At 60.1% G+C, this 57671-nt stretch carries 53 protein-coding genes (1 of these 53 running past the window's edge); 36 read left to right on the top strand and 17 right to left on the bottom strand.

What is annotated here, in order from left to right; all coding sequences use genetic code 11:
- Positions 1-21: 21 nt before the first annotated feature.
- The 10 genes from DK261_RS21860 to dnaA all read right to left on the bottom strand — a co-directional run bounded on the left by DK261_RS21860 (position 22) and on the right by dnaA (position 14083).
- Complete coding sequence (locus tag DK261_RS21860; RefSeq protein WP_009041653.1) at positions 22-540, bottom strand: Hcp family type VI secretion system effector; 519 nt, start codon at positions 538-540, stop codon at positions 22-24.
- Positions 541-1043: 503 nt separating this feature from the next.
- Positions 1044-1409, bottom strand: a complete 366-nt coding sequence (locus DK261_RS21865; RefSeq protein WP_110176347.1) for a histone-like nucleoid-structuring protein, MvaT/MvaU family — start codon at positions 1407-1409, stop codon at positions 1044-1046.
- A gap of 72 nt (positions 1410-1481) precedes the next feature.
- A complete protein-coding gene (locus DK261_RS21870) occupies positions 1482-3317 on the bottom strand; it encodes a TniQ family protein (protein WP_158286945.1) in 1836 nt (611 codons plus the stop codon).
- 83 nt (positions 3318-3400) lie between these two features.
- Entirely contained in the window at positions 3401-4342 is a 942-nt protein-coding gene (locus DK261_RS21875; protein WP_110176351.1) for a TniB family NTP-binding protein, read from the bottom strand.
- Between the two features lie 3 nt (positions 4343-4345).
- The gene (locus DK261_RS21880) at positions 4346-6298 is read right to left on the bottom strand and encodes a DDE-type integrase/transposase/recombinase (protein ID WP_110176353.1); all 1953 of its coding nucleotides are present in this window, start codon (positions 6296-6298) and stop codon (positions 4346-4348) included.
- A complete protein-coding gene (locus DK261_RS21885; protein ID WP_110176355.1) occupies positions 6279-6917 on the bottom strand; it encodes a TnsA endonuclease N-terminal domain-containing protein in 639 nt (212 codons plus the stop codon). Before DK261_RS21885 ends, DK261_RS21880 begins: the two co-directional genes overlap by 20 nt.
- Positions 6918-7874: 957 nt before the next feature.
- On the bottom strand, positions 7875-10292 hold the full coding sequence (gene gyrB / locus DK261_RS21890) for a DNA topoisomerase (ATP-hydrolyzing) subunit B (RefSeq protein WP_007924471.1): 2418 nt from the start codon (positions 10290-10292) through the stop codon (positions 7875-7877).
- Positions 10293-10296: 4 nt separating this feature from the next.
- A complete protein-coding gene (gene recF / locus DK261_RS21895) occupies positions 10297-11400 on the bottom strand; it encodes a DNA replication/repair protein RecF (RefSeq protein ID WP_007924472.1) in 1104 nt (367 codons plus the stop codon).
- Between the two features lie 20 nt (positions 11401-11420).
- Positions 11421-12524, bottom strand: coding sequence for a DNA polymerase III subunit beta (gene dnaN / locus DK261_RS21900; RefSeq protein WP_009046209.1), 1104 nt, complete (start codon positions 12522-12524; stop codon positions 11421-11423).
- A gap of 38 nt (positions 12525-12562) precedes the next feature.
- Positions 12563-14083 carry a chromosomal replication initiator protein DnaA gene (gene dnaA, locus DK261_RS21905; RefSeq protein ID WP_009046208.1) on the bottom strand — a complete coding sequence of 507 codons (1521 nt, stop codon included), beginning with the start codon at positions 14081-14083 and terminating at the stop codon, positions 12563-12565.
- A 567-nt stretch (positions 14084-14650) separates the two neighbouring features.
- Here dnaA and rpmH point away from each other — a divergent pair.
- From rpmH to DK261_RS22085, 36 genes are all read left to right on the top strand, one after another.
- On the top strand, positions 14651-14785 hold the full coding sequence (gene rpmH, locus DK261_RS21910) for a 50S ribosomal protein L34 (RefSeq protein ID WP_003213577.1): 135 nt from the start codon (positions 14651-14653) through the stop codon (positions 14783-14785).
- Between the two features lie 16 nt (positions 14786-14801).
- A complete protein-coding gene (gene rnpA / locus DK261_RS21915; protein WP_016703950.1) occupies positions 14802-15203 on the top strand; it encodes a ribonuclease P protein component in 402 nt (133 codons plus the stop codon).
- On the top strand, positions 15196-15441 hold the full coding sequence (yidD, locus tag DK261_RS21920; protein WP_080921994.1) for a membrane protein insertion efficiency factor YidD: 246 nt from the start codon (positions 15196-15198) through the stop codon (positions 15439-15441). Before rnpA ends, yidD begins: the two co-directional genes overlap by 8 nt.
- A 2-nt stretch (positions 15442-15443) precedes the next feature.
- Positions 15444-17126, top strand: a complete 1683-nt coding sequence (gene yidC / locus DK261_RS21925) for a membrane protein insertase YidC (protein WP_103330787.1) — start codon at positions 15444-15446, stop codon at positions 17124-17126.
- 91 nt (positions 17127-17217) lie between these two features.
- Entirely contained in the window at positions 17218-18588 is a 1371-nt protein-coding gene (mnmE, locus tag DK261_RS21930) for a tRNA uridine-5-carboxymethylaminomethyl(34) synthesis GTPase MnmE (RefSeq protein ID WP_009051703.1), read from the top strand.
- A 598-nt stretch (positions 18589-19186) separates the two neighbouring features.
- On the top strand, positions 19187-21079 hold the full coding sequence (mnmG, locus tag DK261_RS21935; RefSeq protein WP_009051702.1) for a tRNA uridine-5-carboxymethylaminomethyl(34) synthesis enzyme MnmG: 1893 nt from the start codon (positions 19187-19189) through the stop codon (positions 21077-21079).
- Positions 21076-21720, top strand: a complete 645-nt coding sequence (gene rsmG / locus DK261_RS21940; protein WP_009051701.1) for a 16S rRNA (guanine(527)-N(7))-methyltransferase RsmG — start codon at positions 21076-21078, stop codon at positions 21718-21720. The genes mnmG and rsmG overlap by 4 nt, the downstream gene beginning before the upstream one ends.
- Before the next feature lie 18 nt (positions 21721-21738).
- Positions 21739-22536: a ParA family protein gene (locus DK261_RS21945; RefSeq protein WP_009051700.1), complete on the top strand. Its 798-nt coding sequence runs from the start codon at positions 21739-21741 to the stop codon at positions 22534-22536.
- Positions 22537-22545: 9 nt separating this feature from the next.
- Positions 22546-23418 (top strand): ParB/RepB/Spo0J family partition protein, encoded by an 873-nt coding sequence (locus tag DK261_RS21950; protein WP_009051699.1) that lies wholly within the window; start codon positions 22546-22548, stop codon positions 23416-23418.
- A gap of 148 nt (positions 23419-23566) precedes the next feature.
- A complete protein-coding gene (locus DK261_RS21955) occupies positions 23567-23974 on the top strand; it encodes a F0F1 ATP synthase subunit I (RefSeq protein WP_016703952.1) in 408 nt (135 codons plus the stop codon).
- 16 nt (positions 23975-23990) lie between these two features.
- Positions 23991-24860, top strand: coding sequence for a F0F1 ATP synthase subunit A (gene atpB / locus DK261_RS21960; RefSeq protein WP_007924498.1), 870 nt, complete (start codon positions 23991-23993; stop codon positions 24858-24860).
- Positions 24861-24993: 133 nt separating this feature from the next.
- A complete protein-coding gene (atpE, locus tag DK261_RS21965; protein ID WP_002555987.1) occupies positions 24994-25251 on the top strand; it encodes a F0F1 ATP synthase subunit C in 258 nt (85 codons plus the stop codon).
- Positions 25252-25308: 57 nt separating this feature from the next.
- Entirely contained in the window at positions 25309-25779 is a 471-nt protein-coding gene (locus DK261_RS21970; protein WP_007924504.1) for a F0F1 ATP synthase subunit B, read from the top strand.
- Positions 25780-25791: 12 nt separating this feature from the next.
- Positions 25792-26328: a F0F1 ATP synthase subunit delta gene (locus DK261_RS21975; protein WP_007924505.1), complete on the top strand. Its 537-nt coding sequence runs from the start codon at positions 25792-25794 to the stop codon at positions 26326-26328.
- Positions 26329-26349: 21 nt separating this feature from the next.
- A complete protein-coding gene (gene atpA / locus DK261_RS21980; RefSeq protein WP_009051698.1) occupies positions 26350-27894 on the top strand; it encodes a F0F1 ATP synthase subunit alpha in 1545 nt (514 codons plus the stop codon).
- 50 nt (positions 27895-27944) lie between these two features.
- Positions 27945-28805 carry a F0F1 ATP synthase subunit gamma gene (gene atpG / locus DK261_RS21985; protein WP_007924507.1) on the top strand — a complete coding sequence of 287 codons (861 nt, stop codon included), beginning with the start codon at positions 27945-27947 and terminating at the stop codon, positions 28803-28805.
- 27 nt (positions 28806-28832) lie between these two features.
- Entirely contained in the window at positions 28833-30209 is a 1377-nt protein-coding gene (gene atpD / locus DK261_RS21990; protein ID WP_009051697.1) for a F0F1 ATP synthase subunit beta, read from the top strand.
- Positions 30210-30254: 45 nt separating this feature from the next.
- Positions 30255-30680, top strand: coding sequence for a F0F1 ATP synthase subunit epsilon (locus tag DK261_RS21995; protein ID WP_009051696.1), 426 nt, complete (start codon positions 30255-30257; stop codon positions 30678-30680).
- A 114-nt stretch (positions 30681-30794) separates the two neighbouring features.
- Positions 30795-32162 carry a bifunctional UDP-N-acetylglucosamine diphosphorylase/glucosamine-1-phosphate N-acetyltransferase GlmU gene (gene glmU / locus DK261_RS22000; protein ID WP_110176357.1) on the top strand — a complete coding sequence of 456 codons (1368 nt, stop codon included), beginning with the start codon at positions 30795-30797 and terminating at the stop codon, positions 32160-32162.
- A 201-nt stretch (positions 32163-32363) separates the two neighbouring features.
- Positions 32364-33131, top strand: coding sequence for a DeoR/GlpR family DNA-binding transcription regulator (locus DK261_RS22005; protein ID WP_007924514.1), 768 nt, complete (start codon positions 32364-32366; stop codon positions 33129-33131).
- Between the two features lie 10 nt (positions 33132-33141).
- Positions 33142-34974 (top strand): glutamine--fructose-6-phosphate transaminase (isomerizing), encoded by a 1833-nt coding sequence (glmS, locus tag DK261_RS22010; protein ID WP_110176359.1) that lies wholly within the window; start codon positions 33142-33144, stop codon positions 34972-34974.
- Between the two features lie 670 nt (positions 34975-35644).
- Complete coding sequence (locus tag DK261_RS22015) at positions 35645-36724, top strand: Gfo/Idh/MocA family protein (RefSeq protein ID WP_009051693.1); 1080 nt, start codon at positions 35645-35647, stop codon at positions 36722-36724.
- Positions 36714-37823 (top strand): DegT/DnrJ/EryC1/StrS aminotransferase family protein, encoded by a 1110-nt coding sequence (locus DK261_RS22020; protein ID WP_009051692.1) that lies wholly within the window; start codon positions 36714-36716, stop codon positions 37821-37823. Before DK261_RS22015 ends, DK261_RS22020 begins: the two co-directional genes overlap by 11 nt.
- A complete protein-coding gene (locus DK261_RS22025; RefSeq protein WP_016703956.1) occupies positions 37823-38335 on the top strand; it encodes an NUDIX hydrolase in 513 nt (170 codons plus the stop codon). The genes DK261_RS22020 and DK261_RS22025 overlap by 1 nt, the downstream gene beginning before the upstream one ends.
- Positions 38332-39438, top strand: a complete 1107-nt coding sequence (locus tag DK261_RS22030) for a DegT/DnrJ/EryC1/StrS aminotransferase family protein (protein WP_103330789.1) — start codon at positions 38332-38334, stop codon at positions 39436-39438. The genes DK261_RS22025 and DK261_RS22030 overlap by 4 nt, the downstream gene beginning before the upstream one ends.
- Positions 39419-40792, top strand: a complete 1374-nt coding sequence (locus DK261_RS22035) for an NAD(P)/FAD-dependent oxidoreductase (protein ID WP_009051689.1) — start codon at positions 39419-39421, stop codon at positions 40790-40792. Before DK261_RS22030 ends, DK261_RS22035 begins: the two co-directional genes overlap by 20 nt.
- On the top strand, positions 40789-41487 hold the full coding sequence (locus DK261_RS22040; RefSeq protein WP_110176361.1) for an HAD family hydrolase: 699 nt from the start codon (positions 40789-40791) through the stop codon (positions 41485-41487). The genes DK261_RS22035 and DK261_RS22040 overlap by 4 nt, the downstream gene beginning before the upstream one ends.
- Before the next feature lie 2 nt (positions 41488-41489).
- Positions 41490-42602: a fatty acid desaturase gene (locus DK261_RS22045; RefSeq protein WP_110176363.1), complete on the top strand. Its 1113-nt coding sequence runs from the start codon at positions 41490-41492 to the stop codon at positions 42600-42602.
- On the top strand, positions 42599-43510 hold the full coding sequence (mtnP, locus tag DK261_RS22050) for an S-methyl-5'-thioadenosine phosphorylase (protein WP_028683596.1): 912 nt from the start codon (positions 42599-42601) through the stop codon (positions 43508-43510). The genes DK261_RS22045 and mtnP overlap by 4 nt, the downstream gene beginning before the upstream one ends.
- A gap of 4 nt (positions 43511-43514) precedes the next feature.
- Positions 43515-44123: a GDP-mannose pyrophosphatase NudK gene (nudK, locus tag DK261_RS22055; RefSeq protein WP_009051685.1), complete on the top strand. Its 609-nt coding sequence runs from the start codon at positions 43515-43517 to the stop codon at positions 44121-44123.
- Positions 44116-45021, top strand: a complete 906-nt coding sequence (locus DK261_RS22060; protein WP_110176365.1) for an ABC transporter substrate-binding protein — start codon at positions 44116-44118, stop codon at positions 45019-45021. The genes nudK and DK261_RS22060 overlap by 8 nt, the downstream gene beginning before the upstream one ends.
- The gene (locus DK261_RS22065; RefSeq protein ID WP_110176367.1) at positions 45014-46216 is read left to right on the top strand and encodes a sugar MFS transporter; all 1203 of its coding nucleotides are present in this window, start codon (positions 45014-45016) and stop codon (positions 46214-46216) included. Before DK261_RS22060 ends, DK261_RS22065 begins: the two co-directional genes overlap by 8 nt.
- On the top strand, positions 46213-46869 hold the full coding sequence (locus tag DK261_RS22070; RefSeq protein WP_009051682.1) for an HAD family phosphatase: 657 nt from the start codon (positions 46213-46215) through the stop codon (positions 46867-46869). The genes DK261_RS22065 and DK261_RS22070 overlap by 4 nt, the downstream gene beginning before the upstream one ends.
- Before the next feature lie 58 nt (positions 46870-46927).
- Positions 46928-47830, top strand: a complete 903-nt coding sequence (locus DK261_RS22075; protein WP_009051681.1) for a LysR family transcriptional regulator — start codon at positions 46928-46930, stop codon at positions 47828-47830.
- Positions 47831-47960: 130 nt separating this feature from the next.
- Positions 47961-48584: a glutathione S-transferase family protein gene (locus DK261_RS22080; RefSeq protein ID WP_110176369.1), complete on the top strand. Its 624-nt coding sequence runs from the start codon at positions 47961-47963 to the stop codon at positions 48582-48584.
- A gap of 65 nt (positions 48585-48649) precedes the next feature.
- Complete coding sequence (locus tag DK261_RS22085) at positions 48650-49543, top strand: pyridoxamine 5'-phosphate oxidase family protein (RefSeq protein WP_028683600.1); 894 nt, start codon at positions 48650-48652, stop codon at positions 49541-49543.
- Between the two features lie 119 nt (positions 49544-49662).
- On the opposite strand, the gene DK261_RS22090 is transcribed toward DK261_RS22085, so the two are convergent.
- The 7 genes in view from DK261_RS22090 to gmd are tightly spaced (at most 3 nt apart) and all read right to left on the bottom strand, a layout consistent with a single transcriptional unit that may run on beyond the window.
- Complete coding sequence (locus DK261_RS22090) at positions 49663-50793, bottom strand: glycosyltransferase family 4 protein (RefSeq protein ID WP_016703964.1); 1131 nt, start codon at positions 50791-50793, stop codon at positions 49663-49665.
- Complete coding sequence (locus DK261_RS22095; protein WP_110176371.1) at positions 50794-51924, bottom strand: glycosyltransferase family 1 protein; 1131 nt, start codon at positions 51922-51924, stop codon at positions 50794-50796.
- Positions 51908-53281, bottom strand: a complete 1374-nt coding sequence (locus tag DK261_RS22100) for a glycosyltransferase family 1 protein (RefSeq protein WP_041987931.1) — start codon at positions 53279-53281, stop codon at positions 51908-51910. Before DK261_RS22100 ends, DK261_RS22095 begins: the two co-directional genes overlap by 17 nt.
- A complete protein-coding gene (locus DK261_RS22105) occupies positions 53278-54543 on the bottom strand; it encodes an ABC transporter ATP-binding protein (RefSeq protein ID WP_041987934.1) in 1266 nt (421 codons plus the stop codon). Before DK261_RS22105 ends, DK261_RS22100 begins: the two co-directional genes overlap by 4 nt.
- A complete protein-coding gene (locus DK261_RS22110) occupies positions 54543-55340 on the bottom strand; it encodes an ABC transporter permease (RefSeq protein WP_009051674.1) in 798 nt (265 codons plus the stop codon). The genes DK261_RS22105 and DK261_RS22110 overlap by 1 nt, the downstream gene beginning before the upstream one ends.
- On the bottom strand, positions 55340-56782 hold the full coding sequence (locus tag DK261_RS22115) for a mannose-1-phosphate guanylyltransferase/mannose-6-phosphate isomerase (RefSeq protein ID WP_110176373.1): 1443 nt from the start codon (positions 56780-56782) through the stop codon (positions 55340-55342). The genes DK261_RS22110 and DK261_RS22115 overlap by 1 nt, the downstream gene beginning before the upstream one ends.
- A gap of 3 nt (positions 56783-56785) precedes the next feature.
- Positions 56786-57671 carry the 3' portion of a GDP-mannose 4,6-dehydratase gene (gene gmd / locus DK261_RS22120; RefSeq protein WP_007924592.1) on the bottom strand. Its footprint extends 86 nt past the window's final position, so only the last 886 of its 972 coding nucleotides appear in the window; the start codon falls outside the window, past its right edge; it ends in the stop codon at positions 56786-56788.

The raw sequence follows: 57671 nt of genomic DNA on the forward strand, positions 1-57671 counted from the left end.
GGGTGTAACGGTCGGCCGGACTTAGCCCGCGACCGGGGAACGCCAGTCGTCGGAACCGGAAGTACCGGAGACTTCGTGGGTCCAGGTGATTTTGCGGTAGGTGAAGTGCACGTCTTCCAGGTGGGTGAAGTGCGAGTTCGCCGGGTCCTGGCAGTTGTGCATGTAGTCCTTGATGTCGACGATGATCGCGTCTTCCAGGGTGGTGGTGTAGTAGTGCTCCTGGGTGCCGGCAGCGGAGGTGCGGTACCACTGGATTTCGATCTTGGTCAGACGCTCACCGGAGGTCAGGGCCGCCAGCAGCAGTGGCGAAGCCTTGTCGAATACTTTGGTGATGACCACGGGTTTGTGCACGCGCTGGCCGGTTGGCTGGCCGGACTGCGGGTCACGCGGGATGATCACTTCGTGCTGGAAACCCTGAACCATGACCTGGTCTTCGTGGCCTTCCTGGTAGGTGTTGCCAACGGAGTCAGCGGTGAAGGCACCGGCGGTGATCAGGCCTTGTTTGGTGCCGGTGATGGACATATACGCTGGTGTAGCCATGGATGCTCTCCTTGCTAAAAAATAGAGGTGCCCGGTGGGACGGATCGCCCGGTTGGGTGCCCAGATAGATATCAAGGAGCGTGCCACAATCTCATTTGGCTATATAAGCCGTGGCTTGTAGCGTTGCTCTTGAGCTCTCGTACCCTGCGGGAGGGGAAGGAATAGAGTGAAAGTGCGCAAGAAGTTGCGCAGTACTGCGCAACTTCTTGCGCACTTGGCTGGAGGCCTTTGGTTACAAGGCCTGTAGCGCTTTTAGAGAGCTTTTTTGAAAAACAACTGCGCAACTTCTTGCGCATCATGGCGATAAGACATCAACTCTGTCGGAGCGCCCAAGCGGAGCAGTAAACATGGGACGACCTTGTGAGTCAGTTCCAGCGAACGGTCGCATAAAAAATCCGATGCCCATTCGGGCATCGGATTTTGATTTTATGCAGCATCAGTTCAATCGGGGCGGCTTAACTGGGAAGTACTAGCCACACAGCACCGTTGTAATCAAGTGGACCTCACTGAGTGCGCCACGACTCGACAACGTCTGCACCGAACTCGTTTTTCCATTCTTTCAACTGACGATGGTTGCCGCCTTTGGTTTCGATCAGTTCACCCGAATTCGGATTCTTGTAGATTTTCACATCACGAGCTTTGCGGGCTACCTTTGGCACAGCAGCAACAGGAATACGGCGACCTGCTTCAGGATCAAGGATGCTGATCACATTCTTCAGACTGAAACCGTATTCGCCAAGTAATGCACGAAGCTTGCTTTCAAACTCCATTTCCTTTTTCAGGCCAGAATCACTTTTCATTGATTCGAGCTCAGCCAGCTGACTGGCCAGTTGCTGTTCGAGCTTACGATATTCTGCCAAACGGGACATTGAGATCTCCTTGAGATGAATGGGTGGGGAAAGTTATCACATGAGTATACCTAAGCGGCGACTAACAATTACCTAGTACTCCGCCGCCAAAGCCAAGCAGGTGAGAAGTTTTTTACTTCTTTTCCATACATACTGTCGACACTGAGCATTCACAAGTGTTGGTCCTGCTACGGGTCTTAAGCCATTCCTCCTCAGGTACTCTCGTACGTATTTACAAGAAGTCGTCCGTATCGCCGTCAGCATTTCAGGGGCGAGGATATAGTTTTGATTGAAGCGGTTTATGGCACTGGAACGGACCATCCTAGCTACCCGCCTGCCACATTCAACCGTCACGCTACGTAGCAAACCTAAGCGTACCAAGGCGTAACCCACTTCCTGTTTAACCCCAAGTAGCTTTGCAGCATCGACGACCGATATTTGCGCTGCATGCCCCGCCATCTGAGGTATCTCTTCATTGAGATGCTTGACTTCGAGTGGGTTTATCAACCATTTTCCAACGCAAAATCTCTTATCATTTCCCACACAAACAGCCGGTACCTCACCAGACTGTATCGCCCTCATCAACGCGGGAAACCCTTCAGCTGTAGGCAGGTAATGCCTGGCGAAATAGGAAACGCTAACGAAACCTAAACCGGACTCGCTTCCGAAACTCCTTGGAATGAGTGAGCTAATCGAATCAAAATCGATAAACCACTTTTCGCCGCGGTGAGGAACCTGGCCAATAGTCTTGAGTATTCCCGCATTTAAGAGCTGACGAACCCTGCCCTCGCTCACACAAAGCAAATGGGCGGTCTCTTTTAAATTAAGCGGGTCGCGCATGCGAGGCGACAGTTGACGGACGTGATCTATATTTACGATCGTTGTGACTTTTCCACTGCCGTAAGTAAAAGTTCGAATATCAAGCTCCCCAGATATTTGCATCCTACGCAAAAAAGACGCCGGCAACTTTGTGATTTTAGAGGCCTCCTTTAAAGAAACCCATCGATACTGACGCAAGGCAATAGCGCTAAAATTGCGATTTCTTCTTGCTAACGGAGCATCCCACTCCTGGATAACGTAACGTTCAAATTCAGCACGAAGAAAATCAAAGCACGGCTCACTCAGGTCGTTGTAAATATCTCTATATATTGGCCCGAACGCAGTAGGCAACTTCCAGCTTGATCCCCTTTCTAGTACAGCCCTGAGATCACTCAATAAATCTTGAAACCCTTGAGGCCAGTTCATCAATACCTGGCCAGCTGCTTGAGCCAAAGCAGGGGCTATTTCAAGCGAAGCAGTTGCCGCTAGCTTCATAGGCTTACGAGATTCCCGATGAACGCTCCTCACGCCAATACGCATGGCTAAAATGTGCAGCTGTTCATAGGATAGGAGTTCAAACTCCTTCCTATATGAGCGTCCATTCATCAACAAACGATCTTCCAGTAATTTTGTAATCCATAAACGCTGCTCATCGGCAACCGGGGCTGAAGAGTTTGTTTCAATGAGTGAGTACCCACAGCAGCCGCAGCTTTGGGTGAGCAGGGCACTTGAGCTGATCCTCAGCAGGCAGTTCGGGCATTGATACTGAAGCGCAACTTTGTGTATTGAACACGTAGTAACAAGCGCAAGATCCCACAATTCACGCCAGTAAACGGCTTCTGCCAAACACACAGGACAGTATTTGGGATGTGCTACCGACCATACCTTCATATTGTCGTTTTTAGGGTGGCGAATCTCTTTGGCCATCGAGGGCCAACTGGCAGGTCTGGAAAACTCACCCAGCCATTCAGACACTCGCCCATCACTGGATTTTTTGAACAGCTTGATTAGCTCGCCATTCAAGAGACCATTACTTCGACCTAAGCGATACAAGTAACCCACCAGGCTCTCATCGCACATGGGCTTGGGGTTTATCAACAGACCAAACATCAATCTGATTCCTTCCAAATAGACACCAGCAGGATCACCGCGTACGGCTGGTACCCGGGGTTTCCCCCAGGTACCAACTAGCATCAAGCAGCAATGACGTCGAAGTTTTCGAAGGGCTCATGCCCCCCAATCAACGGCTTGAAATCGAATACAGGACTGAACGGGTTACGCTCTTCAGGAGCCCCATTCCAGACTTCATCCCGAAATGCCTCGGCAAGTACCTCGAGACTGATGCCCTCCGATTTCCGGTGCTGAACCAACCAAACGGCGCGGTCCAGGATCTTGATCAGGTAATCAATCAAGCCAAATGACGCAAGATGGAACCGCCGAATCATTTGCTTTTCCGATAACTCGATCGACCTGACTGGCAGCAAGTCACGAATGACTTGGAGTAGCATCGCGAACTGGGTCCAAGTGGCTTCAGTGAGAACAAATCGGTTGTAATCAACGGTTGCCGAGAACCTTCGCCGCAACTGCTCATTTGCCCAGAGCAAACCTTCAGTCCTCTTCAACCCGACGAGAACAAAGGTGATGCTGGTATTGTTCATCATGCCCTTGATCCAGTCTGCCGCCTCATAGGCATCGTTGCGCTTGTAATCAACCAGATGCTGCGCCTCGTCTAGAACGACGACTTCAACCTTCAGATTGGTCAAGAGCAGGATGATTCGGGCGAATTTGGTTTCTGCCGAATGGCTGCGGGCATCTGCGTAGGGATCATTCAACGCGGCCAGCATTGCAGTCGCCAGATTCTTTTTGGTGGGCGAGGAAGGGATTTCCACAACAAGTACTGGGCGCTTTTCCGTCTCATTCCCTTGGGCTAATTCCAGTTCCCTGACGTACTCCTTGATCAAGGTACTTTTCCCCACACCGCTCGGCCCTTGGATGACCAGTCCCTTGCTAGTCCCTGAGCGCCGGGTATCACCATGGACTTCAGCCAGTCGAGTCAGTGCTCGGTCTGCCTGCGGGCTGAGTATGAAGTGATGGCGCAGAGAAAATGGAGCCTGGAGCTTTTCGTTGGCCTTCATGAATTATGCTCCTGCGGATGGAAGACGGCTGGTAACCTTGAAGGTCGGTAATGCGGCCCCCACAACAGTCGGGTCCAACCACTCCAGCTCAGCGGCTACGATTGGAGCCTTAGGGGTAGCCGCGGTACGACCTTCCCTGTCCAGTTTGGCGCGGGCTGCAGCACGACGTTTACGCAGCTTTTGAGAACGACGCGCTTCTTCCACATCCTCCACGAGATCACGATAGGCTTGATGGATCTGCTCGAAGCTGGGTTTAGCGTTTCCACTTTCTCGCAGTGCTTGTCCTACGGCCTTCAAGATCTCACGACTCATCCCGACCAGCCGCTTATCCTTCACAGGTACCTGCAGAAAAACGTTCCTGAAACGGTCATGCACCCAGACATACCCAACCTCATCGCGATAGCGAACGCTGATTTTTTCCTCAGGCTTCATGCGCATTCGTAATTCAGCGAGTTCAGCCGAGTTATAACCATGGCCATCAACTTCAATGCCGTAATGATGCACCTTCGTCGATTTTCGGCGAGCGAGAATGCACTCCAAGGCATCAGGATCAACTGGCAATCGAATCAGCCGACGGGACTCTTCAGCAGCCCAGACCTGTGCGGGAGTCCTTCCGTTGAGGCCACGGTGAGGAGTCTGGTGGTAGACATCGACAATCCATTTCACGATGTTGGCCTCAAGCCGAGACAGAGTGAGACACGCGTGCTCCTCTGACTTGTAATCTCCCCGCTGCTGGATATTGGAAAACGTCGTCCCCGGTAGGTTATGAATAAGACCAAGGTTCTGGGTGCTAAAGAACCTCTCCACTGAACCTTTCATTTCCGGACCTCTGGAACGCGGGTACATGATCTCGATACCGAGCTCGTCGAACCCCTCGATCAGGTCGTCCGCATGAAACTCAGCGGCATTGTCGGGAACGATCCGTGCAGGCAACCCATGTGCTCGCCATTCTTTCCGCACTTTCGGGAAGCGCTTCAATAAATCAGCTTTCGGCCTGATGGAGCGCTCAATGACACGAAGAACCGTTTCAGTGTTAGGCGCAGCGAGATGGACCAGATACCCCATGATCATGCGCGAAAACTTATCCAGCACGACGGTCAAGAAAGGGCGCCCGATCACCAACCCGGTCTCTTCGTCCACTAATTGCACATCCAGAAGGGTATGGTCGATCTCCCAACGGTCCAAGATACTAGCGACCCAGAACACCTCTATGGCAGCGCGATGCTTTTTTTGGGCTGCGTTCTTGCCGAGACGGCATACATCCACCTCGTAAGAATCAAGCTTGGCAATGTACCTACGAATGGTCATCCCGCAGGGTAGGGGTAGCCGCTGAGAGGGGAGGCGCCCAGCGTTGATCGATTTAATCATGTCGTGGTATTGACCAATAACGGCCTTAACGCGCGGGCGTTCTAGCTTCAAATAAAAAGTGTTTATGACATCTTGTAGTAGCTCCTCTAATTCACCCGATATAACGCTTGTTCGTCCCTTCTGTGTATGTTTAGGAACCAGCCGTACAACATTTTTCCCTACATATTTTTTATACCACCTTCTCACAGTCGAAATAGAAGGAGCGCATACATCACCTAGTTGCTGTGCAACGCTCTTTAGCTTTTGCAGCAAAATATGTTTTTTAGGAAGCATTGTCTGATCCTCATCCATTACGCCTTCCAAATACTTACGGCGGCGCAGGGCTTCTCTACTATGTTCGGAAGGAAAGCAAGTTAGATCGGGGGCAACGTTCTTTATATAAGGAACCTCCCCAAGGTAAGGTTGATCGGCACAAATTTCGATTTCACGCCTCTCATAACCGGCGTAAAACTCGGCCTCAGTTAACTTAGTGGGCTCGCCTAACTCATCAAAGAAAAGTAAACGCCGGTCAACCAGTCGCCGCTGGAGTGACATTGTTACGCCATTGATGACAACCGCTAGTTTTACCTTAAGTGAAAAGGTTTGCATGGCGATGTCCCCCCGAGAGGAAAACCTCTGAGTAGTGGGTTAATGGCTGCTCAAGATCGACACCAACAATGCCCAGGCCCAATAAACGCCATGCGTCCATTTCCCCAAAAATCGAAATGGCCTCCCCAAAAAACCGGGGCTTATGTTTATTCAACTCGGAATGCGCTTCGGTCTGATGGGATGGAGAAGGCCAAGGACCGCGCCTGTGATATAGGATTTTTTGCAGGTTGCTCGCGCGGGGCTCACTCCAGATCAGAGCGTCCGTAACAATGGAGAAATTCCGATTGGTCACCGCGAAATGCAATTCAGCCGCGGCCAGCTTCTGCTTCACTTGGCGGATTAGAAGCCGCTTTTCCGGCTTTACTTCAAACCACCATTCACGGCCATCCTCAAGGAAAACACGGATATCAGGAATGTATTCAACGATGGACTCACCCACAGAGATCCTCTCTCGGCTGGGCTGAACCTCGTAGCTTCGGACGGATGGAGATAGCTCAAGTAAACGGAAAAAACCGCCCTCGAGCTGGGATTCCCATTCAACGGAATGGCCATTTTTCAGGGAGGGGAAGTACCCCCTGGAGTGGCAGGAACTGCGCGTAACAACGTCACGGACTGGCATAGCAATCTCCTCAGACGAGCGCCGTCGCTGTACTTGGAAAACCAAGCACACTGCGGGACTCGAAGGCTCAATCGACAGGCAACACTGTCCCGTCGAGAGGCCTCGCTTAAGTCAAAATGATGGGAGAGGATTGACAAGCGCTGAAAAAAAGCAGAAATTGCGGTTACCACACCAGCAACATCGCTTTTGTAAGCGCGGTCAGAATCCTCGGGTTTTGATCGCGTTTTTACATTCTGCACCTCCTTTTTTCATGATTCTGCTCGTTGACTCAATAGCTAATAGGGTTGGTACGGATTCAATCTTATGCAGAAACTCTCTAAGCCCTAATAATACGTGGCTATCTGCTTCTAGATTTGCAGTTTAAGTAAACTCGGTAACCTGATGAATCTATTGATTAGACGGTTTCTTCCTAGATATTGCAGGTCGTAAATAGTATTCCAAGAACTTAATAAAATCCACATCTTACAAACCAAATATTAGCTCAGAAACCTCGGCAACCTTCCGCACAATATTTAAGTATCAACTTAACGCTTAACAAGTACGCGTAAAATTTAAAAAATACTTAAATATATAGATATGCTTGGAGAGAGTATTAATGCTTTGAAGAAATCCTCTTTCGTACGATTCGAGTAAGCAATACTACTTTGTGCTTCAGCCAAAATAGCGGCTGCCAATACATTCCCCAGCTTTCCCGGGCCGCCTTCATAAATTCTTTGCGAAACGTCGTTGATTCTTGAGCGTTCATAGGCTCACCGATTCACTAAAGGTCCCGTCTTCCACGTTACGCCCGTTACCCAGATCCTGTCACCACGCTTAGGCGGTCGATCACCTTCCATTTTCTACCCAAAAAAAAGCCCGCTTATGCGGGCCTATTTGTGTCTGGGCCGGCCAACTCCCAGGGGCTGGCCGAACCATTTATTTGTGAAAATGCGCAACTATTCTGTGACCCTACACGGATCAAAAGTCCAGGTTGGATACCGCCAGGGCGTTGCTTTCGATGAAGTCACGACGAGGCTCGACCGCATCCCCCATCAGGGTGTTGAAGATCTGGTCGGCGCCGATGGCATCTTCAATCGTGACCTTGAGCATACGGCGTACGCTTGGGTCCATGGTGGTTTCCCACAGCTGATCCGGGTTCATCTCGCCCAGACCTTTGTATCGCTGGATGGTGTGGCGCTTGGTGCTTTCGGTCATCAGCCAGTCCAGGGCTTCCTTGAACTCGGTCACCGCCTTCTTGCGTTCGCCACGCTGAATATAAGCGCCTTCGTCCAGCAGGGAGCTCAGTTGAGCGCCGAGGGTAACGACGGTCTTGTAGTCATTGCTACCGAAGAAGTCGCGGTTGAAGGTGACGTAGTTCGACAGGCCGTGGGAGATCAGTTCGACCTCTGGCAGCCAGACATTACGTTCACGGTCTTCACGCAAGCTGGCCTTGTAGACCAGGCCGGACTTCTCGACGGTGCGCAGGCGGACTTCATATTGGGCCAGCCAATCCTGCATGGCCGCGTGATCGGAGAGTTGCTCCAGGCTCACGGCCGGCAGGTAGATGAAGTGCTCGGTCAGTTCCTGAGGGTACAGGCGCGACAGACGCTTGAGGGTTTTCATGACCATGCGGAAGTCGTTCACCAGGCGCTCCAGCGCCTCGCCGGAAATGCCCGGTGCTTCTTCGTTCAGGTGCAGGCTCGCATCTTCCAGGGCCGACTGCGTCATGTACTCTTCCATGGCGTCGTCGTCTTTGATGTATTGCTCTTGCTTGCCTTTCTTGACCTTGTACAGCGGCGGTTGAGCGATGTAGATGTAGCCACGCTCGATCAGCTCCGGCAGCTGACGGAAGAAGAAGGTCAGCAGCAGGGTGCGGATGTGCGAACCGTCGACGTCGGCGTCGGTCATGATGATGATGTTGTGATAACGCAGCTTATCGATGTTGTACTCTTCGCGGCCGATGCCGCAACCGAGTGCAGTGATCAAGGTGCCGACCTCTTGCGAGGAAATCATCTTGTCGAAGCGCGCTTTCTCGACGTTAAGGATCTTGCCCTTGAGCGGCAGAATCGCCTGGGTCTTACGGTTGCGTCCCTGCTTGGCGGAGCCGCCAGCAGAGTCACCTTCCACCAGGTAGAGTTCGGAAAGGGCAGGGTCTTTTTCCTGGCAGTCCGCCAGTTTGCCCGGCAGGCCGGCGATATCCAGCGCGCCTTTACGGCGGGTCATCTCACGAGCCTTACGCGCCGCTTCACGGGCACGGGCGGCGTCGAGCATCTTGCCGACCACCAGCTTGGCTTCGTTCGGGTTTTCCAGCAGGAAGTCGGAGAAGTACTTGCCCATTTCCTGTTCGACCGCGGTCTTCACTTCGGAAGACACCAGCTTGTCTTTGGTCTGGGAGCTGAACTTCGGATCCGGCACCTTGACCGAAATGATCGCGGTCAGGCCTTCGCGGGCATCGTCACCGGTGGTGGCGACCTTGTGCTTCTTCGCCAGACCTTCCTGTTCGATGTAGTTGTTCAGGTTACGTGTCAGTGCCGAACGGAAGCCCACCAGGTGGGTGCCGCCGTCGCGCTGCGGAATGTTGTTGGTGAAGCACTGCAGGTTTTCGTTGAAGCTGTCGTTCCACTGCAGGGCGATTTCCACGCCGATGCCGTCTTCACGCTGCACATTGAAGTGGAACACCTGGTTGACCGCAGTCTTGTTGGTGTTCAGGTATTCAACGAACGCGCGCAGGCCGCCTTCGTACTTGAACAGCTCTTCCTTGCCGCTGCGCTCGTCTTTCAGAACGATACCGACACCGGAGTTGAGGAAGGACAGTTCACGAATCCGCTTGGCCAGGATGTCCCAGCTGAAATGGATGTTCTTGAAGGTCTCGCTGGAAGCCTTGAAGTGAATCTGGGTACCGGTGGTTTCGCTGTCACCGACGATCGCCATAGGCGCCTGAGGCACACCGTGAACGTAGGTCTGTTCCCAGATCTTTCCGCTGCGGCGAACGGTCAGGACCAGTTCTTCGGACAGGGCGTTCACTACCGACACACCCACACCGTGCAGACCGCCGGATACTTTGTAGGAGTTATCGTCGAACTTACCGCCGGCGTGCAGTACGGTCATGATGACCTCGGCCGCGGAAACGCCTTCTTCTTTATGCACGTCTACCGGGATGCCGCGACCGTTGTCACGCACGGTAATGGATTCGTCCGGGTGGATGATGATGCTGATGTCGTCGCAATGGCCGGCCAGAGCTTCGTCGATCGAGTTATCGACCACCTCGAACACCATATGGTGCAGACCGCTGCCATCGTCGGTGTCACCAATGTACATACCGGGACGTTTGCGTACGGCATCCAAACCTTTCAGCACTTTAATGCTGCTCGAGTCGTACGTGTTTTCTTCGCTCATGCCTTCACTCCCGATGGTCGTGGGTCTGGGTGATACGGCCCTGTTCCACGTGGAACAGGGCAACTGGCGTTTCCGTCTGCCAGCCTTCCCTCAATAATTCGTGGTCTACACAGGTGATGAACACCTGGCAGCGTAAGTCTTCCAACAAGCGACAAAGTGCGCGGCGATGCTGCTCGTCCAGCTCGGACGGCAAGTCATCCACCAGATAAATACACTGACCGCGCCGGGCCTGGCTGACCAGGTGCCCCTGGGCGATCCGCAAGGCACAGACCACCAACTTCTGCTGACCGCGGGACAAGATGTCCGCAGCGTTGTGTGCGCCCAATCTGAGACGCAAATCAGCACGTTGGGGGCCGGCCTGGGTATGACCCATTTGCTGATCACGATGGAGGGATGTCGCGAGCACTGCACTGAGCTCTCGCTCTTTATCCCAACCACGGTAATAGCTAAGCGTTAAGCCCTCGAGCTCTACCAGCTCGCTCAAGGTCCGCTCAAAGACTGGTTTCAAGGCTTTGATATAAGCGCGGCGGTATTCATCAATTTCAGCGCTGGCCTGACACAGTTCCCTATCCCAGGCTGCTTGCGAAGCGGCGTCAAGTGTACCATGCCGCAGCCATGAGTTCCGCTGCCGCAGGGCCTTCTGCAAGCGCTGCCAGGTTGACATGAAGCGGGGTTCCACGTGGAACACGCCCCAATCGAGGAACTGGCGCCTGATTTTGGGTGCGCCTTCCAGCAAGCGGAAACTGTCCGGGTTGATCAACTGCAGGGGCAGGATCTCCGCCAGCTGCGCGGCACTGCGGGCGTTCTGCCCGTCGATGCGGATCTGGAATTCACCCTGGCGATCGCGAGATATGCCCAGGCTGCTGTGTCCTCCTTCCGCCAGCTCGACCTGGCCGAACACCGTACACGCGAGTTGTTCGTACTGGATCACCGGCAATAAACGGGCACTGCGAAACGAGCGAGCAAGCCCCAGCAAGTGGATGGCTTCCAGCACGCTGGTTTTGCCACTGCCGTTGGCGCCGTAGAGGAGGTTGATGCGGGGGGAGGGGGAGAAGGTCACCGGGTGCAGATTGCGCACCGCGGTGACCGAGACGCGACTGAGGGACATCTAGCTTCTGCTGAGCATGATTACAGGCGCATCGGCATGACAACGTAGGCCGAGTCGTCGTTGTCGGATTCCTGCACCAGCGCACTGCTGTTGGAATCGGACAGGATCAGGCGTACCTGTTCAGTGGTCATCACGCCCAGCACGTCGAGCAGATAGCTCACGTTGAAGCCGATCTCCAGCGAACCGCCGTTGTATTCCACGCCTACTTCTTCTTCCGCCTCTTCCTGCTCCGGGTTGTTGGCCTGGATTTTCAGCTGACCGTTGGCCAGTTGCAGACGGATACCACGGTACTTCTCGTTGGACAGGATCGCAGTACGGCTGAAAGCTTCGCGCAGCGCCTGACGGTCGCCCAGCACCAGCTTGTCACCGCCCTTCGGCAGCACACGCTCGTAGTCCGGGAACTTGCCGTCGACCAGCTTGGAAGTGAAGGTGAACTCGCCGGTGGTAGCGCGGATGTGGTGCTGGCCCAGCACGATGCTGACGTTGCCATCCGGCTCTGTGAGCAGACGGGCCAGTTCCAGGATGCCTTTGCGCGGCACGATCACCTGGTGACGATCCGGCTGACCGATATCGGCCTGCATCGAGCACATGGCCAGGCGGTGACCGTCGGTGGCCACGGCACGGATGATGCCGGCGGAGACTTCCAGCAGCATGCCGTTGAGGTAGTAGCGCACGTCCTGCTGGGCCATGGCGAAGCTGGTGCGTTCGATCAGGCGACGCAGCTTGCTCTGCTCCAGCTGGCAGGTCAGCGAGCCCGGGCCTTCTTCCACAGTCGGGAAGTCGTTGGCCGGCAAGGTGGACAGGGTAAAGCGGCTACGGCCAGCCTTGACCACCAGCTTCTGCTCGTCGACCTTGATGTCGATCAGGGCGTCGTTCGGCAGGCTCTTGCAGATGTCCATCAGCTTACGCGCCGGGACAGTGATTTCGCCTGGCTCCGCCGGCTCTTCCAACTGCACGCGACCGACCAGCTCGACTTCCAGGTCGGTACCGGTCAGCGACAGTTGCTGGCCTTCGACAACCAACAGCACGTTGGAAAGTACCGGCAAGGTCTGACGACGTTCGACGACGCCGGCGACCAGTTGCAGGGGTTTCAACAGGGCTTCGCGTTGAATGGTGAAATGCATGGTCTAGTCCCTTGCCTTAATAAGCTGCGCTGGAGTCATCAAGTGGTCAGAGTACGCAGCAGGTTCTTGTAGTCCTCGCGGATGTCCGCGTCGGATTCCTTAAGTTCATTGATCTTGCGGCATGCGTGCAAGACCGTGGTGTGGTCGCGGCCGCCGAACACATCGCCGATTTCCGGCAGGCTGTGGTTGGTCAGTTCCTTGGACAAGGCCATGGCCACCTGGCGTGGACGCGCGACAGAACGCGAGCGCCGCTTGGACAGCAGATCGGAGATCTTGATCTTGTAGTACTCGGCGACAGTGCGCTGAATGTTATCCACAGAGACCAGCTTGTCCTGCAGGGCCAGCAGGTCCTTCAGCGATTCGCGAATCAGCTCGATGGTAATGTCGCGCCCCATGAAGTGCGAGTGAGCGATGACACGCTTGAGCGCCCCTTCCAGCTCACGCACGTTGGAACGAATTCGCTGGGCAATGAAGAACGCCGCATCGTGAGGCAGTTCGACTTTGGCCTGGTCGGCTTTCTTCATCAGGATCGCGACGCGGGTTTCCAGTTCCGGTGGCTCCACCGCCACCGTCAGGCCCCAGCCGAAGCGCGATTTCAGGCGTTCTTCCAGGCCTTCGATCTCCTTCGGATAGCGGTCACTGGTGAGAATCACCTGTTGGCCGCCTTCGAGCAGGGCGTTGAAGGTATGGAAAAACTCTTCCTGGGAACGCTCCTTGCGAGCGAAGAACTGAATATCGTCGATCAGCAACGCATCCACCGAACGGTAGAAGCGCTTGAATTCGTTGATCGCGTTGAGTTGCAGCGCCTTGACCATGTCAGCCACGAAGCGCTCGGAATGCAGGTACACAACCTTGGCATTCGGGTTCTTCTTTAATAGATGGTTACCCACAGCGTGCATCAAGTGGGTCTTACCCAAACCTACGCCCCCATAAAGGAAGAGCGGGTTGTAACCATGCTTGGGGTTGTCGGCTACCTGCCAGGCCGCGGCGCGGGCCAGCTGGTTGGACTTACCTTCCACAAAGTTTTCGAAGGTGAAGGTGCGGTTCAGGTAACTGGTGTGCTTGAGCGCACCTTCCACCTGAACGGTGCGCTGTTCGGCGCGCACTGGAGCCTGCTGCGAGCTGGCCCCCGCCATCGGGTCGAAGCTGTCACGAGAGGGTTCTTCGCTGACTTCGGCGACTTTCTGGGTCGCCGGTTTGCTCGGTGCGGCTGGAGCCGGGGCAGCGACCGGGGCGGCAGCTGCTGCCTGCTGAACCTGAGAGGCAACCGCGGCGGCCAGCGGAGCATTGGGTGCCGCACGAGGAGCGGAACTGCGTTTGCTGCCTATTAATAAGGAAAGCGCCGGCGCCATGCCATTGCCATGCTCATCCAGCAGCTCGAGCACGCGGCCCAGGTACTTTTCGTTGACCCAATCGAGAACAAAACGATTCGGTGCGTATACACGCAACTCGTCGCCTTCGGCTTCGACCTGTAGCGGACGGATCCAAGTGTTGAATTGCTGGGCAGGCAGCTCATCACGCAGAAGCTCCACGCACTGCTGCCAAAGTTCCACTGACACGGATATCCCCTAAGTTGAAAGCCGGTGAGGCAAAAACAAGCCGCCATTGTAACGACCAGACGCACACTTATCCACATGTAGGTTGATCGCAGGCCACTATGAATCAACGCTTTATCCCGAAAAAACACGACCAATGGTATGTGCATAAGCTCTGTGGATAACCACACCTAAGGGCATTGCACAACTGGGGGCGAAAATCGGTGGATAACCCGCTTGTGGATAACTCGCCTTTCCACACACAGCTTTTCCGATAGCGCAGCACAGGCAAAGCACCGTTTCTCGACAGTGTTGTCATTCTCTGTACAGCACGTCCTATAAGGGCTCAATGTAGTTATCCACAGACAGGGACGTCCCTAGCCTTTATAAGCTTTACAGAAAAGCTTTAAATAATTCCCTTCTTTATTTTTATATCTGGCTGACCCGGTTCTTCAGCCTCAGAGGCGGACATACCCAGATAAAGGAAAAGCTGGTTGGAAATTGACCTAGAGGCTTGCTTTCTCTAGAATCGCCGATCTCTTAAAACGGGGGCCATTCCGGCCCGTTGTGGACGAACCAGGTAACACGACAATGAAACGTACTTTCCAACCAAGCACTATCAAACGCGCTCGTACCCACGGTTTCCGTGCTCGCATGGCTACCAAGAACGGTCGTGCCGTCCTGTCGCGTCGTCGCGCCAAAGGTCGTGCGCGTCTGGCAGTTTGATACTCCGGCACTGGAGGTGAGTCAGGACTTCAGTCGGGAAAAGCGTCTGCTTACCCCCCGGCATTTCAAGGCAGTCTTTGACTCCCCTACCGGCAAGGTTCCGGGGAAAAATCTCCTGCTCCTTGCGCGCAACAACGATCTGGATCATCCCCGTCTGGGGCTGGTTATCGGAAAAAAGAGCGTCAAGCTCTCCGTTGAGCGCAATCGCCTCAAACGTCTGATGCGCGAATCGTTTCGCCTGAACCAGGATGCTCTGGTCGGCTGGGACATCGTTATCGTCGCGCGCAAAGGTTTGGGCGATGTAGAAAACCCCGAATTGATTCAGCATTTCGACAAGCTCTGGAAGCGTCTGGCCCGTAACAAGCCGGCACCAGCAGTCAAAACCGAAACTGTAGGGGTAGACAGTACCAATGCGTAAACTGGCACTCGTTCCGATCCAGTTTTACCGCTATGCCATTAGTCCTTTGATGGCCAATCACTGTCGTTTCTACCCCAGCTGTTCCTGCTACGCGTATGAAGCCATCGAAAATCATGGCCTTCTGCGCGGTGGCTGGCTGACCTTTCGTCGTTTAGGTCGCTGTCATCCGTGGAATCCCGGTGGTTATGACCCGGTTCCACCTATCCCTACCTCCCGTTCTTCTTCGATGGCCGAGTAATCATGGATATTAAACGCACGATCCTGATCGTCGCCCTGGCAATCGTGTCCTACGTCATGGTTCTTAAGTGGAACCAGGATTATGGCCAGGCTGCCCTGCCGACTCAGAATGTTGCTGCCAACACCGCCACCCCGGCTCTACCGGATACGCCTGTTGGTAACAATGTTTCCGCCAGTGCCGATGTACCCAGCGCGAATACCGATACCAGCACCCCTACCGAAACTCCGGTAGCGGCAAGCAAAGACCTCATCCAGGTAAAAACGGATGTGCTCGATCTGGCTATCGATCCTCAAGGTGGTGATATCGCCCAGCTGAAGCTGCCGCTGTATCCACGTCGCCAGGACCATCCGGAAATTCCGTTCCAACTGTTCGATAACGGTGGCGAACGTACTTATCTGGCGCAAAGCGGCCTGACCGGTGTCAACGGTCCGGATGCTCGTCCTGCAGGACGCCCGGTTTATTCGGCCGAGAAAAAGACTTATCAACTGGCTGACGGCCAGAACCAGCTGAATGTCGACCTGAAATTCAGCGACGCCGGCGTCAACTACATCAAGCGTTTCACCTTTACCCGCGGTCTGTACGATCTGAAAGTCACCTATCTGATCGACAACACCAGCGACAAGGCCTGGACTGGCAACCTGTTTGCCCAGCTCAAACGCGATGCCAGCTCCGATCCTTCTTCCAGCACCGCTACCGGCACCGCGACTTACCTGGGCGCTGCCCTGTGGACAAGTTCCGAGCCGTACAAAAAAGTGTCGATGAAAGATATCGACAAGGGCTCGCTGAAAGAAACCGTGCAAGGTGGCTGGGTTGCCTGGCTGCAACACTACTTCGTGACCGCCTGGATCCCGGCGAAGAACGAAAGCAACGTGGTGCAGACCCGCAAGGACAACCAAGGCAACTACATCATCGGTTTCACTGGCCCGGCGCTGACCGTTGCACCTGGTGCCAAGGCTGAAACCACCGCCACTCTGTACGCCGGTCCGAAGAGCCAGGCCGTTCTGAAAGAGTTGTCCCCAGGCCTGGAACTGACCGTTGACTACGGCATTCTGTGGTTCATTGCCCAGCCGATCTTCTGGCTGCTGCAACATATCCACAGCATTGTGGGTAACTGGGGCTGGTCGATCATCTTCCTGACCATGCTGATCAAGGGGATCTTCTTCCCGCTGTCGGCGGCCAGCTACAAATCCATGGCGCGCATGCGTGCGGTGGCGCCGAAACTGGCGGCTCTGAAAGAGCAACATGGCGACGACCGGCAGAAAATGTCGCAAGCCATGATGGAGCTGTACAAGAAAGAGAAGATCAATCCGCTGGGTGGTTGCTTGCCAATCCTCGTGCAGATGCCGGTGTTCCTGTCCTTGTACTGGGTACTCCTGGAAAGCGTGGAAATGCGCCAGGCGCCATTCATGCTGTGGATTACCGACCTGTCGATCAAGGATCCGTTCTTCATCCTGCCGATCATCATGGGCGCCACCATGTTCATCCAGCAGCAGCTGAACCCGACTCCTCCGGATCCGATGCAGGCCAAGGTGATGAAAATGATGCCAATCATCTTCACCTTCTTCTTCCTGTGGTTCCCGGCCGGTCTGGTGCTGTACTGGGTTGTGAACAACTGCCTGTCGATCGCACAACAGTGGTACATCACACGTAAGATCGAAGCCGCTACCAAGAAAGCAGCGGCCTGACCTACTCTGTGGATAACCACTCAAAACGCCCCCTAGTGGGGCGTTTTGCTATCTGTCACTTTTGTCTGCCTCTTTATGTCTGGAGCGGGTTATGAATGTCCCTCGTGAAACCATCGCAGCCGTCGCCACCGCCCAGGGGCGTGGTGGTGTGGGCATCGTGCGTATTTCCGGACCACTGGCCAGCGTCGCCGCCAAGGCCATCAGCGGCCGCGAGCTGAAACCGCGTTACGCTCATTACGGGCCGTTTTTCAGCGATCGGGACGAGGTCCTGGACGAGGGGATCGCCCTATATTTCCCGGGGCCGAACTCCTTTACCGGCGAAGACGTACTGGAACTTCAGGGCCACGGCGGTCCGATCGTCCTGGATATGTTGCTGCAGCGCTGCCTGCAGTTGGGATGTCGCCTGGCCCGGCCGGGGGAATTCAGCGAGCGCGCCTTCCTCAACGACAAGCTCGACCTGGCCCAGGCCGAAGCCATCGCCGACCTGATCGAGGCCAGTTCCGCACAGGCCGCGCGTAATGCCTTGCGCTCTTTGCAGGGAGCGTTCTCCAAGCGTGTGCATAACCTGACCGAGCAATTGATCGCGCTGCGCATCTACGTCGAGGCGGCCATCGATTTTCCCGAGGAAGAAATCGACTTCCTGGCCGATGGCCATGTGCTGCAGATGCTCGACACCGTGCGCGACGAGTTATCCACCGTGGTCCGCGAAGCCGGGCAGGGCGCCTTGCTGCGTGACGGTATGACCGTGGTTATCGCTGGTCGGCCGAATGCCGGCAAGTCCAGCCTGCTCAATGCCCTGGCCGGACGCGAAGCGGCCATCGTCACCGAGATCGCCGGCACTACCCGGGACGTGCTGCGCGAACATATCCACATCGACGGCATGCCGCTGCACGTTGTGGATACCGCGGGACTGCGCGATACCGAAGACCAGGTGGAAAAGATCGGTGTGGAACGTGCCCTCAAGGCCATTGGCGAGGCCGACCGCGTACTGCTGGTAGTCGATGCCACGGCGCCGGAAGCGCTGGACCCCTTTGCCCTGTGGCCGGAGTTCCTGGAACAGCGGCCGGATCCGGCGAAAGTTACGCTGATCCGTAACAAGGCCGACCTGACCAGCGAAGCGATTGCCCTGGAAGTCAGCGACGATGGCCACGTGACTATCAGCCTCAGTGCCAAGGCAGGAGGCGAGGGCCTGGAGTTGCTGCGTGAGCACCTCAAGGCTTGCATGGGTTACGAGCAGACGTCCGAAAGCAGCTTCAGTGCACGCAGGCGTCACCTGGAAGCCCTGCACCACGCCAGTAAGGCACTTGAACACGGGCGTTCGCAATTGACCCTGGCCGGCGCCGGCGAGCTGCTGGCTGAAGACTTGCGTCAAGCCCAGCAATCCCTGGGAGAAATTACCGGCGCTTTCAGCTCGGACGACCTGCTGGGCCGGATTTTCTCCAGCTTCTGTATCGGTAAATAACCCCATCTTCCTGTAGGAGCAGCCGTTCAGCGGCTTGGTTGCTCGTGATGCTCAGTAGCGATGTTCTGCCCGACATCACGGGCGAACCCGCTCCTGCAATCCTTTGTACTTCCCACCATTTCCGAGTTTGCCGGGCGCCATCGAGCGCTTCGGTGGATTTCTCGTGGGCGCCCTTTGGTCGGCTGAGCCTTTTTTCTGTGGATTAAGCCCTGTGAATAACTGCCCTTAGGCTCAGTTGATAACAGAGCGTCAAAACTGAGGAAAACCCGCTCTGTGGATAAGCATCACTTTAATCCACAGGCTTACACCGGTTATCCAAGGGCCTCGTTGCCACCTAACCACAGACTTTTGAATCACTGTACACATTGAAAACAAAGGGCTGTATGAATCTATCCACAGATAGGTCGGTGCCTAAGAATAAACATAAAAACAAAGATTTAATAAATTTCTTTCTTTTTAATTTCTATTGTCCGTGAGTCATCCACAGCTGGTTAAATTTTGTGCAAAGGGTTCTTTAGGAAGGGCGAAGACCCTATACTTGTCCGTTATCCCAAGAACCCATCCTTTTTTACCCATATAAGCAGGCACGAGGTGCGTGGTGGATTTCCCTTCCCGTTTTGAAGTGATCGTCATCGGCGGCGGTCATGCCGGTACCGAGGCAGCACTTGCATCAGCACGCATGGGGGCAAAAACCCTGTTGCTGACGCACAACGTGGAAACCCTCGGAGCGATGAGCTGCAACCCCGCGATTGGCGGGATCGGTAAAAGTCATCTGGTCAAAGAAATCGATGCCCTCGGCGGCGCGATGGCCATGGCTACCGATAAAGGTGGTATTCAGTTTCGGGTGTTGAACAGCCGCAAAGGCCCAGCCGTGCGGGCTACCCGTGCCCAGGCCGACCGCATCCTGTACAAGGCCGCTGTCCGCGAAATCCTGGAAAACCAGCCGAACCTGTGGATATTTCAACAGGCGGCGGATGACCTGATCGTCGAACAGGACCAGGTTCGCGGCGTAGTGACCCAAATGGGCCTGCGTTTCTTCGCCGAATCCGTGGTGTTGACCACCGGTACTTTCCTCGGTGGACTTATCCACATCGGGATGCAGAACTATTCCGGCGGTCGCGCCGGCGATCCACCTTCGATCGCCCTGGCCCATCGGCTGCGTGAATTGCCGCTACGTGTCGGCCGCCTGAAAACCGGCACGCCGCCGCGTATCGATGGTCGTTCCGTGGATTTCTCGGTGATGACCGAACAACCGGGCGATACGCCGATTCCGGTGATGTCGTTCCTGGGCTCGAAAGAGCAGCATCCGCGGCAGGTCAGCTGCTGGATCACCCATACCAATGCCCGTACCCACGAGATCATTGCTTCCAACCTTGATCGTTCGCCGATGTATTCCGGGGTGATCGAGGGAATCGGCCCGCGCTACTGCCCGTCGATCGAAGACAAGATCCATCGCTTTGCCGACAAGGAAAGCCATCAGGTCTTCATCGAACCGGAAGGCCTGACCACCCACGAGCTGTACCCGAACGGGATATCCACATCCTTGCCGTTCGATGTGCAGTTGCAGATCGTGCAATCGATCCGTGGCATGGAAAACGCCCACATCGTGCGCCCTGGCTACGCCATCGAGTACGACTATTTCGATCCGCGTGACCTGAAGTACAGCCTGGAAACCAAGGTGATCGGTGGTCTGTTCTTCGCCGGCCAGATCAACGGCACCACCGGCTACGAAGAGGCCGGCGCTCAGGGGTTGCTCGCCGGTGCCAACGCCGCACTGCGCGCGCAGGGCAAAGACAGCTGGTGCCCACGTCGCGACGAGGCCTACATCGGTGTGTTGGTCGACGACCTGATTACCCTGGGAACCCAGGAACCGTATCGGATGTTCACATCCCGTGCCGAATACCGCCTGATCCTGCGCGAAGACAACGCCGACTTGCGCCTGACCGAAAAAGGTCGGGAACTGGGTCTGGTCGACGATGTCCGTTGGGCCGCGTTCTGCAAGAAGCGCGAAGGCATTGCCCAGGAAGAACAGCGTTTGAAAAGCACCTGGGTTCGCCCGGGCACCGAACAGGGCGATGCGATCGCCGAAAAGTTCGGCACGCCGCTGACCCATGAGTACAACTTGCTGAATCTGCTGAGCCGTCCGGAAATCGACTACGCTGGTCTGGTCGCAGTGACCGGGCAGGGCGCAGAAGATCCACAGGTTGCCGAACAGGTCGAGATCAAGACCAAGTACGCTGGCTACATCGATCGCCAGCAGGACGAAATCGCTCGTCTGCGGGCCAGCGAGGACACCAAGCTGCCTGTGGATATCGACTACAGCACCATTTCCGGCCTCTCGAAAGAGATCCAGAGCAAGCTCGGCGCCACGCGTCCTGAAACCCTGGGCCAGGCTTCGCGGATCCCGGGCGTTACACCGGCGGCGATTTCCCTGTTGATGATTCACTTGAAAAAACGCGGCGCGGGCCGTCAGTTGGAGCAAAGCGCTTGAGTTCGCAGGTCACCTCGCAACATGCAGAAGAGTTATCCACAGGTGCTCGCCAACTCGGTGTCAACCTGACAGAAGCCCAGCACGAATTGCTGCTGGGTTATCTGGCCTTGTTGATCAAATGGAACAAGGCTTACAACCTGACCGCCGTGCGCGATCCGGATGAAATGGTCTCGCGTCATCTGCTCGATAGCCTGAGTGTGATGTCGTTCATCGAAAACGGTCGCTGGCTGGATGTGGGCAGCGGCGGCGGGATGCCGGGCATTCCATTGGCTATCCTGTTTCCGGACTCGCAAGTGACCTGTCTGGACAGCAATGGCAAGAAAACCCGCTTCCTGACCCAGGTCAAACTGGAACTGAAGCTGGATAACCTGAATGTTATCCACAGTCGTGTCGAAGCTTTCCAACCGCAGCAGCCATTCAACGGGATCATTTCCCGGGCGTTCAGCAGCATGGAGAACTTCACCAACTGGACTCGCCACCTCGGCGACCGCGATACACGTTGGCTGGCAATGAAGGGCGTTCATCCCGCCGATGAGCTGGTAGCATTGCCGGCAGACTTCCACCTCGATAGCGAACACGCCCTGGCCGTACCCGGTTGCCAAGGCCAACGCCATCTGCTGATACTGCGCCGCACGGCATGATTGGGAACACAAGCAAGAATGGCTAAGGTATTCGCGATAGCGAACCAGAAAGGTGGTGTGGGCAAGACCACCACCTGCATCAACCTCGCAGCATCGCTGGTTGCTACCAAGCGCCGGGTGCTGTTGATCGATCTTGATCCACAGGGCAACGCCACCATGGGTAGCGGTGTGGATAAACACGGCCTGGAAAATTCGGTCTACGACCTGCTGATCGGCGAGTGCGATCTGGCCCAGGCCATGCACTACTCCGAGCACGGCGGTTATCAACTGCTGCCGGCGAACCGCGACCTGACCGCCGCGGAAGTCGTTCTGCTGGAAATGCAGATGAAGGAAAGCCGTCTGCGCAGCGCCCTGGCGCCGATCCGGGAAAACTACGATTACATTCTGATCGACTGCCCACCGTCGCTGTCGATGCTCACGCTCAACGCCTTGGTCGCCGCCGATGGGGTGATTATCCCCATGCAGTGCGAGTACTTTGCCCTCGAAGGGCTGAGCGACCTTGTGGATAACATCAAGCGCATCTCCGAATTGCTCAATCCGAATCTCAAGGTCGAAGGCTTGCTGCGGACCATGTACGACCCGCGGCTAAGCCTGATGAACGATGTTTCCGCGCAGCTCAAGGAACACTTCGGCGATCAGCTGTACGACACGGTGATCCCGCGCAACATCCGTCTGGCGGAAGCCCCCAGTTATGGCATGCCGGCGTTGGCCTACGACAAACAGTCCCGCGGTGCCATCGCCTATCTGGCCCTCGCTGGCGAGATGGTTCGTCGGCAACGGAAAAATTCACGCGCAGCCGCTGCCCAGCCAACTTAAGGAATCCCCATGGCCGTCAAGAAACGAGGTCTCGGACGTGGACTGGATGCACTGTTGAGTGGTCCTACTGTCAGCGCACTGGAAGAACAAGCGGTTCAAGCCGACGTACGCGAGTTGCAACACTTGCCACTGGACCTGATCCAGCGCGGCAAGTATCAGCCGCGCCGGGACATGGACCCACAGGCACTGGAAGAACTGGCGAGCTCGATCAAGAGCCAGGGCGTGATGCAGCCGATCGTGGTGCGTCCGATCGGTTCCGGCCGTTTTGAAATCATCGCCGGCGAACGCCGCTGGCGCGCCAGCCAGCAGGCGGGCCAGGAAACCATCCCGGCGATGGTTCGCGATGTGCCGGACGAAACCGCCATCGCCATGGCGCTGATCGAGAATATCCAGCGCGAAGATCTCAATCCCATCGAGGAAGCGGTTGCCCTGCAGCGCCTGCAGCAGGAATTCCAGCTGACTCAGCAGCAGGTTGCCGAGGCTGTGGGTAAGTCCCGCGTCACCGTAGCCAACTTGTTGCGGCTGATCGCTTTGCCTGAAGTGATCAAGACCATGCTGTCCCACGGCGACCTGGAAATGGGTCATGCCCGCGCCTTGCTGGGTTTGCCGGAAAATCAACAGGTTGAAGGGGCGCGACACGTTGTCGCACGTGGCCTCACCGTACGCCAGACCGAAGCCCTGGTTCGCCAGTGGCTCAGTGGCAAACAGCAGCCTGCCGAACCCGTCAAACCCGACCCGGATATCGCGCGCCTGGAGCAGCGCCTGGCCGAGCGCCTAGGCTCTGCGGTGCAGATTCGTCACGGAAAGAAAGGGAAAGGTCAGTTGGTCATCGGGTATAACTCCCTCGATGAGCTTCAAGGCGTCCTTGCACACATCCGCTGAAACATTTCCTCATGTAGCGTGCAGTCGGAAATCACTACCCGGCAGTTGAATAGGGGCTGAACCGCCCCTATACTCTGCGCGCATTTTGTCGGCACAAATTATGCCAAGTTATTGAATTCTGGCAGCCGACCCATGAGGAGCAAGAGTGATGGAAACCCGCACGCCAAACCGCTTGCCGTTCCATCGCTTGGCGGTTTTCCCGGTTTTATTGGCTCAATTGGTCGTTTTACTGCTGGCCGCCTTGGCGCTCTGGCAATGGCATGGAGTCGTAGCCGGATACTCAGGCCTTTGCGGGGGACTGATAGCCTTGCTACCCAATGTGTATTTCGCTCATAGGGCATTTCGATTTTCCGGCGCCCGAGCAGCTCAAGCCATCGTCCGGTCTTTTTATGCTGGCGAGGCGGGCAAACTGATTTTGACGGCAGTGCTCTTTGCATTGACGTTCGCAGGTGTGAAGCCATTGGCGCCGCTAGCTGTATTCGGCGTCTTCGTGCTGACCCAACTGGTCAGCTGGTTCGCTCCCCTGCTTATGAGAACAAGACTTTCGAGACCTTAGGGCGTTTGAGGCAACCATGGCAGAAACAACCGCTTCGGGCTATATCCAGCACCACTTGCAGAACCTGACCTTCGGTCAGCTACCTAATGGCGGCTGGGGCTTTGCCCACACCGCAGCAGAAGCCAAAGAAATGGGCTTCTGGGCCTTCCACGTCGATACCCTCGGCTGGTCTGTGGCGTTGGGTCTGATCTTCGTTCTTCTTTTCCGCATGGCGGCCAAGAAGGCAACTTCCGGTCAGCCAGGTGCTTTGCAGAACTTCGTTGAAGTATTGGTCCAGTTCGTCGATGGCAGCGTGAAAGACAGCTTCCATGGCCGTAGCCCAGTGATTGCACCGCTGGCACTGACCATCTTCGTCTGGGTGTTCCTGATGAACGCCATCGACCTGATCCCGGTCGACTGGATTCCTCAGCTGGCCATCCTGATCTCCGGCGATGCGCACATTCCGTTCCGCGCCGTGTCGACTACCGACCCGAACGCCACGCTGGCCATGGCTTTCTCGGTGTTCGCACTGATCATTTTCTACAGCATCAAGATCAAGGGCATCGGCGGCTTCATCGGCGAACTGACCCTGCACCCGTTCGGCAGCAAGAACATCTTCGTTCAGGCGCTGCTGATTCCGGTGAACTTCCTGCTTGAATTCGTGACGCTGATCGCCAAGCCAATCTCCCTGGCACTGCGTCTGTTCGGCAACATGTACGCTGGCGAACTGGTGTTCATCCTGATCGCCGTGATGTTCGGCAGCGGCCTGCTCTGGCTCAGCGGCCTGGGCGTGGTGCTGCAATGGGCGTGGGCTGTGTTCCACATCCTGATCATCACCCTGCAAGCGTTTATCTTCATGATGCTGACCATCGTCTACCTGTCGATGGCGCACGAAGAGAACCATTAAGACCGGTCTCGATCAGTCTGATGTCCCTCCCGGTCAAACGGGAGGGGGCCCGTCTAGGGCACGATGAAACGATTTGTTTTACCGCTTTAATCTAAAAAACCTAAACCATACGACGTAAAAGTCGGGAGGAAAGATGGAAACTGTAGTTGGTCTAACCGCTATCGCTGTTGCACTGTTGATCGGCCTGGGCGCACTGGGTACCGCAATTGGTTTCGGCCTGTTGGGTGGCAAGTTCCTGGAAGGCGCTGCGCGTCAGCCAGAGATGGTTCCAATGCTGCAAGTTAAAATGTTCATCGTTGCCGGCCTGCTCGACGCCGTAACCATGATCGGCGTTGGTATCGCTCTGTTCTTCACCTTCGCGAACCCCTTCGTTGGTCAACTCGCTGGCTAATCACTCGAATTTTCGAGTTGATTGGTGTGATGGACAACGAACGAGCGAGGTGTTGGCGTGAACATTAATGCAACCCTGATTGGCCAGTCCGTTGCGTTCTTCATTTTTGTACTGTTTTGCATGAAGTTCGTGTGGCCTCCGGTCATCGCGGCTTTGCACGAACGTCAGAAGAAGATCGCGGATGGACTGGACGCTGCCAGCCGAGCAGCTCGCGACCTGGAACTGGCCCAAGAGAAAGCGGGTCAGCAACTGCGCGAAGCAAAAGCTCAGGCAGCCGAAATCATTGAGCAAGCCAAGAAACGCGGTAACCAGATCGTCGAAGAGGCTGTTGAAAAAGCCCGTGTCGACGCTGACCGTGTGAAGGTTCAGGCTCAGGCCGAGATCGAGCAGGAACTGAACAGTGTCAAAGACGCGCTGCGTGCCCAACTGGGTGTGCTGGCCGTTGGCGGCGCCGAGAAGATCCTGGGCGCCACAATCGATCAAAACGCGCACGCGGAGCTGGTTAACAAACTGGCTGCTGAAATTTAAGCGAGGGCGATCATGGCAGAACTGACCACGTTGGCCCGACCTTACGCTAAGGCGGCCTTCGAGCACGCTCAGGCCCACCAGCAGCTGGCCTCTTGGTCAGCCATGCTCGGCCTGGCTGCAGCGGTGTCGCAAGACGACACCATGCGGCGCGTGCTCAAGGCCCCGCGACTGACGAGCGCAGACAAGGCCGCCACGTTTATCGACGTGTGCGGCGACAAGTTCGATGCCAAGGCACAGAATTTCATCCACGTCGTTGCCGAAAACGACCGTCTCCTGCTTCTGCCGGAGATCGCCGCTCTGTTCGACCTGTACAAGGCCGAGCAAGAGAAGTCGGTAGATGTGGAAGTCACCAGTGCTTTTGCGTTGAACCAAGAACAGCAAGACAAACTCGCCAAGGTTCTCAGTGCACGACTCGACCGGGAAGTGCGCCTGCAAGTTGCGGAGGACGCTGCCCTGATTGGTGGTGTCGTCATCCGCGCCGGCGACCTGGTTATCGATGGCTCGATTCGCGGCAAAATCGCGAAACTTGCCGAAGCATTGAAATCTTGAGTTTGAAGGGGCAGCAGAGCAATGCAGCAACTCAATCCTTCCGAAATAAGTGAAATTATCAAGGGCCGCATCGAAAAGCTCGATGTGACCTCTCAAGCCCGTAACGAAGGCACTGTCGTCAGCGTTTCTGACGGTATCGTGCGGATTCACGGTCTGGCCGACGTCATGTACGGTGAGATGATCGAGTTTCCGGGCGGTGTCTACGGTATGGCACTCAACCTCGAGCAAGACTCCGTAGGTGCCGTTGTACTGGGCGCATACACGACTCTGGCTGAAGGCATGAGCGCCAAGTGCACCGGCCGCATCCTCGAAGTTCCGGTTGGTAAGGAACTGCTGGGTCGCGTAGTCGACGCACTGGGTAACCCAGTTGACGGCAAAGGTCCGCTGAACAACACCGAGACCGACGCGGTCGAGAAAGTTGCTCCAGGCGTGATCTGGCGTAAGTCGGTAGACCAGCCTGTACAGACTGGCTACAAGGCTGTCGATGCCATGATCCCAGTCGGCCGTGGCCAGCGTGAGCTGATCATCGGTGACCGTCAGATCGGTAAGACCGCTCTGGCGATCGACGCGATCATCAACCAGAAAGACAGCGGCATCTTCTGCGTATACGTAGCAGTGGGTCAGAAGCAATCGACCATCGCCAACGTTGTTCGCAAGCTGGAAGAAAACGGTGCTCTGGCCAACACCATCATCGTGGCTGCCAGTGCTTCCGAATCCGCTGCCCTGCAATTCCTGGCACCGTACTCCGGTTGCACCATGGGCGAATACTTCCGCGACCGCGGTGAAGACGCGCTGATCGTTTATGACGATCTGTCCAAGCAAGCAGTGGCTTACCGCCAGATTTCCCTGCTGCTGCGCCGTCCACCAGGCCGTGAAGCTTACCCAGGCGACGTGTTCTATCTCCACTCCCGTCTGCTGGAGCGCGCATCCCGCGTTTCGGAAGAGTACGTAGAGAAGTTCACCAACGGCGCGGTAACTGGCAAGACCGGTTCCCTGACCGCACTGCCGATCATCGAAACCCAGGCTGGCGACGTTTCCGCGTTCGTTCCGACCAACGTGATTTCCATCACCGACGGTCAGATCTTCCTGGAATCGGCCATGTTCAACTCCGGCATCCGTCCGGCAGTGAACGCCGGTGTTTCGGTATCCCGTGTAGGTGGTGCCGCTCAGACCAAGATCATCAAGAAGCTGTCCGGTGGTATCCGTACCGCTCTGGCTCAGTACCGTGAACTGGCGGCATTTGCCCAGTTCGCTTCTGACCTGGACGAAGCGACCCGTAAGCAACTTGAACACGGTCAGCGCGTTACCGAGCTGATGAAGCAGAAGCAATACGCGCCTATGTCCATCGCTGACATGTCGCTGTCGCTGTATGCCGCTGAACGTGGGTTCCTGACTGACGTCGAAATCGCCAAGATCGGCAGCTTCGAACAAGCGCTGATTGCTTACTTCAACCGCGATCACGCCGATTTGATGGCGAAGATCAACGTGAAGGGTGACTTCAATGACGAAATCGACGCTGGCCTGAAAGCCGGTATCGAGAAGTTCAAGGCCACCCAAACCTGGTAAGCCGCAGCGGGGGCCGCGAGGCTCCCGCTTGCTAACCTGATAGGTGTTACATGGCAGGCGCAAAAGAGATTCGCAGTAAGATTGCGAGCATCAAAAGCACGCAAAAGATTACCAGCGCCATGGAAAAAGTGGCGGTCAGCAAAATGCGCAAGGCACAAATGCGCATGGCTGCTAGCCGTCCTTACGCGGAGCGCATCCGCCAGGTTATTGGTCATCTGGCCAACGCCAACCCGGAATATCGCCACCCGTTCATGATCGACCGTGCCATCAAGCGCGTCGGTTATATCGTGGTGAGCAGTGACCGTGGTCTGTGCGGTGGTTTGAATACCAACCTGTTCAAGGCTTTGGTCAAGGACATGGCGGTAAACCGCGAAAATGGCGTCGAGATCGATCTGTGCGTGGTTGGCAGCAAAGGTGCGGCTTTCTTCCGTAACTTCGGCGGTAACGTCGTCGCTGCAATCAGCCACCTGGGTGAAGAGCCGTCGATCAATGATCTGATCGGCAGCGTCAAGGTGATGCTGGATGCCTACCTGGACGGCCGGATTGACCGCCTGTCCGTGGTGTCCAACAAGTTCATCAACACCATGACGCAGCAGCCTACGGTGGAGCAGTTGATTCCGCTGGTGGCAACCCCGGATCAAGAACTCAAGCACCACTGGGACTATCTCTACGAACCGGATGCCAAAGAGCTGCTTGACGGCTTGATGGTTCGCTACGTGGAGTCGCAGGTCTACCAGGCGGTGGTCGAGAACAACGCGGCTGAACAAGCTGCGCGGATGATCGCGATGAAGAACGCTACCGACAACGCCGGTGATTTGATCAGCGATTTGCAGCTGATCTACAACAAGGCGCGTCAGGCTGCGATCACCCAAGAGATCTCGGAAATCGTCGGCGGCGCTGCCGCGGTTTAACGGTTCAAATATTCAGAGGATCCAGCTATGAGTAGCGGACGTATCGTTCAAATCATCGGCGCCGTTATCGACGTGGAATTTCCACGCGACAGCGTACCGAGCATCTACGACGCCTTGAAGGTTCAAGGCGCCGAAACCACTCTGGAAGTTCAGCAGCAGCTGGGCGACGGCGTGGTACGTACCATTGCGATGGGCTCCACCGAGGGCTTGAAGCGCGGTCTGGACGTCAACAACACTGGCGCAGCCATCTCCGTACCGGTCGGTAAAGCGACCCTGGGCCGGATCATGGACGTACTGGGCAACCCGATCGACGAAGCTGGCCCGATCGGTGAAGAAGAGCGTTGGGGCATTCACCGTCCTGCGCCGACCTTCGCTGAACAAGCTGGCGGCAACGACCTGCTGGAAACCGGCATCAAGGTTATCGACCTGGTTTGCCCGTTCGCCAAGGGTGGTAAAGTCGGTCTGTTCGGTGGTGCCGGTGTGGGCAAAACCGTAAACATGATGGAACTGATCCGTAACATCGCCATCGAGCACAGCGGTTATTCCGTGTTCGCCGGTGTGGGTGAGCGTACTCGTGAGGGTAACGACTTCTACCACGAGATGAAGGATTCCAACGTTCTGGACAAAGTGGCACTGGTATACGGCCAGATGAACGAGCCGCCGGGAAACCGTCTGCGCGTAGCTCTGACCGGCCTGACCATGGCCGAGAAGTTCCGTGACGAAGGTAACGACGTTCTGCTGTTCGTCGACAACATCTATCGTTACACCCTGGCCGGTACCGAAGTATCCGCACTGCTGGGCCGTATGCCTTCGGCAGTAGGTTACCAGCCGACCCTGGCTGAAGAGATGGGCGTTCTGCAAGAACGTATCACTTCGACCAAGCAAGGCTCGATCACCTCGATCCAAGCGGTATACGTACCTGCGGACGACTTGACCGACCCGTCGCCAGCGACCACCTTCGCCCACTTGGACGCCACCGTCGTTCTGTCCCGTGACATCGCTTCCCTGGGTATCTACCCAGCGGTAGACCCACTGGACTCGACTTCCCGTCAGCTGGACCCGAACGTGATCGGCACCGAGCACTACGAAACCGCTCGTGGCGTTCAGTACGTGCTGCAGCGCTACAAAGAGCTGAAGGACATCATTGCGATCCTGGGTATGGACGAACTGTCCGAAGCCGACAAGCAACTGGTATCCCGCGCTCGTAAGATCCAGCGCTTCCTGTCGCAGCCGTTCTTCGTGGCTGAAGTCTTCACTGGTTCTCCAGGCAAATACGTTTCCCTGAAAGACACCATCGCTGGCTTCAAAGGCATCCTCAACGGTGACTACGACCATCTGCCAGAACAAGCGTTCTACATGGTTGGTGGCATCGAAGAAGCGATCGAGAAAGCCAAGAAACTGTAATCCCGGCGCCCGGCAACGGGCGCTAATTTAGGTTGAGGCAAGCAGATGGCTATGACAGTCCATTGCGATATCGTCAGCGCGGAAGGAGAAATCTTCTCCGGTCTGGTCGAGATGGTGATCGCACACGGTGAGCTGGGGGATCTTGGTATCGCCCTGGGTCACGCTCCGCTGATCACTAACCTGAAACCAGGTCCGATCCGCTTGATCAAACAGGGCGGGGAAACCGAGGTGTTCTACATCTCCGGTGGTTTCCTCGAGGTTCAGCCGAACATGGTCAAGGTTCTTGCCGACACCGTGCAGCGTGCTGCCGACCTGGACGAAGCCTCCGCTCAGGAAGCCGTCAAGGCTGCCGAGAAGGCCTTGCATGAAAAAGGCTCGGAGTTCGACTACGGTGCCGCTGCTGCACGTCTGGCCGAGGCCGCAGCCCAGCTGCGCACCGTCCAGCAGATCCGCAAGAAGTTCGGCGGCTAAGCCGCGGGATTTCCGCGTGATTGATTAAAAAGGGTAGCCTCGGCTACCCTTTTTTCTTTTTTGTAATTCACCTCTTGGTCGCAGCCGCCGACCACCCAGGATTGGTAGCCAGTCATGTCTCTCGAAATCGTTATCCTCGCTGCCGGTCAAGGCACTCGCATGCGTTCGTCGTTGCCCAAGGTTCTGCACCCGGTGGCGGGCGACTCGATGCTTGGTCATGTTATCCACAGCGCCCGGCAACTCGATCCACAACGCATCCATGTCGTCATCGGCCACGGTGCCGATGCGGTGCGCGAGCGCCTGGCGGCGGATGACCTGAATTTCGTGCTGCAGGACAAGCAGCTCGGCACCGGCCACGCTGTGGCCCAGGCCGTGCCTTTCATTACTGCTGACACCGTGCTGATCCTGTACGGCGATGTGCCGCTGATCGAGGTGGAAACCCTGCAACGCCTGCTCAAGCAGGCGGGCCCTGAGCAACTGGGCCTGCTCACTGTCGAGCTGGCCGATCCGACCGGTTACGGCCGCATCGTGCGTGACGCTGCCGGCAAGGTGGCCGCCATCGTCGAGCAGAAGGATACCAACGAAGCCCAGCGCGCGATCACCGAAGGCAACACCGGCATTCTCGCGGTACCGGCCAATCGCCTCGGTGACTGGATGAGCCGACTGTCGAACAACAACGCCCAGGGCGAGTATTACCTGACCGACGTGATCGCCATGGCGGTCAGCGACGGCCTGGCGGTGGCCACCGAGCAACCCCACGACGCCATGGAAGTGCAGGGCGCCAACGATCGCAAGCAGTTGGCCGAGCTGGAGCGTCATTACCAGCTGCGGGCGGCCCGTCGCCTGATGGCCCAGGGCGTGACCCTGCGCGATCCTGCGCGTTTCGATGTGCGTGGCGAAATCAGCGTCGGCCGCGACGTGCTGATCGACATCAACGTGATTCTCGAAGGTCGCGTGGTCATCGAGGACGACGTGGTGATCGGCCCGAACTGCGTGATCAAGGACAGCACCCTGCGCAAGGGCGTGGTGATCAAGGCCAACAGCCATATTGAAGGCGCTGTGCTGGGCGAGGGCAGCGATGCCGGCCCGTTCGCCCGCCTGCGTCCGGGTACCGTCCTGGATGCCCGTGCCCATGTGGGTAACTTTGTCGAGTTGAAGAACGCGCACATGGGCGAGGGCGCCAAGGCCGGTCACCTGGCCTACCTGGGCGATGCCGAGATCGGTGCGCGCAGCAATATCGGCGCCGGCACCATTACCTGCAACTACGATGGCGCCAACAAGCATCGGACGGTGCTGGGCGAAGACGTATTCATCGGTTCCAACAACTCCTTGGTGGCACCTGTGGATATCCAGGATGGCGCCACTACGGCGGCCGGTTCCACCATCAACCAGACTGTGGAAAAAGCCCAGCTGGCCGTGGCCCGTGCCCGGCAGAAGAACATCGACGGCTGGAAACGCCCGGTGAAAATCAAGAAGAGCTGAGTTATCCACAACACAGTGGTCGGTGCTCTCGAGATTGCTTTCGCGGGCAAGCCTCGCTCCTACAGATATCACTGTCTGTAGGAGCGAGGCTTGCCCGCGATGCTTTTATCCACAGCATTTTTTCATTTCCCTCGCTTGACGAATTTCCGGCAATAGGTTTTGATTGCTTCCGTTATCTTTCGAATCGAAACTTAAGTGCTCATGTCGAAACGCAATACGCCCCAACGCCGTCACAACATTCTTGCCTTGCTCAATGAACAGGGCGAGGTGAGCGTGGACGAGCTGGCTAAACGCTTCGAAACTTCGGAAGTTACGATCCGTAAGGACCTGGCAGCCCTGGAGAGCAACGGCCTGTTGCTGCGGCGCTACGGCGGCGCAATCACCATGCCGCAGGAACTGGTTGGCGATATTGGCCAGCCGGTCTCCCGCTATAAACAAGCCATCGCCCGCGCGGCGGTGGCGCGGATTCGCGAACACGCACGCATCATCATCGACAGCGGCAGTACCACCGCGGCCATGATCCCCGAACTCGGCCAGCAGCCGGGCCTGGTGGTGATGACCAACTCGCTGCATGTGGCCAATGCCCTGAGCGAACTGGAGCACGAGCCGGTGCTGTTGATGACCGGCGGCACCTGGGACCCGCATTCCGAGTCGTTCCAGGGGCAGGTCGCCGAGCAGGTATTGCGTTCCTACGACTTCGACCAGCTGTTTATCGGTGCCGATGGCATCGATCTGGTGCGCGGGACCACCACCTTCAACGAGTTGCTCGGCCTGAGCCGAGTGATGGCCGAGGTGGCGCGGGAAGTCGTGGTGATGGTCGAGGCCGACAAGATCGGCCGCAAGATTCCCAACCTGGAGCTGCCCTGGAGCAGCGTCCATACCCTTATTACCGATGATCGCCTGCCTGCAGAGGCCCGCGACCAGATTCAGGCCCGCGGCATCACGCTGATTTGCGCGGCAGTCATCTAGGAGAGAAACCATGTGTGGAATTGTCGGTGCTGTTGCTGAACGGAATATCACGCCCATCCTGCTCGAAGGCCTCAAGCGCCTCGAATACCGCGGCTATGACAGCGCCGGGGTGGCGGTCCTGACCAACGATGGCAAGCTTGAGCGCCTGCGTCGTCCGGGCAAGGTCAGCGAACTGGAACAGGCCCTGGCCAGCGAACCATTAATCGGTCGTCTGGGCATCGCCCACACCCGCTGGGCCACTCACGGCGCGCCGTGCGAACGCAACGCCCACCCGCATTTCTCCGGTGACCTGGCAGTTGTCCATAACGGCATCATCGAGAACCATGAAGCCCTGCGCGAGCAGCTCAAAGACCTGGGTTACGTGTTCACTTCGGACACCGACACCGAAGTCATCGCTCACCTGCTGGACCACAAGATCAAGGACCTGGGCGACCTGACCGTGGCCCTGAAAGCCACCGTCAAGGAGCTGCACGGCGCCTATGGCCTGGCTGTGATCAGCGCCAGCCAGCCGGACCGCCTGGTCGCCGCCCGCAGTGGCAGCCCGCTGGTGATCGGCCTGGGCCTGGGTGAGAACTTCCTGGCTTCCGACCAACTGGCCCTGCGCCAGGTAACCGACCGCTTCATGTACCTGGAAGAGGGCGATATCGCCGAGATTCGCCGCGACAGCGTGCAGATCTGGAATGTCGATGGCAAAGCGGTGGAACGCGAAGCCGTGCAATACCGCGACGGTGCCGAAGCCGCCGAGAAAGGCGAGTTCCGCCACTTCATGCTCAAGGAAATCCACGAGCAGCCAGCCGTGGTGCAACGCACCCTCGAAGGCCGCCTGAGCCCGAACCAGGTGCTGGTCCAGGCCTTCGGTCCACAGGCCGCCGAGTTGTTCGCCAAAGTGCGCAATGTGCAGATCGTCGCCTGCGGTACCAGCTACCACGCCGGCATGGTTGCCCGTTACTGGCTGGAAGAGCTGGCCGGGATTCCGTGCCAGGTCGAAGTGGCCAGCGAATTCCGCTACCGCAAGGTGGTGGTGCAGCCGGACACCCTGTTCGTGACCATCTCCCAGTCCGGCGAAACCGCCGACACCCTGGCCGCCCTGCGCAACGCCAAGGAACTGGGCTTCCTCGCCAGCCTGGCAATCTGCAACGTCGGTATCAGCTCGCTGGTGCGTGAATCCGACCTGACCCTGCTGACCCAGGCCGGTCGCGAGATCGGCGTGGCCTCCACCAAAGCCTTCACCACCCAGCTGGTGGGCCTGCTGTTGCTGACCCTGTCCCTGGGCCAGGTCCGCGGCACCCTGGGCGAAGGCGTCGAAGCCACCCTGGTGGAAGAACTGCGGCGCTTGCCGACCCGCCTGGGCGAAGCCCTGGCGATGGACAGCACGGTGGAAAAAATCGCCGAACTGTTCGCCGAGAAGCACCACACCCTGTTCCTCGGTCGTGGCGCGCAATTCCCGGTGGCGATGGAAGGGGCACTCAAGCTCAAGGAAATCTCCTACATCCACGCCGAAGCCTACCCGGCCGGTGAGCTCAAGCACGGTCCGTTGGCCCTTGTGGATAACGACATGCCGGTGGTCACCGTGGCGCCGAACAACGAGCTGCTGGAAAAGCTCAAGTCCAACCTGCAGGAAGTCCGCGCCCGTGGCGGCGAGCTGATCGTCTTTGCCGACGAGCAGGCCGGCATGACCAACGGCGAGGGCACGCATGTTATCCACATGCCGCATATCCACGACATCCTGTCGCCGATCCTCTACACCATCCCGCTGCAACTGCTGTCGTATTACGTCGCGGTGCTCAAGGGCACTGACGTCGACCAGCCGCGCAACCTGGCCAAGTCGGTGACGGTGGAGTGAGTTATCCACAACCGGGCTGATTTTTTCGACCCGGTCGGCGCTTTGACAACGGGCCTATATGGCCCGTTGCCTTATGTCCGGATTGTTCAAAACAATATGATGAAACGATATAGCAACTGATTTGCGCTCCTAAAAAGGCTGATCTATACCTCCAAGCCACACATTGATGAGGTGTGTGGCAAGCAAGGGCTCACGGAACCGGAGCTCCTGCATAACAAGGATAAAACAGCGCTTCAAGGATGATTCAGCCATGCATGCGTATCGGCATTTCGGTCGTTGTTCCGTTTTTCAACGAAGCCACAATTCTTCGATCCAGGTTTTCGGCCAGGTAGCTCATTGCCACCAGCGCTCGATTCGACCTGATTCCCCTCCTACCTATCGCCTTCGCGGCGCTATCCCTTCTGCCCATCGCGCCTCTATGGCTCCTCGGTCTCAACCGGGTGTCGGCGTGTGGCGTGAAACATCCGAGTGTTCCACCCGGGTGACCCTGGGCAACAGCCCGAACGGACTCTGTAAAGGTGATCCGTTGTTCTGAGGCAATCCTGCCTCGATTGAAGCGAATGTCGGACCGGATCGGCTCACCCCGCAGGTGACCCGAGGCGGATCCCGTGTAGTCGTTCGTCCAACCTTTTCATGACGCAGTACCCACTTTTCCAGGATGGAGATGGTTATGACTGTACTCAGAGTTGGCATCGTCGGCCTCGGCGCGCAGATGCAAGAAAACCTGCTGCCTACGCTTCTGCAAATGCCGGATATTCGCATCGTCGCCGTGTGCGACAGCGACTTGAACCGCGCCGGACAGATTCACCGTTTCATCTCCGAGGTCGCAATCACCGACGACTTCGACGAGATGCTCGATACCGCTGCGCTGGATGCGGTGGTCATGGCTTGTCCGCCCCAGGCGCACCGCGACCTGGCGATCAAGGCAATGGCCAAGGGCGTGCATGTCTTTGTCGAGAAGCCGCCGTGCTTCACCCTCGCCGAGCTCGAATACCTGATCGGCGCGGCTCGCCAGGCCCAGGTGGTCACCGGTGTGGGGATGAACTTCAAATATGCCAAGCCGATGCGCCAGCTGCGCGATATGACGCGCACCGAGCAGTTCGGCAAGGTCGTGCACATCCAGCTCAACCACTATGCGAGCAAACCCACCGCGCCGCTGTGGGGGCTGGATTCCACCCTGCGTTCGTTCCTGCTGGCCCAGGCGATTCACACCATCGACCTTGGCGTGACCTTCGGCGGTGGCGAATTGCGCGATATCGAATCCCGGGTGCAGCGCCACGAGGACTCGTTGCTGGTGAGCCTGGAGCTCGGCTTCAGCTCCGGCGCGACGGTCAGCCTGCTGAGCGGGACCATGTTCCCGTATTTCGAATTCGACATGAAGATTGTCAGCTCCAATTCGATGATGGTCGAGCTCAACAACCTGTGGAACATCACCCTGCACGAGCCGGTGCATGGCACCGGGGCAACCGGCACCGCCAAGCGCTGGCGCGGCGCGTGGCAGCCAGGGCCGCTGGATTCGGGTTATGAGCGCAGCGGTTATTTCGGCGAACTGGAGAAGTTCTTCGACGCGGTGCGCAACCGTTCGCCTTACGAGGCCAGCTTCGAAAGCCTGCTGCCGACCTTCCGGGTGATCGAGCAGATCTGTCATGCCGACAGCGCCCGCGCCGATGTCGCCCCCGTGCTTGCCCTCCACTCCACCCATGCCGCCAAGTCCCCAGCCTTTCTCGGAGCCCAGACCAATGTCCTCTAATCTCTCCAGCGCTGCCCGCATTTCCGTTTCCGACAAGTACCGTCCGGTGTACGCCGACGATCTGCTGACCCTGCAGAACACCCTGGAACGGCCGCTGTCCGGCACCAGCGATGTGGTGGGCGAGTACGAGGCCAAGCTGGCGGCCTGGTTCGAGGCGCGGCATGCGATCGCAGTCTCCTCGGGTGGCGCGGCCCTGAGCGTGGCGATCTATGCCGCCGGCGTCGGTCCCGGCGACGACGTCCTGCTGACGCCGAGCTGCCCGCTGTGCACCATCTATCCGATCATGGCCGCGGGTGCCAACCCGATCTTCGTCGACACCCGCCGTCACGGTTTCGGCGCCGACCCGGAATCGATCAAGGCCCGCATCACCCCGCGCACCCGGGCGATCATCGATATTCCGATGTGGGGCTACCCCACCGAAGTCGATGAGCTGCAAGGCCTGACCCGCGAGCTGGGGATCAAGCTGATCCTCGACCTGGCGCATTCCCATGGCAGCACCCTCAACGGCCGGCCGCTGTCGGCCTATGGCGACCTGTCGTGCTTCAGCACCCACGAGCGCAAGCCGCTGGCCACCGGCGAGGGCGGTTTCATCCTCACCGACGACGACCAACTGGCCCAGCGCTGCCGCGACTACAGCCGTTTCGGCAACCTCAACGGCAAGGACTTCGGCCTCAACTACAAGCTGGCCGCGCTGCCTGCCGCCCTGGGCGCCAACCGCCTGGATTCGCTGGCCGCGCAGATCGAGCAACGACGCGCCAATGCCAGCTACTTCCTGCAGCAGCTCGACCATAGCAAGGTGCGGGAAAAGGTCATCATCGAGGGCGGGCGGACCAACTACTACTTCCTCAACCTGGAGCTGCATTTCGCCGACAACCGGGCCTTCATCGATTACCTGGACGAGGCGGGCATCCCGTCGGACATCAAGCGCTACGGCTGCAAGGCACTCTACGAGTTCCCGGCGCTGGCCCAGTACCGCAACGACTGCCCGAACGCCGAGGCGCTGCTGGCCAGCATGACCACCATCCCGGTCCATCCGGACATCACCCGCGCCGAACTGGACTACATGGCCGAACGGATCAACCAGTACGGTGCGCCATGATGACGGATGTCCTCGATCGTTCGACCCTGGACCGGCATTTCACGGCCTCGGCGTTCGTGTTGAACCCGGACCGCAAGATGCTCCTGCTGCACCATCGCAAGCTGGGGGTCTGGCTGTACCCGGGCGGCCATATAGAGCAGGGCGAAACCCCTGATGTGGCAGTGCTGCGCGAGATCTACGAGGAAACCGGGATTCACGCCGCCCTGCTGGGCGAGCGTGACCTGGAACTGGCCGATGCCGAGACCGATGTCACGGTGTTGCACCAGCCTTACCGGATCCTCTGCGAGTTCATCGATGACAAGCGCGGGCCGCATTACCACCTGGACCTGATCTACCTCACCGCCACCGACCTGCGGGCTTGCCCGCCGGAGCGCGAGGTGGAAAACGCGCGCTTCTTCAGCCGGCAGGAAACTGCCGAGCTGAAGATGTTCCCCAACTTCCGGCGCATGGTGGACCGGATATTCGCCGATGCCGAGGTGTGGGACATGGTCGGCAGGAAGGTGGCGCCATGAACCAGGCCATCTCCCGACCCACCCGGGTCATCGCGGACAAGTGCGGCCACGATACCGCCGACGATGTGCCCGAGCTGCAACGCGCCCTGGCGACAGGGCTGACCGGCACCTCGCAGATCGTCGAGGACTACGAGACTGCGCTCGCCGTGCTGTACGGCGTGCGCCACGTGATCGCTGTGTCGTCGGGGGCCGCTTCGGTCACCGCGGCACTGGCCGGCGTGCGCTTCCAGCCGGGGGACGAGGTGATAGTCGCGCCCACGTGCCCGATCTGCACCGTCCTGCCGATCCTGTCCCTGGGCCTGGTCCCGGTGTTCTGCGATGTGGCGCCGGACAACTTCGGGCTCGACCCGGATGACCTGCAACGCTGCATCGGCCCGCGGACCTGCGCGGTGATCGAGGTGCCGATGTGGGGCTATCCGATTGCCTCGCACACCACCTGGGCCACCGCGCGCCAGGCCGGCATCCCGCTGATCCAGGACCTGGCCCATGCGCACCTGACACGCCTGAACGGCAGCTGGTTGGCGCAGCATGGCGACATCAGCTGCTTCAGCACCCATGACTGCAAGTTCATGTCCACCGGTGAGGGCGGCTTTGTCATGACCGATGACGACGAGCGCGCCAGCCGTATCCGGGCCTACACCCGCTTCGGCAACCTCACCGGTGAAACCCTGGGCATCAACCTCAAGCTCGGTGGCCTGCAGGCCGCCCTCGGGCTGGCGCGTTCGCGGCAACTGGAAAGCCGGTTGCACCAGCGCCAGGACAACCGCCGGCGGCTGCTGGAGCAACTGGACAACCCGGCGCTGCGCGAGCTGCCGCTGACCCCCGGTGGAGAGGCCAACTCCTATGCCTTGCTGTTGCAGGCAGTGGGGCACGATGGGCGTGAACTGGTGCATTACCAGCAGCGTCATGGCATCCCTTCGGACATCGGCAAGTACGACAACCAGCCGCTGTACCAGTTGCCGCTGCTGGCGCAGTACCGCCGCGATTGCCCCAACGCCGCCCGGTTGCTGCGTTCGCTGACTACGGTGCCGCTGCACCCGGGCCTGGCGGACGACGACCTGGCCTACATTGCAAAGGTGCTCAATGACTACTCCCCAGCCTGATACCGCCGCGGGCGGTCGCCATGCCGTGGTCATCGGCGGCAGCGTGACGGGCTGCCTGACGGCCGCGGTCCTGGCCCGGCGTTTCCAGCGGGTCACGGTGATCGAGAAGAGCGATTTCTTCGACGAGACCGGGCCGCGCCAGAGCCTGCCCCAGGAGCATCACGTCCACCTGTTGTTGCTGCGCGGCAAGCAGATCATCGAAGGCATCTTCCCCGGCACCCTGAGCGCCCTGGAGCAGGGGGGCGCGCAAGTGGCCGACCTGGGCCATGACGTGAAGTGGTACCAGGGCGGGCGTTGGAAGAACCGCTACCGCAGTGGCATCTATGCCCATTACTGCAGCCGGCGGCTGATCGACAACCAGCTGCGCCGGGCCTTGCTCGGCGTGCTGAACGTCGAGGTGCTGTCCAGCACCCGGGTCACACGAATCGAGTTCACCGGGGCCGATCCGTCCCGGCGGGTCGAGGCGGTGACCGTCGACGATGGGCATGGCGAGCGGACGCTGCGCTGCGACCTGCTGGTGGACGCCAGCGGGCGTGGCACGCGCTTGCCGACGTGGCTGAAAGAGGCCGGCTTCGGCGAGGTCGAGACCAGCGTGGTCAAGACCGAGCTGGGTTATGCGTCGCGCATCTACCGGCGCCTGCCGGCCTATGCCGAGCAGTGGCAAGTGCTGCTGGTGCTGCCCAAGGCGCCGTTGCAGCGTTCCATGGGGGTGATCAGCCCGATCGAAGGCGACCGTTGGATGGTCACCACCGGCGGCTGGTTCGGCCACTTTCCCGGCAACGACCCGCAGGAGTTCCTGCAGGCGCTGGCGGCGCTTCCGGTGCCGGACATCCATGAGGTGATTCGCGACGCCGAACCGCTGTCGCCGGTCCATACCTTCAAGATGCCCGGCAGTCGCCGCACCCACTTCGACCGGGTCGAGCACTGGCCCGCCGGGCTGCTGGTGGTCGGCGACGCCCTGAGCAGCATGAACCCGCTGTACAGCCAGGGCATGACCATCGGCGCGCTGGAGGCCGATTGCATCGACCGCCACATCGACGAGGTATTGCTGCAGGGAGGCCAGGGCTTTCGCCAGTTGCAGGGCCGCCTGTGCGGGGTGGTCGATGGCGCCTGGAGCATGGCCACCACCGAAGACTTCCGCTTTCCCGAAACCGTCGGCCAGCGCAGTTGGCGCACCCGTTTCCATCATTGGTACGGCGCCGGCCTGGGCCAGGTCTCGGCGAACAATCGGCGGGCCCTGGAAACCCAGATTGGCGTGACCAACCTGGTGATGGAGCCCAGCAAGCTATACACACCGGCGATCGCCTCGCGCATCGCCCTCAACGCCCTTCTTGCGGAGAAAACCCGACCATGATCGATGATCGACTGCACTTCTCGGGGATCGAACACCTGGTATTCGACTGGAACGGCACCCTGATCGACGACATCGCCCTGGCGGTCAGCGCGGTCAATCGCTGTGGCGAGCGCTATGCGGTGCCGCCCATCGATGCCGTTCGTTACCGGGCGCTGTTCGACTTTCCGATTGCCGATTTCTACGCCTCCCTGGGGTTCGATCTGCAGCGCACGCCCTTCGCGCAAATCGTCGAACACTACCTGGAGCACTTCGATACGAATGTCGCGCAGTGCCCGCTGCACGATGGGGTGTTCGAGGTATTGGAGGCGGCGCGCAATGCCGGCATCGGCGTCTCCATCGTGTCCGCCTCGCATTGCGACGTGCTGCTCCAGACCCTGGAGGCCAAGGGCCTGCGCGGGCATTTCGAGCATGTCGTGGGGCTGAGCCACAACCAGGCCACCAGCAAGACCGCCGAGGCCCTGATGCTCCAGGAGAAGCTCGGCACGCCGGCCGGGTGCACCCTGTTCATCGGCGACACCCTGCACGACTACGACGTGGCGCGGGCCGTCGGCTGGAAGCCGCTGCTGGTCAGCACCGGCCATCAGGACATCGACCGCCTGCGGCAGGCCGACGCCCCGGTCTTCGGCGGGCTGGGCGAATTGCTGGGCCATTACGCCAGCAACGAGCGGCGCGCCGTCGTTCGCGAGGGGGCCTGATCATGGACACTGCGCACATTGTCCTGCTTGGCCTGATCGCTGTTTCGCTGCTGTTGCGCGGGCTGGTGGCGTTCTATTACCGGGATGCGCAGCGGGTGCTGCGCCTGCTCAAGCTGATACCGCGCCTGGAAGGGCGGCGGGAGCAGTACTACCGTCCGCTGGATACCTGGTTCGCGCCGCTGCCCTTTGTCTGGACGTGGCTGGATATCGTCGCCGCGGTGCAGGCGGCGTCGATCTACTCGTCGCCGCTGGCCTGGCTGGCCGTGCTGTTGTGGAGCGGCGGGCGCATGCGCGCGTTGCAGGAGTTCGGGCACAACGCGGTGCACTTCGCCCTGTGTCGCCACCATGGCTGGCAGTGGTGGCTGAGCAACCTGTTCTACCAGTTTCCGATGTTCAAGCGCGACATGCGCAGCCGGCACCAGACCCATACCCTGGAGCACCATCGCCACCCCAACCATCCCGAACTTGATCCCAACCGCGCCCGGGTGCAGGCCGGCGGCTACGTTGCCGGCCTGTCGCCCAGCGGTTTCTATGGCCTGTTGCTGTACCCGCTGACCCCTCGCGGGGCCTGGGTGAATCTCACCACCCTGGTGCGCAGCAGCCTGCTCAACCACTCCCGCCTGACCACCCTGGCGCGCTGCCTGAGTGTGGCGGCGGTGGCGGCGTTGCTGTACGCCTTCGGCGGCTGGAAAGGCGTGTTGTTCGGCTGGTTGCTGCCGTTGCTGACGTCCTATCCGGTGTTTGCCTGGATCTCGCTGCTGACCGAGCACCGCTGGTTCATCGAAGGCAGCGCGCGCAACCGCCGCGAGTTGGAATACCTGGCGGGCCGACCCACCGATTACTTCGGGGTATCCGGCTGGCTGGTGCGGGTGTTCATCGCCCCGACGTCCGACGCCTATCACCTGGCGCATTCCCTGTACCCCGGCGTGCGCTGGAACTACCTGCCGGCGATCGACCGGCACCTGAAAATCCACGAACCGCGCTACAGCACCAACGCCAGCGAAGGGTTGCTGCTGCCCCGCGGCAATGCGCCCACGGCCCTGTCCGAACTCTATGAACGCCTGGTGTGCACCGAACACGAACCGTCCCCCCTGAAGTCGAGAGGTAGCCTGTGACCCATTCCACTCCAACCCCGCACGTTCAACGTATCGGCATCATCGGCGGCAGCGGCCTGCAACAGCTGCCGGGCCTGCAGGACATTCAGCAGGTGGAGTGCACGACCGCCTTCGGCACGCCGTCGTCGCCGCTCACCCTGGGCACGCTCAATGGCGTGCCCGTGGCCTTTGTCCAACGGCATGGCGTGGGCCATGTGATTCCGCCGGCCTCGATCAATGCCCGCGCCAACATCGCCGCGCTGCGCAGTGTCGGTTGCACGCAACTGCTGTCGGTCAGCGCGGTGGGCAGCCTGACCCACGACGCGCCTCCAGGCAGCTTTGTGCTGATCGACCAGTACATCGACCGCACCATCCAGCGTGACAAAACCTTTTTCGGCCCCGGGCTGGTCGGCCATGTGCCCTTCGGCGAGCCGGTCTGCGCGCGCATGCGCGGCGTGCTCGCCGAGAGTGCCGAGGCCAGCGATATCCAGGCACGCAACGGCGGCACCTACGTGGTCATGGAAGGCCCGCAGTTCTCGACCCGCGCCGAGTCCCACCTGTACCGCCAGTGGGGCGGCACGGTGATCGGCATGACCGCGATGCCCGAAGCCAAGCTGGCCCGCGAGGCCGAGCTTTGCTACGCGATGATCGCCATTCCGACCGATTTCGACTGCTGGCACGAATCCCACGAGCCGGTGAACGCCACGCTGGTGGCGCAACGCATGGCGGAGACCTTCAACCTGACCCGGCGCCTGGTGACCGAAGCCGTGACCCGTTTGGGCCGGCATGCCGGGGCCTGCCCCTGCGGTTGCGACCGCGCCCTGGACACCGCGGTGATGACCGCTCCCGAGCACCGCGACCCGCGCATGGTCGAGCGCCTGTTGAGCGTTGCGCCCAATGCCACTCATTTGTCCGCGAACAAGGAATGAATCGATGAACCAGGCCATCCCCACCAAGGACCGTGTGCGGATCCATCAGGTCGAAGTGCTTTCGGACAACTGGTACGTGTTGCGCAAGACCACCTACGACTTCCAGGGCCGCGACGGCGTCTGGCGCACCCTGGACCGGGAAACCTACGACCGCGGCAATGGCGCCACCATCCTGCTGTACAGCCGGGCCAAGCAGACGGTGGTGCTGACCCGGCAGTTTCGCTTCCCGGCCTTCGTCAACGAACACGACGGCATGCTGATCGAAACCTGCGCCGGGCTGCTGGACAAGGACGATGCCCGTACCTGCATCCACAAGGAGACGGAGGAGGAAACCGGCTACCGCATCCGTGAGGTGCGCAAGGTGTTCGAGGCCTTCATGAGCCCGGGGTCGGTCACCGAGCGCCTGCACTTTTTCGTCGGCGAATATTTCGACGAAGACAAGCAGAGCGAGGGCGGCGGCCTGGAACACGAGGGCGAAGAGATCGAAGTGCTGGAGCTGCCGATCGACCGCGCCCTGGCCATGATCGACAGCGGCGAGATCTGCGACGGCAAGACCATCATGCTGCTGCAGTACGCCAAGCTGCACCGTTTGCTGGAGGCCGCCGATGACTGAGCTCAACGCCATCAGCTCGATGGAGCATGCCGAGCTGGCCGAATTCATCGCCGGCATCAGCCAGCACATCGGCATGCCGGTGCGCCTGACCCGTTGCTCCACCTCGGAGCTGATCGAACGCCTGCACAGCGGCAGCGCCGGGGCCTGGGACCTGTTGCTGGGCACGGCGGCCACCGCCTTGCTCGACCCCGGCCTGGCCTGGCAATTGATGCCGCTGACGGACATCGAATTCGCCGGCCTGCCGGACGCCGCGGTGGCCACGGATCGCCGCTGGTTCGCCGCGTCGGGTTTCGTCCCGGCCTTCTGTTATGACCCCAAGGTCCTCGCCCGCGAGGGCCTGGCGGTGCCGACCCGTTGGCAGAACCTGACCGCTCCCGAGTGGTCCGGGCGGCTGGCCTTGCCCGACCCCGGGCGCTCCGGCGCCGGCTACCTGCACCTTGGCGCGCTGCTCGAACATTACGGCGAGCAGGCCTGGGCGCTGCTGGCCCAGGTGGCCAGGCAAGCCCCTTCGATCAGCGGTTCCTCCACGGCGCCGATCGAGGCGGTCGTGCAGGGGCAGGCCTGGCTGGGGGTAACGGTGTCGACCGCGGCCACTCGCGCCGCCGAACAGCACCCGCACCTGCGCTGGTGCGTGCCGGAAGATGCGCGCTGTTATGAGGACGAGGTGTTCGCCTGTCGGGCCGGCTCGCCCAACGCCGCCCATGCGCAGCAGGCGTTGCAGTGGATGCTCACGCCTGCCGCGGCGGCGATCAGCCAGCGTTATGGCAAGGTGGTGCCGGGCCAGGCCCATCCGACCGGTGCGCTGCAACCGCTGCCGGCCGTGCAGGCCAGTCGGGACAAGGCCGCGCGCTGCCGGCAATGGCAGGCGCTGTTCTCCCGGGAGACGGCTCATGGCTGAAGCCGCGCGGGATTCCAGTCAAGCGCTCGGCCGCCAGGAGCAGGTCCGTGAAGCGCGCCCGTGGTTCCTTTACCTGCTGTTCGGGCTGTTCGGCGCCCAGCAAGGGTTGCTCGGGCCGATCATGCCGTTCCTGCGCGAAACCCTGGCGCTCGACCTCGGTTGGGCCGGCCTGCATTTCGCCGCCTATGCCGCCGGCCTGGCGCTGGTCGGCTGGCCCTATCGCTGGCTGGAGCGACGGGCGCGGTCGACGAGCATGAGCACCATCGCCTGCCTCTCGGTGGTGATCGCCAGCAGCTTGTTCGCGCTGGCCGGGCACTGGTCGCTGACCTTGCTCGCCGCCGGGGCGATGGGCCTGTCGGGTGGGTTTGTGCTGGCGGTGGGGCAGGCGGCCCTGGGCGAGCGTTATCGCGAGCAGGCCGCGCCGAGGCTGGTGGAGGCGCATATAGTCGCCGGGCTGTGCGTGCTCGGCGGCGCCTTGCTGGTGGGGAGCATGACCGGCCTGGGGCTGTCCTGGCGCCTGGTGCCGGGCAGCATCGCCGCCATCGCGCTGCTGGTGACCGTGCTCTCGCTGAGTGCCTGGAACGCCCCGGCGACAGTCGCCGCCACCCATCAAGCCAGCGAGAGCGGGCAGAGCCTCATGACCCGGCGGGTTCAGCTGAGCCTGTGGGCCTTGGTGCTGCTGGGGATCTCCGCGGAATGGGGCGTCGGTTTCTGGGGCGCGGAATACCTGGCCGTGCACGTCCAGGTCAGCGCCTCGGCCGCGGCCACGCTGATGAGCCTGTATTTTGCCGGCACGGTGTGCGGGCGCCTGGCCAGCCGTTATGCGTTGAGCCGCATCAGCCCGTTGCCGCTGCTGGTCGGCGTGATGCTCGGGGCCATCGCCACCCTGGTGCTGCTGTACTTCAGCCAGACCCAACTGCTCACTGCCTTGTTGATCTTTGTCCTGGGTGCCTGCCTGGGCAATTTCTTCCCGTTGATCCTCGGTTCGGCGATGCGTGTCGCGCCCCGGGCCAGTTCGGCCATCAGCGCCCAGGCCTCCCAGGCGGTGGGCGTGGCGCTGTTGCTGGCGCCGTTCCTGCTCGGCCTGCTGTCCGAGCGGATCGGTGTCGAAGCGGCTTTCAGCCTGTTGATCGTTTATCCCTTTCTCATGCTGCCGATCGCGCGCGGTCTGCATTTTCCCGGAGCACGCCCTTGAAGCTTTCTGCCCTGCTGTTCGATCTCGACGGCACCCTCATCGACACCGATGACCTGCACCTCAACGCCTACAACCAGTTGCTGGCGCGCTGGGGCAAGTCCATGAGCCTGGATTACTACAAGGCCCATGTGATGGGCTTTCCCGACGACATGATTTTCTCCGGCCTGTTTCCCAATGCCCCGGCGGCGCAGTACCCGGAGCTGGCGGCACAGAAGGAGGCCATGTTCCGCGCCCAACTGCGCGAGACCACGCCGGTGCCTGGCGTATTGCGCACCCTGGATTATGCCCAGGCGGCCGGCATCCCCATGGCGGTGGTGACCAACGCACCCCGGGAAAACGCCGAAGCCATGCTCCAGGGCCTGGGGATTGCCGAGCGTTTCGATGCGCTGGTGATCGGCGGTGAGCTGGCGCGCGGCAAGCCCGACCCGCTGCCTTACCTGACGGCCCTGCAACTGCTGGAGGTGAGCGCCGATCAGGCGCTGGCCTTCGAGGACTCGCTGGCCGGTGTGCGCTCCGCGGCGGCGGCGGGCATCCACACCTTCGGCATGCTGTCGGGGCTCGAGGAAACTCAGCTTCGCGAGGCGGGTGCGCGGAGTATCATCCGGGACTTCAACGATGAGGCCTTGTGGCAGCGACTCCAGGTCCCTGCCTGAGCCCGGGCGGTCCATGCGGGACGGTGCCGGGGCAGGGCGCCGTACTGCGAGGACCGCCATGGACCGATTCCAGGAAATGCAGGTGTTCATCAGCGTCGCCCAGGAGCAGGGCTTCGCTGCCGCGGCCCGGCGCCTGGGGCTGTCCGCGCCCAGCGTGACCCGGGCGGTGGCGGCGCTGGAGCAGCGTATCGGCACCCAGTTGCTGACCCGCACCACGCGCAATGTGCTGCTGACGGAAGCCGGCCAGCGTTACCTGGAAGACAGCCGGCGCATCCTCGCCGAGTTGCAGGACGCCGAGGCCTCGGCCGCCGGCATCCATGCCCTCCCGCGCGGCCAACTGACGATCACCGCGCCGGTGCTGTTCGGCGAGTTGTTCGTGACCCCGCTGATGGTGGATTACCTGGAACGCTTTCCCGAGGTCAGCATCAATGCCCTGCTGGTCGATCGGGTGGTGAGCATGGTCGAGGAAGGCATGGACGTCGCGGTGCGCATCGGCGAGTTGCCCGACAGCGGCCAGCACGCCATGCGCGTCGGCGAGGTGCGGCGGGTCATCTGCGCGTCCCCGGCTTTCCTGGCCCGGCATGGGCGGCCGCGCCATCCGCAGGAGTTGCGCCAGGCGCCGCTGATTGCGCCGTCGTCCATCGGCCAGTCCAGGAGCTGGCTGTTCAACGAGGGCGGAACCCCCTTGAGCGTTCGTCCGGAGCCGCGGCTGGTGGTTACCGCCAACCAGGCGGCGATCAGTGCCGCGTGCCTGGGGCTGGGCCTGACCCGGGTGCTGTCGTACCAGGTCGCGGGCAAGGTGGCGGCTGGTGAGCTGGAGATTGTTTTGGCTGAGTTCGAATTGGCGCCGCTGCCGATCCATGTGGTGTATCAGGGCGGGCGCAAGGCCCCGGCACGGGTGCGCAGTTTCGTCGACTTCGCGGTGCAGGCGCTGCGCGAACATCCGGCGTTGCAGTCGTAGCGCGGATCATTGCGCTGGCTGAAATGATGGATTGTGTTTTCTGGTGATTCCTTTGTTTTGAGCCGAGAGAGAAGATGGCGTCCGTCAGTGCCGCTCTTGTGAGCCGCACCCCTGCCCAGCGGAGTCTGCCATGCACGCCATCAAGCTCTACAACTTCCCCCGTTCCGGTCATGCCCATCGCGTCGAACTGATGTTGTCGCTGCTGGGGCTGCCTGTTGAGCTGGTCTTCGTCGATCTGGCGAAAGGCGAGCACAAGCAGGCGGACTTCCTGGCGCTGAACTCTTTTGGCCAGGTGCCGGTGATCGACGACCAGGGCGTGGTGCTGGCCGACTCCAACGCGATCCTGGTGTATCTGGCGCAGAAGTACGGCCAGGGCCGTTGGTTGCCCAGCGATCCGGTTGGCGCGGCACGGGTCCAGCGCTGGTTGTCGGTGGCGGCGGGACCGATTGCCTTCGGCCCGGCGGTGGCGCGGCTGATCACCGTATTCGGCGCGCAGCGCAACGCCGAGGAGGCCATCGACCGCTCCCATGCGTTGCTCAAGGTGGTCGAGCAGGAACTGACGGCCAGCCCTTACCTGGTGGGCAGCGAACCGACCATCGCCGATATCGCCGGCTACAGCTACATCGCCCACGCCCCCGAGGGCAATGTGTCGCTGGTGGATTATCCACAGGTCCGCGCCTGGCTGGCGCGCATCGAAGCCTTGCCCGGCTTCGTCGGCATGCCGCGCACCGCGGTGGGTCTGCAAAGCGCCTGAACCTGGCGGCCCGGCACCTCCCGGGCCCGCTGACTGCTGCGTCATCGACGCAGGGGAGACTCATGATGAATACCGAATCCCCCTGGCACGCAGGCGAAACCCGCCTGCAAGCCCAGGCCGGCGTGGCCGAGCGCATGGAAGTCGTCGGGCGCAAGGTGATCCGCAGCGAGATGCCCGACCAGCACCGGCAGTTTTATCAACAGCTGCCGTTCATGCTGCTCGGGGCTGTGGATAACCAGGGCAACCCCTGGGCCAGTGTGCTCGAAGGGGCTGTCGGTTTCGCCCACTCGCCAACCCCTGGGCGGCTAAGGCTCGACAGCCTGCCAGCCGCCGAAGACCCCGCCCAGCTGACGCCGGGCGCGGCCATTGGCCTGCTGGGCATCGAGCTGCACACCCGGCGGCGCAACCGCCTCAACGGGCGGATCGTCGAGCTGGACCACAGCGGTTTTGCCCTGGGGGTCGAGCAGTCCTTCGGCAACTGCCCGCGCTACATCCAGCTGCGTCAGTTCGAGTCGGTGCCGCTGGCCGCGCACCGGCCGGTACAGCGCCTGAACGTGCTGGATGAAGAGGCGAGGGCGATGATCCGGAGCGCCGATACGTTTTTTGTCGCCAGTTACGTGGAGGTCGAGGGACGGCTCTGGGTCGATGTTTCCCACCGCGGCGGCCCGGCCGGTTTCGTGCGGGTCGAGGGCAACCGCCTGAGCATTCCGGATTTCGCCGGCAACCTGCACTTCAACACCCTGGGCAACCTGCTGCTCAACCCCCGCGCCGGCCTGCTGTTCATCGACTTCAGCCGTGGCGACCTGCTGCAGCTCAGCGGGCGCACTGAAGTCGTGCTCGACGACCCGCAGATCGCAACCTTCCCGGGCGCCGAGCGCCTGTGGCGCTTCGAGGTCGAACAACTGGTGCGCCGGCCTGCGGCGCTGGCCCTGCGCTGGCACCAGAGCACAAACCTGTAGGAGCGAGGCTTGCCCGCGATGGTCGTTAACGATGACGCGTGTTGACTGGGTAAACGCGGCGCTCTCAAGTCCATCGCGGGCAAGTCGGATCGCCGCCCGCTCGCTCCTACAGACCAACATCAGGCATAGGACAGGGCTTTTTCCTCCAGCAGCTCCTGGTACAGCTCGCTCCACCTGCGACCCATCTCGTCGGCGGTGAACAGCTGCCGGTAACGGGCTTCGGCCTTGAGGCCCATTTGCGCGGCCTGTTCCGGGTTGTCCCAGAGCTGGCGCATGGCGGCGCGGAAGGCCAGGGGATCGCTGGGCGGCACCACCAGGCCGGTTTCGCCATGGATATTGATATAGCTGGTGCCGGTCCCGATCTCGCTGGAGATCATCGGTTTGCCGTACATCGCGCCTTCGAGCAACGAGATGCCAAACGCCTCGGAGCGCAGGTGCGAAGGGAAGACGATGGCGTAGCTCAGTTGCAGCAAGGCCACCTTGTCTTCATCCCCCAGGCGGCCGAGGAAATGCAGGTTGCGCAGGCCCAGGGCCGCGGCCTGGGCATGCAGCTCGGCCTCGAGCGGGCCGGCGCCGACGATCACTACCGGGTAGTCCACGTCCTTGAGGGCATCGAGCAGGATGTGCAGGCCCTTGTAGTAACGCATCACCCCGACGAACAGGAAAAAACGCTCGCCCAGGCGCTGGCGCCACCGGGCCATGCGTTCGCTATCGGGCTGTGGATAACCGGCCTTGTTCAGGCCGTAGGGGATGACCCGGGTCTTGTCCGGGAATTGCTGCAGCACATCGCTGGTGTGCAGGTAGTTCGGCGACGCGGCGACGATCCGGTCGACACTGCCCAGGAAGCGATTCATCAACGGCCGGTACAGCTTGAGCAAATGGCGCTGGCGGATGATGTCGGAGTGGTAGGTGGCCACGCAGGGCTTGTTCATGCCACTCACGAAATGCACCAGGTCCATGAACGGCCAGGGGAAGTGGTAGTTGACCACGTCGGCTTCGGCAGCCATTTCGCGAAACTGCTTGAACACGCTGTAGGAGAAACCGGTGGAGGCGAACTGTATGTCGAGCTTGGCCCGGTGCACCTCATGCTGACCGAGCTTGAGTATCGCGGGGTGCGGGTCGGCGCTGAGGGTCAGGACCTGGCCTTCGATACCCTGTTGGGCGCCGCTTTCGCAGAGTTGGAAGATGACCTGTTCGATACCGCCGACCGAGTCAGGCAAATAGGTTTTGAAGAAATGTAAGACCCGCATTCAGCCTCCTATAGCCTGACGGTAGGTGCGCGCGGTGATCTGCGCGCAGTGCCTCCAGGAGAAAAGCCCGGCTTGTTGCAAACCCGCTTCGCGGCATGCCTGCCAATGGGGCTCATCGTCGATCAAGCGAAGCATAGTGCTGTTCAAGCCATGCACATCGCCAGGCTCGACATAATTGCCGGCCATACCCGCGACTTCCGGCATGGCTGAACGCCGTGTCACTACCACCGGCGTGCCACTGGCCATGGCTTCCAGGACCGGAAGACCGAAGCCTTCATACAGCGATGGAAAGATCAGCGCCCTGGCTCCGGCCACCAACTGCGCCACCTGTTCGTCCGGCAGGTAGCCCAGCAGTCGTACATGGCCGCTGGCCAGGGCCTTTTGCAGGGTGTCGCTGAATTGTCCTTGCTCCCAACCCGCCATGCCGACGATCAGCAACGGATAACGTTGGCGCAGCGCTGGCGGCAGCTGTTCGTGGGCCTGCAGGGCCTGGGACAGGTTCTTGCGTGGTTCCAGCGTGCCGACGCACAGGAAGTAGCCTTGAGGCTGCAGGCCATGGACTGCGAGGCTGTGTTCCAGCTCGGCATGCCCGCGTGGATGGAAGCGCGGGGCGACGCCCAGAGGCGCCACGACAAAGCGATCGCGCGGCAGGCCGAAATAGTCCTGGGCTTCATCGGCGATGAACTGCGAGTCCGTCAGGATCAGTCGCGCCTGTTCCACGCCTGCGCCAAGACGCCGCTCGATTTCCTTCAAGCGGGCCGGCGGCTGGGTCGAGGGGTAATGCAGGTGAGTCAGGTCATGCAGGGTCATCACGGTCGGGCCTTCGAACTCCAGCGGCCACAGGCTGGGCTCATGGTAGAGATCGATCGCTGCAGGCTGCCCCTGGTCGAAGCGTCGCTGTTCCAGCCAGCGCCGGGCCTGGTAGGCCCCGGGGATCTGTCGCAGCCAAGGGGCCACTTGGGAGTAACCCGGCATGGCCGCCGCCGGCAGCTCGGGGCTCCAGCCCCAGCCGTGGAACAGTGACAACTCCAGCCCCTGTTCGGTGACCAGGGCCGAGGCCAGTTCCGCTACGTAATGACCGATACCGGTGCGGGGCGACTGGAGAATGCGCGCGTTAAGGGCTATCCGCATCGTGCGTCTCCATGACCGAGGGGGCGTGGTTCCTGTGGAACACAATGCGTTCGACCAGTTGGGTACTGGCTTCTCGCCAACCCAGCCAGCGCCAGTCATCGACATGGCGGGCCGCGGGAAACACGCCGCTGGTTTCCTGCTGGATGACCAGGTCGGCCAGGCTCTGCGGATCGTTCAGGTCGAAATAGGCCATGAACTCGCCGCCGATCTCGCGAAATACCGGGATGTCGCTGCCCATGGCGGGCAAGCCGCGCTGCATGGCCTCCACCAGAGGCAGGCCGAACCCTTCGACATAGGAGGGGAACACCAGCGCCGTCGCCTTGGAATAGGCGTACTCCAGGCTGTTGTCGTCCAGGGAGTTGAACATGAACAGGCGCCGGTTCAACTCCGGGTGCCGGCGAATCCGCTCGATCAGCGCCTCGCACTTCCAGCCGATGCGCCCGGCGATGCACAGGCGAGCCTGGGAACCGCTGGCCCAGACGCGCTCGAAGGCGTCGAGCAGGAACCCGTGGTTCTTGCGGGGTTCGATGGTGCTGACCATCAGGAAGACCGCTGCCTGGCCCTTGAACAGCTGGGCCAGGTCCGGGTTGATCCGAGCGTTTTCACTGCACTGGTCCAGTTCCGAACCCAGGTGGAAATAGTCGAACCAGCGCTGTGCCACCTGTTGGCGCCCGACCCGGCGGAGCATCTCTTCGCGGACCTGGTCGCGGATCGTCGCGGAAATGGCGATGTAGCCGTCGGCGGTGCGCGCTATCCAGTCGAACCAATGGTTGAACACCCGGACCAGCCCGGCGTCGCAGAACTGCGGGTGGGTCAGGGGGATCAGGTCGTAAATCACCGAGACGATACCCACGCCATCGCGCTTGAGTTGTTCGGCCAGGGGAAAGAAGTCGGCATGCCAGGATGAGTCCAGCAACACCAGTTGATCGCCCGGTTGATGTTGCAGCGGTACGCAGCGCTGGGGGATTTCCCGGGTGTTGAGGAACCGGTTGCACAGCCGCAACGGAATGCTGAAGCAGACCAGGGCGGTCAAGCGGCACGCCACATAGAGCAAGCGGCGCGCAAGGTAGGAATCGAAGGGTTTGCGTCGCTCCAGGGTGCGGTGACGCAGCCAGAAGACGTTGGCCATCTGTTCCAGGCGCACCCGCAACCCCATCAGGTTCCAGCGCTCGGGTTTCAACGGCTTCAGGCTCAATACCCGCAAGAGCTGGCCCTTGAGCATGACCACCGGAATGCATTCGACCGAGGCATCGGCCGCGGGCAGTTCACGGATAACGTTGCGCACCACACGCTGGATGCCCGAGTTGGTCTCGGGGTGTTCGAACACATAGGTGCATTCAATCAACAGTCGGGTCATGGAGCGGCTCGCTGAGGCATTGACTGAGTGGACTTCGACGGTGAGCGGACAATGCTGGTCCGCGCCTGCAGCCAGGAACAGCCGACGAAGTCTTCCTGGCGGTTGTTGATGACGTGGAAGACCAGGCCGTAGTCGCGCCATTCGAAGTTGCGATCCAGATGCGAATCCAGCCGTGACAGGCTCAGGGCCACCGAGTAGTTACCCTTGCCCAGGCCCATGGTGAAGGCAAAGCGGAAGGTGATCTTCTCGCCGGCGCTCAAGTCGGTCAGGGCCTGGTCCAGGCGATGGGTGTTGATGCCATACATGGGCTGGCCGAGACGGTCCTTGATCATGAAACCCAGTACCAGCCGTTCGATGTCCTGGCGTACCTCGACCTGTACTTCCAGCACCACCGGCTGGCCGACTTCGGCCATTTCGATCGAGCGCTCGCGCTCGTCACGCAGGTGCACACTGAGGATCCCGGCTTCGCCGGTGCCGGAAATGGTCCGCACCTGGCCGTTGGCGAGCATTTCCTGGCGCACCGTCTGGCCTTCGCGTTCGGCGAGCATGGCGTTGTAGTAGTCCATCACCTCTTCCGGCTTGCCGTGCATGGCCACACGGCCCTGCTCGAGCAGGATCGCGGTGTCGCAGATCGACTGGATTGCCGAGCGGTCGTGGGAAACGATCAGCAGGGTGGTGCCGGCGCGGCGAAAGCTGCGGATGCGCTCGAAGCTCTTGTGCTGGAAGTAGGCGTCGCCCACCGACAGTGCCTCGTCGACGATCAGGATGTCCGGGCGCCGGGCCGTGGCCACGCTGAACGCCAGGCGCATCTGCATGCCGCTCGAATAGGTGCGTACCGGGTGATCGATGGCCTCGCCAATTTCGGCGAAGGCTTCGATTTCTGCCATCAGGGCTTCGATTTCCTCGACCTGCATGCCCAGCAACTGGCCGGCCATGACCGCGTTCTGGCGCCCGGTGAAGTCCGGGTGAAAGCCCATGCCCAGCTCCAGCAACGCCGCCACCCGACCGCGCAGGTGGATCTCGCCGCAGGTCGGCTGGGTGGTGCCGGTGATCATTTTCAGCAAGGTGCTTTTGCCGGCGCCGTTGACCCCGACTATGCCCACGGCCTGGCCCGGCTCGATCTCGAAGTCGACGCCCTGCAGCACCCAGTGCAGGTGATGGCGCGGCCTGGAAAACGGAATCATCCACTCGAACAGCCGGCTCCAGCGGTTCGGGTACTGCTTATAGGCCTTGCCCAGGCCAGTGACGCGTATATGTCCCATCAGAGCTCATCCACCATTTCACCGACGCGCTGGCGGAAAAGCCGCAGCCCCATGGCACAGAACAGCAGGCTGATCACCAGCATCGGGGTCAGCGAGCTCCATTGCGGCCACTGGTCGTACAGGAACAGGTTCTGGTAGCTGTGCATCAGCGCGGTCAGCGGGTTGAGCGCCAGCAGGCGCTGGATCGACTCGGGCAGGATGCTGATGGGGTAGACGATGGGCGTCAGCCAGAACCAGAACTGCAGGAAGATGCCGAAGAACTGCGCTACATCGCGAAAGAACACGTTCAGCACTCCGAGGATCATCCCCAGGCCGGTGCAGAACAGCACCTGCAACAGCAGCAGCGGGATCAACGCCAGCAGCGCCAGGCCCGGCAGGCGCCCGGTGATCAGCAGGAAGCCGAGGAACAGGCCGAGGATAATCGCGAAGTTGATGCCGGCGTTGAGCAGCACGATTACCGGCAGGCAGATGCGCGGGAAGCTGATCTTCTTCAGCAGGTTGGCGTTTTCCAGGAACATGCTCTGGCTGCGCAGGGTCAGCTCGGAAAACAGGCCCCAGGTCAGCAGCCCGGCGCACAGGTAGACGCTGTAGGCCAGGCCGTCCTCCACCCCCGGCAGGCGGGCGCGCATCACCTGGGAAAAGATCACCGTGTAGACGACGATCATCGACAGCGGGTTGAGCACGGTCCACAAGGCGCCGAACAGCGAGTTGCGATAACGCGCCTGGAACTCGCGCTGCACGCTGCCGAGGATGAAGCCCCGGTAGCTGCGCAGCGAGCGGTACAGATTGAGCAGCATCAGGCCGTCCTGCCGTATTGGTCTTCGAAGCGGACGATGTCGTCCTCGCCCAGGTACTCGCCGCTCTGCACTTCGATGATGACCAGGTCGATCACCCCCGGGTTCGCCAGTCGATGCTTGTGCCCGGCGGCGATGAAGGTGGATTCGTTGCTGTTGACCAGGTGCGAGCCGTCGCCGTTGTTGGTGACCATGGCCGTGCCCTTGACCACCACCCAGTGTTCGTTGCGATGGTGGTGCATCTGCAGCGATAGCGCCGCGCCCGGCTTGACCACGATTTTCTTGATCTTGAAGCCCGGGCCTTCCTCCAGCACGGTGTAGCTGCCCCAGGGCCGACTGACCGTGCGATGCAGGCGATAGGACTCGTGGTTGCGGTCCTTGAGCTGCCGGGCCACCTGGCGCACGTCCTGGGCGCGGTCGGCGTGGGCCACCAGGATGGCGTCGGCGGTCTCGACCACGATCAGGTTGTCGACGCCGACCGTGGCGATCATCCGGCCTTCGCTCTGCACGAAGTTGCCGTGGCTGTCGATGAACAGGGCTTCGCCGGTGGCGCGGTTGTCCTGGGCATCGGCGTCGACCAGGGCGCTGATCGCGCCCCAGGAACCGATGTCGCTCCAGTCGAACCGGGCGGGCACCACCGCGACCTGGTCCGAAACCTCCATCAATGCATAGTCGATGGAAATGTCCGGCATCTCGGCGAAATGTTCCGCCGACAATTCATGCTGGAGGATGCGCCCGGTTTCCACTGGTGTGCTCGCGGCCAGGCAGGCGCGGCCCAGTTCCAGCAGCTCGGGGGCGTGCTGTTGCAGCTGCTCCAGCAGCGTAGCGACAGTGAAACAGAACAGGCCCGAATTCCACAGGAACCGGCCGCTTTCCAGGTAGCCCAGGGCGGTCTTCAGGTCGGGCTTTTCCACGAAGCGCTGCACCCTGGCGGCGCCCTGGTCGTCGAGAGCGTCGCCTGACTCGATATAGCCAAAGCCGGTTTCCGGCGTGTTCGGGGTGACGCCGAAGGTAACCAGATGCCCGGTTTCGGCCAGTTGCGCGGCATGGGCGACCGCGCTTTTGAAGGCTTCTTCGTTGCGGATCAGATGGTCGGCGGGCATCACCACCAGGGTCGCCTGGTCACCATGCCGGGCCTGCACGGCCAGGGCTGCGATGGCGATGGCCGGGGCGGTGTTGCGGCCCGAAGGTTCGAGGATGAAATGCCCGAGGTGCCGCTCCAGCCGGGCGGCCTGGAAATGATCCTTGCTTTGAAAGAAGTGGTCGCGGTTGGTCACGGTGACGATGTCGCCGCTGCCCGCCAGCAACCCGGCGGCGCGGCGGTAGGTCTTGCCCAGCAGGCTCTGGCCGTCGGGCAGGATCATGAAGGGCTTGGGATGACCTTCGCGCGAAACCGGCCACAAGCGGGTCCCGGCACCGCCGGAAAGAATCACTGGAATCAGCATGCCTTACTCCTTGGCGACGCGTTTCATGTCCGCATCCATCATCATGCGGATCAGGGTTTCCAGATGGGTCTTGGGTTTCCAGCCGAGTACCCGTTGGGCCTTGGCCGGGTTGCCCAACAGCACGTCGACTTCCGCGGGGCGGAAGAACGCCGGGTCGATTTTCACGTAGTCACGGTAGTTCAGGCCGACGTGTTCGAAGGCGATCTGGCACATCTCGCGCACGGTGGTGGTGACGCCGGTGGCTACCACGTAATCATCGGCCTTGCCTTGTTGCAGCATCAGCCACATGGCTTCGACATAGTCGCCGGCGAATCCCCAGTCGCGCTTGGCGTCGATGTTGCCCAGGCGCAGCTCCTGCTGCTTGCCCTGTTTGATCCGGGCGGCGGCGTCGGTGACCTTGCGGGTCACGAACTCGATGCCGCGCAGGGGCGATTCGTGGTTGAACAGGATGCCGCTACTGGCATGCAGGCCGAAGCTCTCGCGGTAGTTCACGGTGATCCAGTGTCCGTAGAGCTTGGCCACGCCGTAGGGGCTGCGCGGGTAGAACGGGGTATTTTCGTCCTGCTGCTCGGCCTGGATCAGGCCGAACATTTCACTGGTGGAGGCCTGGTAGAAGCGGGTGTGCGGGCTGAACTGGCGGATCGCCTCGAGCAGGTGGGTCACGCCCAGCCCGTCGACGATGCCGGTGGTCACCGGCTGGTCCCAGGAAGCGGCGACAAAGCTTTGCGCCGCCAGGTTGTAGAGTTCGTCGGGCGCCGCCTTGATCACCGCCCGTTGCACGGAGCAGGCGTCGGCCATGTCGCCATCCAGGTAGCGGATCTCGCCCTCGATGCCCATCTCACGCAAGCGCCAGCGCGAGTCGCTGCTGCGTCGCGCCACCAGTCCGTGA

Source organism: Pseudomonas sp. RW409 (genome assembly GCF_003184125.1).
Classification (GTDB): Bacteria; Pseudomonadota; Gammaproteobacteria; order Pseudomonadales; family Pseudomonadaceae; genus Aquipseudomonas; species Aquipseudomonas chlororaphis_I.

Bases quoted from the DNA above. Each gene is read 5' to 3' on its own strand.
- DK261_RS22110 (WP_009051674.1), bottom strand. From the start codon at position 55,340: ATGCTGCTCAATCTGTACCGCTCGCTGCGCAGCTACCGGGGCTTCATC.
- DK261_RS22060 (WP_110176365.1), top strand. From the start codon at position 44,116: ATGACTGAGCTCAACGCCATCAGCTCGATGGAGCATGCCGAGCTGGCC.
- dnaN (WP_009046209.1), bottom strand. From the start codon at position 12,524: ATGCATTTCACCATTCAACGCGAAGCCCTGTTGAAACCCCTGCAACTG.
- atpD (WP_009051697.1), top strand. From the start codon at position 28,833: ATGAGTAGCGGACGTATCGTTCAAATCATCGGCGCCGTTATCGACGTG.
- atpA (WP_009051698.1), top strand. From the start codon at position 26,350: ATGCAGCAACTCAATCCTTCCGAAATAAGTGAAATTATCAAGGGCCGC.
- rpmH (WP_003213577.1), top strand. From the start codon at position 14,651: ATGAAACGTACTTTCCAACCAAGCACTATCAAACGCGCTCGTACCCAC.
- DK261_RS22015 (WP_009051693.1), top strand. From the start codon at position 35,645: ATGACTGTACTCAGAGTTGGCATCGTCGGCCTCGGCGCGCAGATGCAA.
- DK261_RS22090 (WP_016703964.1), bottom strand. From the start codon at position 50,793: ATGCGGGTCTTACATTTCTTCAAAACCTATTTGCCTGACTCGGTCGGC.
- DK261_RS22100 (WP_041987931.1), bottom strand. From the start codon at position 53,281: ATGACCCGACTGTTGATTGAATGCACCTATGTGTTCGAACACCCCGAG.
- DK261_RS22080 (WP_110176369.1), top strand. From the start codon at position 47,961: ATGCACGCCATCAAGCTCTACAACTTCCCCCGTTCCGGTCATGCCCAT.
- DK261_RS21875 (WP_110176351.1), bottom strand. From the start codon at position 4,342: ATGAAGGCCAACGAAAAGCTCCAGGCTCCATTTTCTCTGCGCCATCAC.
- glmU (WP_110176357.1), top strand. From the start codon at position 30,795: ATGTCTCTCGAAATCGTTATCCTCGCTGCCGGTCAAGGCACTCGCATG.
- DK261_RS21870 (WP_158286945.1), bottom strand. From the start codon at position 3,317: ATGTTTGGTCTGTTGATAAACCCCAAGCCCATGTGCGATGAGAGCCTG.
- DK261_RS22075 (WP_009051681.1), top strand. From the start codon at position 46,928: ATGGACCGATTCCAGGAAATGCAGGTGTTCATCAGCGTCGCCCAGGAG.
- atpG (WP_007924507.1), top strand. From the start codon at position 27,945: ATGGCAGGCGCAAAAGAGATTCGCAGTAAGATTGCGAGCATCAAAAGC.
- atpB (WP_007924498.1), top strand. From the start codon at position 23,991: ATGGCAGAAACAACCGCTTCGGGCTATATCCAGCACCACTTGCAGAAC.
- DK261_RS21880 (WP_110176353.1), bottom strand. From the start codon at position 6,298: ATGCAAACCTTTTCACTTAAGGTAAAACTAGCGGTTGTCATCAATGGC.
- DK261_RS22095 (WP_110176371.1), bottom strand. From the start codon at position 51,924: ATGCGGATAGCCCTTAACGCGCGCATTCTCCAGTCGCCCCGCACCGGT.
- DK261_RS22105 (WP_041987934.1), bottom strand. From the start codon at position 54,543: ATGGGACATATACGCGTCACTGGCCTGGGCAAGGCCTATAAGCAGTAC.
- glmS (WP_110176359.1), top strand. From the start codon at position 33,142: ATGTGTGGAATTGTCGGTGCTGTTGCTGAACGGAATATCACGCCCATC.
- yidC (WP_103330787.1), top strand. From the start codon at position 15,444: ATGGATATTAAACGCACGATCCTGATCGTCGCCCTGGCAATCGTGTCC.
- DK261_RS22025 (WP_016703956.1), top strand. From the start codon at position 37,823: ATGACGGATGTCCTCGATCGTTCGACCCTGGACCGGCATTTCACGGCC.
- recF (WP_007924472.1), bottom strand. From the start codon at position 11,400: ATGTCCCTCAGTCGCGTCTCGGTCACCGCGGTGCGCAATCTGCACCCG.
- atpE (WP_002555987.1), top strand. From the start codon at position 24,994: ATGGAAACTGTAGTTGGTCTAACCGCTATCGCTGTTGCACTGTTGATC.
- DK261_RS22005 (WP_007924514.1), top strand. From the start codon at position 32,364: ATGTCGAAACGCAATACGCCCCAACGCCGTCACAACATTCTTGCCTTG.
- DK261_RS21865 (WP_110176347.1), bottom strand. From the start codon at position 1,409: ATGTCCCGTTTGGCAGAATATCGTAAGCTCGAACAGCAACTGGCCAGT.
- DK261_RS22045 (WP_110176363.1), top strand. From the start codon at position 41,490: ATGGACACTGCGCACATTGTCCTGCTTGGCCTGATCGCTGTTTCGCTG.
- DK261_RS22065 (WP_110176367.1), top strand. From the start codon at position 45,014: ATGGCTGAAGCCGCGCGGGATTCCAGTCAAGCGCTCGGCCGCCAGGAG.
- DK261_RS22085 (WP_028683600.1), top strand. From the start codon at position 48,650: ATGAATACCGAATCCCCCTGGCACGCAGGCGAAACCCGCCTGCAAGCC.
- DK261_RS21945 (WP_009051700.1), top strand. From the start codon at position 21,739: ATGGCTAAGGTATTCGCGATAGCGAACCAGAAAGGTGGTGTGGGCAAG.
- DK261_RS22020 (WP_009051692.1), top strand. From the start codon at position 36,714: ATGTCCTCTAATCTCTCCAGCGCTGCCCGCATTTCCGTTTCCGACAAG.
- DK261_RS21975 (WP_007924505.1), top strand. From the start codon at position 25,792: ATGGCAGAACTGACCACGTTGGCCCGACCTTACGCTAAGGCGGCCTTC.
- DK261_RS21955 (WP_016703952.1), top strand. From the start codon at position 23,567: ATGGAAACCCGCACGCCAAACCGCTTGCCGTTCCATCGCTTGGCGGTT.
- DK261_RS21995 (WP_009051696.1), top strand. From the start codon at position 30,255: ATGGCTATGACAGTCCATTGCGATATCGTCAGCGCGGAAGGAGAAATC.
- gyrB (WP_007924471.1), bottom strand. From the start codon at position 10,292: ATGAGCGAAGAAAACACGTACGACTCGAGCAGCATTAAAGTGCTGAAA.
- nudK (WP_009051685.1), top strand. From the start codon at position 43,515: ATGAACCAGGCCATCCCCACCAAGGACCGTGTGCGGATCCATCAGGTC.
- DK261_RS21885 (WP_110176355.1), bottom strand. From the start codon at position 6,917: ATGCCAGTCCGTGACGTTGTTACGCGCAGTTCCTGCCACTCCAGGGGG.
- DK261_RS22030 (WP_103330789.1), top strand. From the start codon at position 38,332: ATGAACCAGGCCATCTCCCGACCCACCCGGGTCATCGCGGACAAGTGC.
- DK261_RS21950 (WP_009051699.1), top strand. From the start codon at position 22,546: ATGGCCGTCAAGAAACGAGGTCTCGGACGTGGACTGGATGCACTGTTG.
- DK261_RS22035 (WP_009051689.1), top strand. From the start codon at position 39,419: ATGACTACTCCCCAGCCTGATACCGCCGCGGGCGGTCGCCATGCCGTG.
- mnmE (WP_009051703.1), top strand. From the start codon at position 17,218: ATGAATGTCCCTCGTGAAACCATCGCAGCCGTCGCCACCGCCCAGGGG.
- DK261_RS21860 (WP_009041653.1), bottom strand. From the start codon at position 540: ATGGCTACACCAGCGTATATGTCCATCACCGGCACCAAACAAGGCCTG.
- yidD (WP_080921994.1), top strand. From the start codon at position 15,196: ATGCGTAAACTGGCACTCGTTCCGATCCAGTTTTACCGCTATGCCATT.
- DK261_RS22040 (WP_110176361.1), top strand. From the start codon at position 40,789: ATGATCGATGATCGACTGCACTTCTCGGGGATCGAACACCTGGTATTC.
- DK261_RS22115 (WP_110176373.1), bottom strand. From the start codon at position 56,782: ATGCTGATTCCAGTGATTCTTTCCGGCGGTGCCGGGACCCGCTTGTGG.